The organism is Methylopila jiangsuensis (assembly GCF_027922305.1).
GTDB classification, from domain to species: domain Bacteria; phylum Pseudomonadota; class Alphaproteobacteria; order Rhizobiales; family Methylopilaceae; genus Methylopila; species Methylopila jiangsuensis.
Genome location: NZ_BSFK01000005.1, coordinates 1,066,812 through 1,122,916, shown reverse-complemented (window position 1 = coordinate 1,122,916; position 56,105 = coordinate 1,066,812). Strand labels below are relative to the sequence as shown.

The window sequence follows — 56,105 nt, the reverse complement described above, 5'->3', positions numbered from 1 at the left end:
CGCCCTCATAGATGAGGTCGACGATCAGCTTCACCTCGTGCAGGCACTCGAAATAGGCCATCTCGGGGGCGTAGCCGGCTTCCACCAGCGTCTCGAAGCCGGCGCGGATCAGCTCCACCAGGCCGCCGCACAGCACGGCCTGCTCGCCGAACAGGTCGGTCTCGCACTCTTCCTTGAAGGTGGTCTCGATGACGCCGGCGCGGCCGCCGCCGTTGGCCGAGGCGTAGGACAGGCCGATGTCATGGGCGTTGCCCGAGGCGTCCTGATAGATCGCGATCAGCGACGGCACGCCGCCGCCCTTCAGGTACTCGCCGCGCACGGTGTGGCCGGGGCCCTTCGGGGCGACCAGCAGCACGTCGAGGTCCTTGCGGGGCTCGATCAGGTTGAAGTGGACCGAGAGGCCGTGGGCGAACAGCAGCGCCGCGCCGTCCTTGAGGTTGGGCTCCAGGCTCTCCTTGTAGATGTCGGCCTGCAGCTCGTCGGGGGTGAGCATCATCACCACGTCGGCGGCCTTGGCGGCCTCGGCCGGGCTCATGACCTTGAAGCCCTCGGCCTCGGCCTTCTTGGCGGTGGCGGAGCCGGGGCGCAGGCCGATGATGATGTTCGGCACGCCCGAGTCGCGCAGGTTCAGCGCATGGGCGTGGCCCTGGCTGCCGTAGCCGATGATGGCGACCTGCTTGCCCTTGATGAGGTTCAGATCGGCGTCGCGATCGTAATAGACGCGCATTGTGAGGTCCTTCCCGAGGCCTGTCCGTTGAAGGTTCAGCCGGTCCTGGCCGGCGTTTTCGTCGCCCCGTAGAGGGCAAGGAACTGGTCGACGGCGCGGCGCGCGTCGGCGCCCGCGTCGAGGGTGAAGTCGTCGCCGAGCAGCCGGCGGATCTGGACGTCCCGCACCACGAGGCCGAAGAAGGCGCGGAAGGCGTCCTCGGCGTCGTCGAAGGCGATCAGCCCCGCGGAGCGGGCGTCCAGCAGCAGCGGCTTCAGCCGCTCGCCGATGGCGAAGCGGCCGTTGGCGAGCACCGCGCCCCCGAGCGTCCCGGCCTGGCCGATGGCGACCCGGTTCAGCGCCACCGACGTCTCCGAGGCGATCACGTTCAGCCAGTCGGCGGCGAAGCCTTCAAGGCTTTCGCGCAAGGAGCCGGCGTCGAGCCGCTGGCGGTCATAGGCGCCGGCGCGCACCCGCGACGCCTGCCAGCGCACGGTGGCGCTCAGGAGCCCGTCCCGGTCGCCGAACCATTTGTAGAGCGTCTCCTTGGAGCAGCTCGCCCGCCGCGCCACGGCGGCCATGGTCAGCGCCGCGGCGCCCCTTTCGACCAGCAGCGCGAGCACGGCGTCGAGCACGGCGCCGCGCCGCCCCGTCATCTCCTCGCCCGCGCTGTCCAGACCGATGCCGCTCACGTCCCGATGCCGTCCACGTTGCCGTACCGTACGTTACGGTTCGGTCGTATGGACGATCCCGGAGCGGCTGGCAAGGGCTGTTTTGGGGGAAGGGGAACCGCTCGGCGCGGCGTCATGCCCGCGCCTTCGCGCGGGCATCCACGACTTTGTCCTGCAAGCGCCGCGCGTGGTGAAAAGTCGTGGATGCCCGAGACGAGCTCGGGCATGACGCAGGATCTATGTCGAAACCAGCCAAGCCCTCAGGCCGTCATGCCCTCGGGGCCGCGGGCGATGGCGGCGACGCCGGTGCGCGACACCTCCACCAGCCCGAGCGGCACCATCAGCGAGGTGAACTGGTCGAGCTTGTCGGGCTTGCCGGTGAGCTCGAACACGAAGCTCTCGGTGGTGGCGTCGATCACGCGGGCGCGGAACGCCTCCGCGATGCGCAGCGCCTCGACCCGAAGCTCGCCCTTGCCGCGCACCTTCACCAGGATGAGCTCGCGCTCCAGCGCCTTGCCGGTCAGCGTGAGGTCCACCACCGAATGCACAGGCACCAGCCGGTCGAGCTGGTTCTTGATCTGCACCACCACGTCGGCCGGGCCGGTGGTGACGATGGTGATCCGCGAGAGGTGGCTCTCGTGGCTAATCTCGGAGACCGTCAGGCTGTCGATGTTGTAGCCGCGGCCGGAGAACAGGCCGATGACGCGCGCGAGCACGCCGGGTTCGTTGTCCACGAGGATCGCGAGCGTGTGGGCGGCGCGGGCCTCGTGGTGCTCGTCCATGAAATAGGCGGAGCCGGTGGGTTGGCGCATCATCTTATCCGTTGAGGCGACGTCGCCGCGGCCGTCATGCCCGGCGAAGCCGGTGTCCACGACGTGGGCGTCGAATGGCGGAGAGGGGGCGGGATGCTCGCGCGGCGCGCGGGCACGACGGTGCGGTTTGAAGCCTCGCGTTCCATGACGGTCCCGGATCGGCCGTTCCGGCCGTCCGGGAGGACCGTCATGGGGCGACGATCACACCAGCGCCTTGCCGGCGCCGGTGATGGCCTGGTTGATGCTCTCGTCCGCGTCGTCGTTGAGCAGCATCTCGTTGTGGGCGCGGCCCGAGGGGATCATCGGGAAGCAGTTCTCCATCTTGTCGACCAGGCAGTCGACCACGGCGAAGCCCGGCGCGTCGATCATCGCCTGGATGGCGGCGTCGAGGTCGGCGGGGTCCTGCACCCGGATGCCCGTGCCGCCATAGGCCTCCGCCAGCTTCACGAAGTCCGGCAGCGCCTCGGAGTAGGAGTTCGAGTAGCGCCCGCCGTGCAGCAGCTGCTGCCACTGGCGCACCATGCCCATGTACTCGTTGTTCAGGATGAACACCTTCACCGGCAGCTTGTACTGCAGGGCGGTGGACAGCTCCTGCAGCATCATCTGGATCGAGGCCTCGCCCGCGATGTCGATGACCAGCGCGTCCGGGTGCGCCTTCTGGACGCCCACCGCCGCCGGCAGGCCGTAGCCCATGGTGCCGAGGCCGCCGGAGGTCATCCAGCGGTTCGGCTCCTCGAAGTGGTAGTACTGCGCCGCCCACATCTGGTGCTGGCCCACTTCCGTGGTGATGTAGGTCTTGCGGTCCTTGGTCAGCTCGTAGAGCCGCTCGATGGCGTGCTGCGGCTTGATGATGGTCTCGGACTTGCGGTAGCCGAGGCTCTTGCGCGCGCGCCAGCCGTCGATCTCGCCCCACCAGTCGGCGAGCGCGGCCTGGTCCAGCGCCGCGCCGCTGGCGCGCCAGACCTCCAGCATGTCTTTCAGCACATGGGCCACGTCGCCGATGATCGGCACCTGGACCTTGACGTTCTTGTTGATCTGCGCCGGGTCGATGTCGATGTGGATCTTCTTCGAGTTCGGCGCGAAGGCGTCGAGGCGCCCCGTGATGCGGTCGTCGAAGCGCGCGCCGACGCACAGCATGACGTCGCAGTCATGCATGGCGTTGTTGGCCTCGTAGGTGCCGTGCATGCCGAGCATGCCGAGCCACTGGCCGCTCGAGGCCGGATAGGCGCCGAGGCCCATCAGCGTGGAGGTGACGGGCGCGTCGATCAGGTCCGCGAACTCCCGCAGCAGGCGCGAAGCCTCCGGACCGGAGTTGATGACGCCGCCGCCGGTGTAGAAGATCGGCTTCTTGGCGCCGCGCAGCAGCTCCACCGCCTGGCGGATGCGCTCGGCCTCGCCCTCGATCTTCGGCCGGTAGGTCTTGTGCGACACGTTGTGCGGGCCGACATAGCCGCCGGTCGCGAACTGCACGTCCTTCGGGATGTCGATGACCACCGGGCCGGGGCGGCCGCTGGTGGCCACGTAGAACGCCTCGTGCAGCGCCCGCGCCAGATCGTCGACGCTCTTCACCAGATAGTTGTGCTTGGTGCAGGGGCGGGTGATGCCGACCGTGTCGCACTCCTGGAACGCGTCCGAGCCGATCAGATGCGTCGGCACCTGGCCGGTGATGCAGACCAGCGGTATCGAGTCCATCAGCGCGTCGGTGAGGCCGGTGACGGCGTTGGTGGCGCCGGGGCCGGAGGTGACCAGCAGCACGCCGGGGCGGCCGGTGGAGCGGGCGTAGCCCTCCGCCGCATGGGCCGCGCCCTGCTCGTGACGGACGAGCACGTGCTCGACCTTCTCCTGCTGGAACAGCACGTCGTAGATCGGAAGCACCGCGCCGCCGGGATAGCCGAAGATGTGCTCGACGCCCTGGTCCTGCAGCGCGCGGACGACCATCTCCGCGCCGGTCATCGTCTCGGTCATGGCGGTTTCCTTCATCGCCGCGTCCGGGTCCCGACGTCCGTTTCGGACCGGCCCGGCCTTGTTGAGACCTCATCCCGCCGACCGCTCATCCGGACGCCGGGCAACAAAAAAGGGCCCGCTGGGGAGCCCTTGTGCTTAGGCGTCACCGCTGGCGCGCGGGCTTCAGACGGCCCGCGACCTCGATGACGCCAGACTTACGAGAATGAACATGCGCGACACGGGCGCTCTCCATCGCCAAAGTGGCGCGGACGCTAAGCGCGGAGAGGCGCGCTTGTCAAGCCGATCCCGTGGAAAACCGGGGAGGCGCGCGGCGTGAGACTTTCGGCGGAAGCGTCGATCCCGGGCGCCGTCATGATTGCGTCGGAGGCCGCCGGCACTATCATCGGGTGCGACAGATTGCGCCTCACACCCTGAAGGACCGCCGCCATGGCCCGTGTCGTCATCAATTCGGTCGGCTCTGCGATCGACAACCAGATCTACGCCGCGCTTCAGCCGCAGCGGCTGGAGCTGTTCTCCACCACATCCTACGAATTCCGCGCTGGCGACGGACGGCTGGTGTTCAAGGGCGACTTCAGCGTGGTGAACGGCGCCTTCGCCGGCGGCGTCGCCACGTCGATCGAGGTGCGGAACAACACGGGCGCGCTGGTCGCCACCATCGATCAGGTGTCGATCGACAGCGACGACTTCTTGGCGCTCACGAGCCATGACGAACTGAACGGCCTGCTCGGCGCGTCCACGTTTCAGGGCAGCTCCGGCGCGGATCGGGTCTATCTCAGCGGCGCCACCGGCGCCTGGAGCGTCGACGCCGGCGCTGGCGACGATCTGATCACGGGCGCGCTGGTCGGGAACAACACGCTCAACGGCGGCGACGGGAACGACCTGATCGCCGCCTTCGGCGCGGGCGCGGACACGTTCAACGGCGGCGCCGGCGACGACGTTCTGCGGGCGGGCTTCGGCGGCGACACGCTGATCGGCGGCGCGGGCGTGGACCGGATCGAGTTCGCGCCGGCCGCGGAAGGCGGTCTGGGCGGGGCGGCGGTCCGCATCCAGCTGTCCAACACCGGCGCTCAGACCCTGCGAGAGGGCGTGACGCTGACGGTCAGCGGCGTGGAGAACGTCACGGGCACGGACTTCGGCGACTGGATCGGCGGCGACGACGGCGCCAACCGCCTGCTGGGCGGCGGCGGGAACGACCGTCTGCTGGGCGGACGCGGGAACGACTACCTTGAAGGCGGCGCGGGCGCGGACACGCTCGAGGGCGGACGTGGGAACGACACCTATGTGATCGACGCCTCCGACACCGTGAAGGAGCTTGCTGGACAGGGCGTCGATACGGTTCGTCTGGAGTACAGATATTCTCCGAGTGTGGATTTTTATGAGTACAGAATTGATTCGAATATTGAAAATGTAGTGGTGAGGGCGGGAAATCCTGTTCATGTCTGGGGAAATGAAGGCGACAATGTCATCGAGGGGGGCGGAGAAGGCGATGTTCTTTATGGCATGGGTGGCAATGACACCATAAAAGTTGGCTTCGGTGACACCTCTGTTTCGGGCGGTGAAGGTTTAGATACGCTGGTTCTGTTGACCATGTCGCGCGAGTCTATGGGGAGCGTCGACTTGGGAGCTGGTTTTGCAGAGTGGCGGGATGACGGTTTTGGATATTCTTACAATATAGCTTTCGACAGCATTGAAAATGTCGTCGGCGCTGGTGGAGATGATTACATCTATGGTTCATCGGGCGCGAATGTGATCGACGGGGGGGAAGGTCGGGACCGTCTCTACGGCTACGGGGGAGATGACACGATCTTGGGTGGAGATGGGAAGGACTACCTTTACGGTGATAGCGGTGCAGATACCCTCGACGGCGGCGCCAGTAACGACTGGTTGACGGGAGGCTTGGGGGCTGATCGTCTGACCGGAGGGGCCAGCGGAGACATATTTATATTTAATTCCATTACCGATAGCCAACTGTACGGCGCGGGGCGTGATGTGATCCTCGACTTCAGTCCGAGCGGCATCGACAAGATCGATCTTCGCGGCATTGACGCTTCGACTTTGGCGACCGGCGATCAGGCGTTCACCCTGATCAAAACCGCGGCCTTCACCGCGGGCGTCGCCGGCCAGTTGCGCTATGACGTCGGCCCAAATGGCCACCTCTACCTCTACGGCGATGTGAACGGCGACCGGAGCGCGGACTTCTCGATCCTCGTCGCCAACACGGACGGGCTGATTTCGAAGGATTTTCTGCTGTGACCCACAGGGGCGGTTTCGTGCCCCCCGCCTCCGTCGCGCAGTAAGCCCTGCCTTAACCGGCGGCGCTTAAGGTCGCTCGCGCGCGCCGGTGATCGGCGCGCCGCGCGGCCGCGAGCGGCGCGCCCGGATCGCGCCGAGACCGAGCAGACCCCATGAGCTTCCACGACATCGTCCACGCCGTGCTCGAATTCATCAAGGAGCACGAGGCCTGGGCGCCGTTCATCGTGTTCGTGCTTGCGTTTCTGGAGTCGATCGTCGGGCTGTCGCTCGCCATTCCCTCCACGCCGCTGTTCGTGGGGGTGGGCGCGCTGATCGGGGCGAGCGGGCTCGCCTTCTGGCCGATCTTCGCCGGCGTGGCGCTCGGCGGATTCATCGGCGACTGGGTGTCCTACGTTCTGGGCTTCCGCCTGAAGGATCGGGTGCTCGGCTGGGAGGCGGTGAAGTCCAAGCCGCAGCTCATCCTGCGCACCCAGGGGTTCGTGCAGAAATGGGGCGCGGCCGGCGTGTTCCTCGGGCGCTTCGTCAGCCCGATCCGCTCCTTCGTGCCGTTCGTGGCGGGCATGTTCCTGATGCCGCAGCTGTGGTTCCAGCTCGCCAACGCCGCCTCCGCCATTGTCTGGGCCTATGTCCTGCTCGCGCCCGGCGCGGCGCTGATCCGCAATTATCTCGGCTGATCCATCAGCGGCCGAACCGCGATCCATCACGGAACGGAACTCGACGGCGCCGTCCGCGCGGACGTAAAACCGCGGGGCGGCGCCTGATCGCGCGTCGCGTGACGCGAGTCGGCCCCATGAACATCCTGTCGATCCAGTCCCATGTCGCCTATGGCCATGTGGGCAACGCCTCCGCGACCTTCCCGCTGCAGCGCCTCGGCCACGAGGTCTGGCCGGTGCACACGGTGCAGTTCTCCAACCACACCGGCTACGGCGCCTGGCGCGGGCCGGTGTTCTCCGCCGACATGGTGCGCGAGGTGGTGACGGGCATCGCCGAGCGCGGGGTGCTGCCCACCTGCGACGGCGTGCTGTCCGGCTACATGGGCGACGTCTCCATCGGCGAGGCGATCCTCGACGCCGCGCGTCTCGTGAAGGCGGCGAACCCGAAGGCGCTCTACTGTTGCGATCCCGTGATCGGCGACGTGGGACGGGGCGTGTTCGTGCGTCCCGGCATCCCGGAGTTCATGCGCGACCGGGCCGTGCCCGCCGCCGACGTGGTGACGCCGAACCAGTTCGAGCTGGAGCATCTCGCGGGCGTCGGGGTGGGCTCGCTCGGGGCGGCCGTCGCCGCGGCGCGGACGCTGCGGGCGCGGGGGCCGGAGACGGTGCTGGTGACGAGCCTGCAGACGCCCGAGACGCCCGACGACGCCATCGACCTGCTGGCGGTGGACGGGCAGGGCGCGTTCCGCCTCCGCACGCCGCTGCTGCCGGTCTCCGTCAACGGCGCGGGCGACGCCATCGCGGCGCTGTTCTTCGTGCATCTGCTGGAGACGGGATCGGCCGCCGAAGCGCTGTCGCGGGCGGGCTCCTCGGTCTACGGCCTGCTCAGGGCCACCGCGGAGGCCGGCTCCCGCGAGATCCTGACGGTGGCGGCGCAGGACGAGTTCGTCCGCCCGAGCCGGAGGTTCGAGGCTGAGGCGATATGAAAGCCGGTTCGGAAACGGCTGAGGCGTTCGATTCCAACGTGCGTCATGCCCGCCGCAGGCGGGCGTCCGAGACCTTCTGCTGAGCGGACGCCTGAACGTTCAAGCCGTGGATGGCCGAGGCGCGCTCGGGCATGACGGCCTGCGGAAGCCCGGAGGGCGCGCCGAGGGGCGTTCGGGCGAGCGTCGCGACCATGGCCCAGACGGCGGCGCCTGCGATCAGATCGATCACGTAATGCCCGCCGATCGGGATTGTGGACAGGATGACCACACCGTTCCAGATCGCCATGGGCCAGGCCAGAAAACGGTCGCGTCGGAATGCGTAGGCCGTCATCAGGGCGAGGCCGCAATGGATCGACGGGAACGTCACCACCCCCTGCAGCCGCGTGAAGTCGACCGTCGCCCAGGCGCCGGAGCGGTAGGCTTCGAACACCGGCAGGTGATAGAGGCCCGCTCCCGGCGGCAGCGCGCGCAGGATGTCGTCGGAAAGGGCGTAATGCGCGAAAGCGCCGACGGCGGGCGTCGCGGCGGAGATCAGCGTACAGACCGTCATCACGCCGGCGAAGCCGGCGCACAACTCCCACAGCCGCTCCTCCCGCCGGGTCACCGCGAAATAGACGATGGCGGCGAAGATCAGCGGGAAGGAGCTCAGATAGGCGGCGCCGAGACCATAGGACAGCCAGGGCCGGGCGGCGGCGGCCGCCACGAGGCGCGGCGTGTCGATCCCGAGCGCCGCGTCGGCACCGGCGAGCCATGGGTCCGCAAGCGGAGCGCCGAGGCGCGCGGCCATCAGGCTGATGACGCCCGCCATCATCGCGCTCCCCATCGCCACCGCGACGCCGCCGGTGACCGCCGCGAGCACGCGGTCGGGTCGCCGCGTGGCGTAGAGCCGGTGCAGGCCGGCGAGGCAGGCGAAGCCGGCGACCGACATGGCGAAGGTGAGCGGCGTGACCGATCCGCCGGCCGCCAGCAGGAGAACGGCCGCCATCACGGCGGAGGCGACGGTCCAGGCCCAGGCCCAGGGGTAGGCGGAGATGGCAGGTGTCATGACGCGCCTCGTGGTGTCCGCCAGTTAGGCGCGCAGGGGTTAAGGCCGGGTTGGCGATGGACCGGAACGTCGCCAGTCGACGCCTCGTAGCCCAGCTTGTTTACGATGCGGGTGTTAAGCCCCGGTCATGGCGCGCGCGCATCTGATCCCGGACACGTTCTCTGACGGCTGGCCCTTCAGCCGGTTCGCCGGGTCTGGAGGCGCCCGCGCGCGTGGTCCGGTTCTCCGGCTCGCCGCCCTGCTGCTGGCGGCGCAGGGGGCGATGCTCGCGACCCTCGCTTTCGGCAAGATCACGCTCGACCTTGAAGACGTGAAGCAGATCTACGGCCTGCTGTTCATTCTCGCCGTCCTCGCTGCAGGTCTCGGCGCTGCGGGCTTCCCCCGGCTTGCGCTTGGGCTGGCGGCGCCGGTCGCCTGCCTGCTGCTGGCGCCTCCGGTGGCGGTGTGGAGCTATCAGGCCATGGGCGCCGGGTTTCCGCTGGCGGACGATCGCCTCATCGCCATGGATGCGGCGCTGGGCTTCGACTGGCGCGGCTTCATCGCCTTCGTCGACGCCCGCCCCGCTCTCGCGGCTGCGCTTGATCTGGCCTACCGCTCGTTCACGCCGCAACTGCTGCTGCTGCCGATGATCTTCGCGCTTCGGGGGGAGACGGCGCACGCCTGCGCCATCATCGCGGCCTACGCGCTGCTGTGCTTCTCCGCCGCCGTCATCGGCGCGTTCTTCCCGGCGCTCGGCACCTATGTGGTCTATGGGGTGGCGCAAAGCGATCTCGCTTCGATCGACGCGCATTACGGCTTCTTCTTCCTGCCGGAGTTCAACGCGGTGCGCGAGCCCGGCCCGTTCCGGCTCGATTTCGACAAGGTCGCGGGCATCCTCACCTTTCCCTCGGTGCATGCCGGGGCGGCGACGCTGTGCGCCTGGGCCGTGTGGCGCAGCCCGGCGCTGCGCTGGCCGGTCCTGATCCTCAACCTGCTGATGGGGACCGCCGCCATCAGCCACGCCAACCACTATCTGGTCGATGTGGCGGCGGGCGTCGCGCTGGCCGCCGTCTGCGCCAGGCTCGCCTCCATGCTGTTTTCGGCGCCGGGGCAGGCGATCGGGACGATGGGCGCGGCCGGGCTCGTCGCTCCGACGCAAGGCGGAGACCGCGCCGGCGTTTCGGCGTAGCGGCGCAGGAGAACCACATGGTATCCCTAACACCATGTCGCGCCTTTACGTGATCCTCAACGTGTTCGCCGACCGGCCGCTCGCCGGCAATCCGCTCGCCGTGGTGCTGGACGCCCAGGGTCTCGACGCCGGAGGCATGCAGGCCATCGCGCGGGAGTTCAACCTGTCGGAGACGGTGTTCCTGCTGCCGGCCGAGGATGAGGCCCGCAAGGCTCGGCTGCGCATCTTCACGCCGGAGCGGGAGCTGCCCTTCGCGGGCCATCCGACGGTGGGGACCGCCGCGCTGCTCGGCCTGATGGACGCGGCCGCGGGCAAGGGCCGCCTGCACGCCTTCGAGCTGGAGGAGCCGGTCGGAGCGCTGCCCTGCGACGTGGAGGTGCTGGACCGGCGCCGCGCCTTCGCCTCCTTCGCGCTGGCGCGCCTGCCGCAGCCGGCGGGCGAAGCGCGCGCGCCCGAGGCGATCGCGGCGGCGCTCGGGCTCGACCCGGACGACATCGGCTTCGACGGCCATGCGCCGTCCCGGTTCGAGGCCGGCAACCCCTTCACCTTCGTGCCGCTGAAAAGCTGCGACGCGCTGGCGCGGGCGGTCCTGCGCCATGACCTCTGGGACGCAGGCTTCGGCGGGGAGGGGCGTCCGTCCGCCTATCTCTACGCCCGCGGCGAGGCCGGCTCGGGCTTCGCCTTCAGGGCGCGCATGCTGCGGCCGGGGCTGGGCGAGGACCCCGCCACCGGCTCGGCGGTCGCGGCGCTCGCCGGCGCGATCATGGCGTTCGAGCCGCCCGCGGACGGGGCGCATGCGATCCGCGTCGGCCAGGGCGACGAGATCGGCCGGCCGAGCGTGATCGAACTCGGGCTGAAGGTGCGCGGCGGGGCTCTGGCCTCCGCGACCATCGGCGGCTTCGCCGTGGTGGCCGCCGAAGGTTCGCTGTTCGTCAAATGAGCGGAGCGCGGGTCGTCGACGTGGCGGGCTTCGGAGGGCGGCTCACGGCCGGTCCGCTCGCGGTCGACGTGGCGGAAGCCGACGCCATCGCCGCCAATTTCGCGGCGGAGAAAGCGCGCAAGCCCAAGATTTTCGACGGCCGGGTGCTGCTCGCCGAACATGTGGCGGTCGAGGACGGCCGGCTCACGGCGGACTATGCGGAGACCGGCTTCTCCACCTTCCTGTGGTGGCGCGCGGAAGGGTTTCCCGAACGCGGCGTCCGCAACGTGTTCGGGGCCGCGGCGGTGGTGACGTCGGACGGCGCGGCCCTGCTCGGCCGCATGGCGCCGCACACGGCCAACGCCGGCAAGGTCTATTTCCCCGCCGGCACGCCCGACCGTGACGACCTGCGCGGCGAGGCGGTGGACATCGAGGGCTCGATCCTGCGCGAACTGCGGGAGGAGACCGGGCTGGAGCCTCCGCTGGCGACGCCGACCGAACAGCGTTTCGTGGTGTTCGCGGGGCATCTGGTCGCCTGCCTGCGCCGGTTCGACTGCGCGCTCACCGCGGCCGATCTCAAGGCTCATGTGGAGGCGACGCTTCGCGGGCAGGACGAGCCGGAGTTCGACGCCGTGGTTCTGGCGCGGCGCGCATCGGACATCACGGGCCCCACGCTGCCTTACGTGCCCGCGGCGCTGGAGCGGCTTCTCGGCTCATAGGCCTTCGCCGCCGCGGCGCTTGACGCGGGGGGCGGGAGAGCGTTTCAACCGGCGCCATGACGCTCAAGCCCGAAGCCCTGCTCGCGCCCGTACCCGCCACCGTCGCCCGCGCCCCGGACGGCTTCGACGCGCTGCTCGTCGCCGATCTCGCCCGCGCCGCCGTCTCCAAGCGGCACGATTCCGCCGGCGTCGCCTTCATCGCCCGCGACGCCCAGCGGCTCGCGGCCATGGAGCGGGCCTTCGCCTTCATGGCGCCGGACCTGGAGTTGCTGACCTTTCCCGGCTGGGACTGCCAGCCCTACGACCGGGTGTCGCCCAACGCCGCGATCGTTGCGACCCGCACCACCACGTTGGCCCGCCTCGCCCGCACCCGCGCCGGCGACCGGCCGCGGGTGGTGCTGACCACGGTCAACGCGGCGCTGCAGCGGGTGGCGACGCCGGCCGCCGTCGCGCGGCAGAGCTTCTCCGCCGCGCCGGGCAACGTGGTGGACCTGAAGAAGCTCGCGGAATGGCTGGAGGTGAACGGCTTCCTGCGCTCCTCCACCGTGCGGGACTACGGCGAATACGCCATCCGCGGCGGCATCGTGGACCTGTTTCCGGCCGGCCACGCCGAGCCGATCCGGCTCGACTTCTTCGGCGACCAGCTCGAGACCATCCGGCCGTTCGATCCGGAGACCCAGCGCTCCACCGGCCAGCTTCGGGCCATTGATCTGGTGCCCATGTCCGAGGTGCAGCTCACCTCCGACACCATCCGCCGGTTCCGCCAGTCCTACGCCGCGACCTTCGGCGCGCCGAACCGGGAGGACCAGCTCTACGCCGCCATCAGCGAAGGCCGGCGCTATCCGGGGCTGGAGCACTGGCTGCCGCTGTTCCAGGGCGACCTCGCCACCTTGTTCGATCATCTGGACGACGCCCGTTTCGTGCTCGACCCGCTGGTGGACGACGCGGCCGGCGAACGGCTCGCCCTCATCGCCGACTACCACGACGCCCGCGTCACCCAGGCGAAGCAGGACAAAAGCGGCGGCGCCTACAAGCCGCTGCCCGCGGACGCGCTCTATCTCGCGCCCGAGGAGTGGCGGGAGCGGCTGGAGCAGGCGGCGCCGATCCACCTCACGCCCTTTGCGTTGCCGCCGGGGCAGGGCGGGCGCGTGTTCGACGCCGGCGTCCGGCTCGGCCGCAGCTTCGCCGCCGAGCGGGCGCAGGAGAACGCCAATGTGTTCGAGGCGGTGGCCGACCACATCAAGGCGCTGAAGACCGACCGCAAGCGCGTGGTGGTGGCGGCCTGGAGCGAGGGCGCGCGCGACCGGCTCGGCACGGTCCTCGGCGACCACGGCCTGAAAGCCGCCAAGCCGGTGGCGAGCTGGCGCGAGGCCATGGCGCTGCCGCGCGACGTGGTGGGGCTCGGCGTGCTGGGCGTCGAGCACGGCTTCGAGACCGACGACGTGGCGGTGGTGGCGGAGCAGGACATCCTCGGCGACCGGCTGGTGCGCGCAAAGGCGCGCAAGCGGCGGCCGCAGGATTATCTGACCGAGGCCGCGGGCCTGTCGGCGGGCGATCTGGTGGTGCATGTGGACCACGGCATCGGCCGCTTCGTGGGCCTCAAGACCATCGAGGCTGCGGGCGCCCCCCACGACTGCGTGGAGCTGCATTACGCCGGCGGCGACAAGCTGTTCCTGCCGGTGGAGAACATCGAGCTTCTGACCCGCTACGGCTCGGAGGACACGGAAGCCCAGCTCGACAAGCTCGGCGGCTCCGGCTGGCAGGCGCGCAAGGCGCGCATGAAGAACCGCATCCGCGAGATGGCGGGCGAGCTGATCAAGATCGCCGCCGCGCGCCTCACCAAGGAGGCCCCGCGCGCCGTCCCGCCGGAGGGGCTCTACGACGAGTTCTGCGCCCGCTTCCCCTATGACGAGACCGAGGACCAGCAGGCGGCGATCGACGCGGTGCTGGACGATCTCGCCGCCGGCCGCCCCATGGACCGCCTCGTCTGCGGCGACGTGGGCTTCGGCAAGACCGAGGTGGCGCTGCGCGCCGCCTTCGTGGTGGCCATGTCCGGCAAGCAGGTGGCGGTGATCGTGCCGACCACGCTGCTCGCCCGCCAGCACTTCAAGACCTTCGCCGAGCGCTTCCGCGGCCTGCCGCTGAACGTGGCACAGGCCTCGCGCTTCGTGTCCCAGAAGGAGCTGAACGAGACCAAGAAGGGCCTCGCCTCCGGCGGCGTCGACATCGTGGTCGGCACCCACGCGCTGCTCGGCAAGACCGTGGGCTTCAAGGACCTGGGCCTCGTGATCGTGGACGAGGAGCAGCATTTCGGCGTCGGCCACAAGGAGAAGATGAAGCAGCTGCGCGCCGAGGTGCATGTGCTGACGCTCTCCGCGACCCCGATCCCGCGCACGCTCCAGCTCGCCCTTACCGGCGTGCGGGAGCTGTCCATGATCGCGACCCCGCCGGTGGACCGGCTCGCGGTGCGCAGCTTCGTGGCGCCGTTCGATCCGCTGATCGTGCGCGAGGCGCTGCTGCGCGAGCGCTACCGCGGCGGCCAGTCGTTCTTCGTCTGCCCGCGGATCGAGGACATGGCCGACGCCCGGCGCTTCCTGGAAAGCCAGGTTCCGGAGGTGAAGATCGTGGCCGCCCACGGCCAGATGGCGGCGGGCGATCTGGAACAGGCCATGACCGACTTCTACGAGGGCCGCTACGACGTGCTGCTCTCCACCGCGATCGTGGAGTCCGGCCTCGACATCCCGAACGCCAACACGCTGGTGGTGTACCGCGCCGACATGTTCGGCCTCGCGGCGCTCTACCAGCTGCGCGGCCGCGTCGGCCGCTCCAAGACGCGGGCCTACGCGCTGTTCACCGTGCCGGCCAACAAGGCTCCGACCGTGAACGCCGAACGGCGCCTGAAGGTGCTGCAGTCGCTGGAGGGGCTGGGAGCCGGCTTCCAGCTCGCGAGCCACGACCTCGACATCCGCGGCGCCGGCAACCTGCTCGGCGAGGAGCAGTCCGGCCACATCAAGGAGGTGGGCTACGAGCTCTACCAGCAGATGCTGGAGGACGCGGTCGAGAGCCTGAAGGAGGGCGGGGCCGAGGTGGTGGCCGACCAGTGGTCGCCGCAGATCACGCTCGGCGCGCCGGTGATGATCCCGGAGGAGTATGTGGGCGACCTGTCGCTGCGGCTGTCGCTCTACCGCCGTCTCGCCGAGGTCGACACCGACGAGGGGCTGGAGGCCTTCGGCGCCGAGCTGGTGGACCGCTTCGGCCCGGCCCCGACCGAGGTGAAGCAGCTGCTCGACATCGCGGCCATCAAGGCGCTGTGCCGCCGCGCCAATGTGGACAAGATCGACGCCGGGCCGAAGGGCGTGGTGCTGTCGTTCCGGGACAATTCCTTCGCCAATCCCGCCGGCCTCGTGGCCCACATCGCCCGCGAGGAAGGCCCGAACGCCAAGGTGCGCCCGGACATGAAGGTGGTGTTCCGGCGCGAATGGCCGACGGTGGAGAAGCGCCTCAAGGGCGCGGCGAAGCTGCTGCGCGATCTGGTGAAGATCGCCGAGGCGGGCGCGAGGAAGGCGGCGTGACGGGCCGCCTCAGAGCGGGCGGGACCGAAGCGCGAGGCCGAGCGCCACATAGGCCCAGCCGTGCGTCAGCAGGTCGAGCGCGAGGAACAGCCCGATCACCCACAGGCTGTTGACCGGCCAGCCCGTGGCGATGACGACGCCGGCGACAGCCGAGAGCGCGCCCGCGAACACGATCCAGCCCCAGCCCTCATGGGGCCGGGCGGAGAGGCCGACCCAGATGCGCAACGCGCCCGAGACGAACAGAGCGGCGGCCGCGAACAGCGTGAGCACCGCGGAGGCGAGCAGCGGGTTCGCGATCACCAGGACGCCCGAGAGCAGGTAGAGCAGCCCCGCCGCGAGCCACAGCGCGAACCGTCCCCAGCTTCGCGCCCGGAAAGCGGCCACGACGTTGAGGACGCCGCCGGCGATCATGGCCACGGCGACCACCAGCATGGAGGCGAGGGTCGCGGCCAGCAGGTTGAAGGCGGCGAGCAGGCCGCACAGGATCAGTCCGACGCCGAGCGCCACGAACCAGCCCCAGTTGGAGCGGGCCTCGGCAAGGGCGTCTCCGAGGGAGCGGGGGCCTCCCAGGTCGGAACCGGTCGTGGTCATGGGCTCTGTCTCGCGCTCTCAAGCCGTAAGGTTCGAGACGCAAGCATGTCTCCGCAGGCTGCGCTTGGCCAGCGGTTTGTCGGTCGCTTAGAAGAACTCGGTCAGGATCAGGCTCGGGCCTGAGACAGCGGGTGACGACGCTCGAACGATCAGAACCAGCGTTCCTGCACGGTGATGGTGTCGCCGGGGCGCACGGGATAGGTCAGCGGCACCTCGGCCTTGTAGACCCGGTCGCCGTGGCGGCGCGTCAGCTCCACCCGGTCCTTCTGCGCCCGGGGCGAGAAGCCGCTCGCGATCGCGACCGCGTTCTGCGCCGTCATGCCCACCACGTAAGGGTATTGCCCCGCGCTGTTGACCTCGCCCAGAATGTAGAACGGGCGGTAGCCCTCGATCTCCACCGAGACGTTGGGATCGCGCAGGAAGCCGGCCTTCAGCTTGGCCTCGAGCCCGGTGCGGACCTGATCCGGCGTCTTGTTGACGACCTCGTAGCGGCCGACCAGCGGCATGGCGATGCGGCCGTCCGGCTCGACGGTGTAGCTGTTGGACAGGTTCGGCTGGCCGAACACGCTGATGCGCAGCCGGTCGCCGGTGGCGAGCACGTAGGGTTCGTCGAAGGCGGCGGCCAGAGGCGGCGGCACCGCGCGGGGCGCGGCGCATCCGGCGAGCGCGGCGGCCAGTGCGATGGCGGTCCAGGTGAAGCGCGACATTCGAGAATCCGCAATCGTCTCGGGGTTCTCCAACGGGATAGCGCGCCATGGTTAACAGGAGGTTTTCGCGAGGGAGCGCCGATTTCCGGTCGGTTAACCCTACGGCAACCTCGCCTGTGCTGATGTCGTTGTGAAATCTGTTGCGCGCCTTGAAGTTAGGACGGGGGTCATGGCCGAACGCGGCATTCATCGCGGGACCGATCTCGCCCCGAGCGGCGAAATCGATCTGCGCGCGCTCGGCGCCGGCATCTGGCGGCGCAAGGCGTGGATCATCGGGCCGACGCTGCTGGCGGCGCTCGGGGCGATCGCCTTCGTCCAGTTCGCCGCGCCCTATTATCGCGGCACGTCGCTCGTCCTGATCGAGAACAAGGCGCCCATCAGCCCGAGCGCCGGCGCCGAGCGGGAAGGCCAGCTGCCGGACGAGCAGGCGGTGATGACCCAGGTCCAGTTCATCCAGTCGCGCGATCTGGTGCGCAAGGTGACGGACGCGCTGAAGCTCGACCAGGATCCCGAGTTCGAGGCCCGGCAGGGGCCGTCTCTCGCCGGTCGGATTCTCGGGCTGCTCGGCATGTCCCGCGCCCAGGACCAGCTCCCCATGAAGGAGCAGGTGGTCGACAAGGTGGCGAAGAACCTGCTCGTCTATCCGGTGGCGGGCTCGCGCGTGGTCGGGGTGGAGTTCTCCTCCACCGACCCCGACACCGCAGCACGGGTGGCGAACGGCTTCGTGGACGCCTTCTTCGACATCCAGCGCGAGGCCAAGCGCGACCTCAACCGGCAGGCGACGAACTACTTCTCGCAGGAAATAGAGGCCATGCGGCAGCGGGTCTCGGACGCGGAGGAGAAGGTCGAGGCGTTCCGCGCCAAGGCGGGGCTGCTGGCGGGACCGAACAACTCCACCGTGGTGGCGCAGCAGCTCGGCGAGAGCAGCACCCAGCTCATGACCGCGCGCACCCAGCAGACGGAAGCGCGCGCCAGGGCCGACGCCATGCGCGACGCGCTGCGCGCCGGGCGGCCGGCGGACGCGCTCGACATCGCCAATTCCGACGTGGTGCGCTCGCTGGTGCAGCAGCGCTCCCAGCTCGCGGCCCAGATCGCCAGCGAGGGCCGCACGCTGCTCGGCCAGCACCCGCGCATGCGGGAGCTGAGCGCGCAGCTCCAGGGCCTCGACGCCCAGGTTCGCGTCGAGGCGGAGAAGATCGCCCGCGCCTACGAGAACGAGGCCAAGACGGCCGGCGCCCGCGTGGCGGCGCTGCAGAAGAGCCTGGACGCGCAGAAGGCGACCGCCGCCAGCGCCAACGGGCAGGACGTGCAGCTTCGGGCGCTGGAGCGCGAGGCCCGCTCCCAGCGCGACCTGCTGGAGCAGATGCTGGCGCGCTACCGCGAGGCGGCGGCGCGCGACAACCCGGACGCGCTGGTCGCCGACGCCCGCATCATCTCCCGCGCGGCGGCGCCGACCGAACCCTATTTTCCGAAGAAGACGCCGACCGTCGCCATCGCCTCCATCGCCGCCTTCGTGCTGGCGCTGGTGGCCGCGGCCACGGCGGAGGTGTTCGGCGGCGGCGGGGCGCTGCGCCGTCCGGAGGAGGACGAGGAGGCCTCGCCTCCGCCCGCGATCGGCGAGACGCCGGTGTTCGGTCGTCTGAGCGGCCGTCCGTCCACGCCGGCGCTCGACGCCGCCCGCGCCGCTCCCGCGCTGCTGAAGCCGGGGATCGAGCCCTATGACGTGGCCGACTCCACGCTGGTGGCGGCGCTCGCCCGCCAGCTCGCCTCCATGCCGACCACGGAAGGCGCGCTGCGCATCCTCGCCACCGGCGCGACGCCGGGCGTTGCGGTGGGCGACGTGGTGGCCGAACTCGCGCGCATCATGTCCGACAGCGGGCGGCGCGTGGTGGCGGTGGACGCCGGCGGCGGCGCGCCGCAGCTCGACGGCGACGACCGCCGTCCCGGCCTTGCGGAACTGCTGCAGGGCTCGGCGACCTTCGCCCAGGCGATCCACCGCGACCGCGGCTCGCGCGTCCATGTGGTGCCGGAAGGGGAGACGCCGTTCGACGCGCTCGACGCGCCGTCCAGGGCCCGTCTCGGCGTGGTGCTGGACGCGCTGGCGCTCACCTATGACTTCGTGCTGCTCAGCGCGCCCGCCGCTGCGGCGGACGTGTTCGCCGAGCACTCGTCGGCCGCGATCCTGGTGTCCGACCGGGGCGCTGGCGACGTGGCGACGGTCGAGGCCCATGAGCGCCTGAAGGCGACCGGAATCGAGGACGTGGTCGTGCTGCTGATCCGCGACACCGGCGGCTCGCCGGACGGCTCCCGCCTCGCGGCCTGACCCCGCCTCTCTCCCACATAAAAAGCCGGGCGTCGCGCCCGGCTTTTTATGTGGCTGCCATGGAGCTGCCGTTCAGGCGTCCGGCTTGTCCGGCGCGGCGTCGGGCTCGGCCTCCACGTTTTTCGCGCGCAGCTTCCGGATGCGGGTGGCGAAGGCGTAGACGGCCGGGTTGGACTTGACCCAGGCCTTGGCGGCGCGCTTGGCGGCGTAGACGCCGGCGCCCGCCCGGCCGAGCGGCGACACGCCGAGGATGGTGTCGAACAGCGGATCGACGTCCGGGCAGAACAGCGCCTTGTAGGCCGCCGCGCCGACGCCGAGGTCGAACTCGCTCATGCCCCGGCCGATGGCGTCCTCCACCATGAAGGTGAGCAGCAGTTCGCCCGGGCTGTAGCGGGCGAGGTCGCAGCTGGTGATGGAGTTGAACATGCCGCACATGCGGTCGCGGTCGGCGATCACGCCGAAGGTGGCGATCGTCTGGCCGTCGAGATCGAAGCCGTAGAGGTCGATCGACGCCGGCGCGTCGCGCAGGCCCGCCGCGGTTCGGATGAAGTCCTCGACGCCGGGCTCGGCGAACACGTTGTCGATGCCCCGCGCCGCGAGGCGCTGCGCCTTCTGGGCGAAATAGGCGTCGAGCACATGGGCGCGGTCGGCCTCGGTTTCGGCGCGGTAGATGCGGACCTCGCCCCGCTCCTCGAACCGGCGCAGCTTGCGGCGCTGGGCGGAGCGCGTCTTGGCGGAGACGTAGCGCTTCAGATGGGCCTCGACCGAGGCCTCGAGCCGGCCGCTGTAGGCGAAGTCGGGCGACGGCTGATGCGGCAGGCCGGCGAGCGGGTTCGGGGCGTCGCGCCAGCGTTCCGGCTGGTTCGACAGCGCGAACAGGTCGATCCGCGCCGCCGCCGCGACCTCGCGCAGCAGGCGCGCCGCCTCCGCAGGGGTGAACGCCTCCGCTGCGTCGCGCGCGAACACCGGCAGATTGTAGTTCACATGGGTGCCGCCCAGATAGGAGGCGACGCGCAGGCCGAAGCGGCGGGAGACGCCGAGCGGCAGCAGCGCGACGGCGCGGCCGTCGGCGCGGCGGGCGATGGCGAGGGCGAGCTCCACCTTCTCCTGGCGTCCCACGTTGTCGGCCCAGGCGCGCAGGAAATCCGGCGTCTGGTAGGGCGTCGCGACGCCCCCCGACAGGAGCTCCCGCCAGGCCGCATCCGCCTCCGCGAATGAGCTGCGCAGTTCGATCCGCTCGAAGGCGCGGCTTCCCATGGACGCCTCGACGGACGCAGACGAGGACGAGATGAGGGACGCGCTCGGCATGGAAACCTCCACGATCGGCGGCGCGGCGACGGTCACCGGCTCACCCGCAGGTTCGACAGGCTTCCTCCAATGGCGGTGAAGGCCGCCTTAAGGCTCTCGCTGTCGCCAGCGTCGAAATAGAACGACGTGCTCGTCGCGCAGTTCTGAAGCAGGGATTTGGTGGAGTCGTCCGGATCGTTGAAGGCGATGGTGTAGACGATGATGTCCTTGGCCTTCATGCTAGAGCACACCGTAGACAGTTTTGTGTCGAGAACCTTGTTGGCCTCGATGATATCATCCGTGCCCAAGCGTTTGTCCGAAAGCAGGCCATATGATGTGTAGTTGTTTTTGTTGAACGTGTTCTCGCCATCTGTCATCAGGATGACGGCCTTGTTCATGTTCTTGGAGTTGTAGTCCAGCGGCAGCTTGTTGGTCAGCATGTCGCCGTCCCACAGGCCGCGCCACGACGGCGACAGCATGCGCCAGCCCCACACCGCGCCCACGTTGATGAAGGTCGAGCCGCCGGCCTTCATGGCGTCGATGCCGGTGACGATCGTGCTCTTGACGTTGGTCATGGGCGTAAGCGTGACAGGACAAAATGCGCCCGGTCCTGTCTGGCCCTGTACGGGGGCATAGTTGATGTTCAGATAGGTCGACCACCACCAAGAGACGATCCAGTTGTTGGAATTGCTGTTGGGGCTGTAGTACGATTTAAAAATGGTGTCTTTCTTGATCAGGGACGGAATGTCGTCCGTGACGTCGTAGCCGCTCGGGCGTTCTTCGACGCATCCGGTCCAGTACACCGGATAGTAGGGCCGCGTGACCGTGTTCAGATCAGTCCAGAGCGCCCGCGTCACGCCGATGTTCACGGCCTGGGAGAACGGCACCAGACCCACATAGAGGTTCTTCGCGGTCGTCTGGTCGCCGAACAGCTGATTGACCAGCAGCTTGGAGGCCTCCTTCAGCGGCCCCATGCTGTTGCTGATGTCCATGGAGCCGGTGTTGTCCAGCACCATGACCACTTCAAGTCCTTTGGACGACCGCGTCACTTCGGTCGTCGCCGTCACGTCCACCGATGTCTTGCCGAACAGTTTCATGAAGGCCGTCGGCATGGTGGCGGTCGCGGTCAGCGAGATCACCGTCTTGTCGGCGTTGGGCTTGGCGGTGACGGTGTTCACCGTGGCTCCGACGAAATTGGCCGCGAAATTGGCGTCGACGAACTTCTTGGCGTCGGCGTTGTAGTCGGTGGTGGCGAGCCGCGCGGCGACCGCGAGACCGGCGGCGTCGAGCGCGTTCACGAGGCGGGCGCGGACCATGGTGGCCCGGCCGGTGTCGATGGCGATGCCGATGCATCCCACCAACACCAGGAACATGAGGCCGATCAGAGGCGCGACCGAGCCCCGTTCGTCGCGGAGCAAACGCGGAGGAAGGTGCGAAAACAGGCGACGGTGACGCATGGTCTTCACGTGCAGGGTTTGGTGTTGAGCGCGCCGAGACGCGGACGGAACAGCCCTTTGGCGTAGACGTCCTGCGTGCCCGAAATGAAATAGGAGAAGATCGGCGTGAACTGGTAGTAGACCTCGGCCACGACGACGTTGTCCTTGGCGTCGCCGAACAGGTTCGCGCCCACGCTTGCGATGCCGCCTTCCGAGCCGATCTTGCTGGCCCATTTCGTGCCCTTGGTGCTGGCGCACTGCCACCGCACCCGCGGCGTCGTCCCGTCGAGGTAGAGCGAACTGAGGATCGTGACGCCGGTCTTGCCCGACACGTAGCCGGGGAGGTTCTGCCCGCTGATCAGGAACACCTGTTTCACGCCGTCCGCGGTCAGCGACTGGTACTGCGCAGTCACGTCGGTGACGGAGAAGGCGATCTTGCCCACCTTGTCATAGGCGTTGGCGTAGCGCGCCAGGTCCGCGCCGCCGAGCGTCAGCAGCAGCAGCATCGGCGCGCACAGGGCGAGTTCGGTGGCGGCGAGGCCGCTTTCGGAGCGGCGCAGCCGCGCGAGAAGTCGCCGGAAGGGGAGAAGCCGCCGCATCAATAGGGCTCGTTCTTGACGATGGTCTGCACGGACAGCGTTCGGATTCCCTTGGTCCCGAGCACCTCGCCCAGCAGCGGCGTATAGATGGTCCAGGGGTAGGACGCCGTGAACACGACGATCTCGCTTGAGGAGCCGGAGCCGGCCTTGCCCCGGTCCGCGTCGTAGGCGCCGTTGCCGTTCACATCGGTGAAGGGCTCGTCGGAATCGCGGACGCCGTTGTTGTTCAGATCGGTGAACGGCTCGCCGATGGCGTCGTAGCTCGGATAGGATCGGCTGGTGACGGTGATCTTGGTGGAATCGAGCAGGCCGCTCGCGGCCCTTTGCATGGCGGCCTGCACCGTGGCGGCCTGCGTCTGGCCGCTGTCCGCATAGCCGGTCTTGTTCACGCGCGCGGCCATGAAGATGGCGTCCTCCAGCTGCCGCTGGGCGGCGAGCATGACGCCGGTCTCCAATGTTCCCACAAGCATGAGCGTGAGAATGGGAGCTATGAAGCCGAATTCGATCGTCGTGGCGCCGCGCTCTTCGGCGCGGAATCGCGAAACGCAATGAAAGAACGAGAAAGTCGTCATAGGATCAGATCGACCGTTCTGCGAAGGATGGCCTTCCGACTCCTATACGAGGCAGGACTATACAACTGATGAAATCAATCTCATAAAATTCGAGCAATAAATTATTTTGGTTGTTCAGATTGTGTTTAGGTTAATTGTTGATGCACGTGCGGGGCTGCGCGTGCACGCTTCGTTCAGGGTTGCGGGATAGCCTGTTCGCGATCTGGTCGAATCGGGAGCACGGCAGGGGCGATGGCGGCGGCGCGAACGCAGGCTTTTCGCGCGGCGTTCGCCGCGCTGCGCGCCGGTGGCCTCAACCGGGGCCTGCGCGCCCGCGCGCAGGGGCTCGGCGTCATTCTCACGCTGCACCATGTGCGCCCCTGGCGTGCGCGCGATTTCGCGCCGAACCGCCTGCTGGAGATCGAGCCCGCGTTTCTGGATCAGGCGCTGGCGGGCGCCCGCAAGCTCGGCTTCGATTTCGTGTCGCTGGACGAGGCCTGGCGGCGCACCCTGACCGGCGTGTCCTACCGGCCGTTCCTGCACGTCACCTTCGACGACGGTTATCGCGACGTGCGCGACCACGCGCTGCCGATCCTGGAGCGGCACGGCGCGCCGGCGACGCTGTTCGTCGCCAGCCGTTTCGCCGAACAGGACGCCGATATCTGGTGGCTGGAGCTGGAGGAGGCCATCGCCCGCTCCCGCCGCATCTACATGGATCTCGGCCGCGGCGAGGCGGTGCTGCCGACCGCGACGGCGCGCCAGAAGCAGGCGGCCTGGAACGCGGTCTACTGGCGGCTCCGCTCCGGGTCGGAGGAGCATCTCCGCGCCGAGGTGCGGCGCCTCGGCCGCGCGGCCGGGGTCGATCCTCTGAGCTTCGCGCGCGAACTGTGCATGGACTGGAACGAGCTGAAGGAGGTGGCCCGTCACCCGCTGATCGCCATCGGCGCCCATACGGTGACCCATCCGATGCTCGCCAAGCATCCGGACGACGTGGCGCGGGCGGAGATGGCGGACAGCCGCGAGGCCATCCGCCGAAAGCTCGGGCTGGAGGCGGCGCATTTCGCCTATCCGGTGGGCGACCGCTCCGCCGCCGGCCCGCGGGATTACGCGCTCGCGGCCGAGCTGGGCTTCACCACCGCCGTGACCACGCGGCCGGGCCACATCCACCGCTCCCATGCGGCGACGCCCACCGCGCTGCCGCGGGTGTCGCTGAACGGCCATTTCCAGACCGCCGCGGCGCTGGACGCGCTGCTCGCCGGCACGCCGTTCCTGCTGATGCGGATGCTGAAGCGCGGCCGGGCCTGATATGCGCGCCGTTCAGCGCTCCAGCCGCTCCATCCAGCGGATGAGAAGGGCGGCGGGCACGGTCCAGACCAGTCCGAAAAAGCCGAAGAAGGCGAGCTGAACCCAGGCCGGCTTGTCCGCCATGGTGAGCTGGCCCACGAACATCACGATGAAGGCGTAGACGCAGACGCCCGCCACCAGCGCCGCCAGCCCGATCAGTTTCTTGACGCGAGGGGGCATGGGGCTCGGATTCCGCTCAAGGGGAGGGTGGACGATGCGCCGCCTTGTCCGCGCGACGCCCGGGACTTAAACCGCTCCAGCCTTTTGCGATCAAGCCTTGCGCCGGGAGGCGCGCGTTCCGTGTCCGATCCCGCGTCCCCCTCGGCGTCCGGCGCCGCCCCCCGCCGCCGCTTCGTCCGCGCCTGGCTGATGCTGACGCTGGCGCTCGTGGCGCTCATGGTCGTGATCGGCGGCGCCACCCGGCTCACCGGCTCCGGCCTGTCGATCACGGAGTGGAAGCCGATCACCGGCTCGATCCCGCCGCTGGGCGAGGCCGCGTGGATGAGCGAGTTCGACAAGTACCGCGCCAGCCCGCAATACAAGCTGCTGAACGAAGGCATGTCGCTCGGCGAGTTCCAGTTCATCTACTGGTGGGAGTGGGGCCACCGTCAGCTCGGCCGGCTGATCGGGCTGGTGTTTCTGGGCGGGCTGATCCTCGCCGCGGCCACCCGAAGGGTGTCGAAGCGCGAAGGGCTGGTCCTGTTCGGCATGGGGCTGCTGCTGGCCGCTCAGGGGGCGATCGGCTGGATCATGGTGGCCTCGGGCCTCGAGCCCGGCATGACGGCGGTCGCGCCGGTGAAGCTGACGCTGCATCTCGGCTTCGCGCTGATCTTCTTCAGCGCGATCGTGCTGTTCCTCGCGCATCTGAGGCAGTTCGGGCGCGATCCCGTGACGCTGCCCAAGGGCTTGCGCTTCGGCGCCTACGCGGTCACGGCGCTCTCCTTCGCCCAGATCCTGCTGGGCGGGCTGGTGGCGGGCTCGCGCGCGGGCTTCACCTTCAACACCTGGCCCCTGATGGACGGCGGCTTCGCGCCGTCGCGCGAGGCGCTGTTCGCGGTCACGCCGTGGTGGGAGAACTTCGTCGACAACGTGGCGCTGGTGCAGCTCAACCACCGCATCGGCGCCTATGCGCTGCTGGCCGCGACCGCGCTCTACGCGGTGCGGGTGGCGCGGTCGAAGCTCTGCCCCCGCGCGCGCCGCCGGGCGGTGGCGCTGCTGCATCTGATGATCGCGCAGGCGGCGCTCGGGATCGCCGCGCTGGTGCTGGTGGTGCCGCTGTGGGCGGGGCTGGCGCATCAGTTCGGCGCGGTGGTGGTGCTCGGCCTCGCGGTCGCCAACGCCGGCCTGATCGCGCAGCGGGCGAAACAGCCCGCGGCCTGACCGCCGGCCGTCTCAGGGCAGCGGGATGAACTCGGCCCGGTCGTCCGGCGGCAGGTCGAACAGGCCTTCGCCCCAGACGCCGCGCCGCCAGTCCTCCTTGGCGGCCCGGATTTTCTCCCGGCTCGACGACACGAAGTTCCACCACACGTAGCGCGGCCCGCTCAGCGTCGCGCCGCCGAGCGCCATAAGCCGCGCGCCCTGTTCGCCGGCGGCGACCGTGATGCGGTCGCCGGGGCGGAACACCATCATCCGCCCGGCGTCGAACATCTGGCCGGCGATCGTGACCGAGCCCTCCACCACATAGAGCCCCCGGTCCTCGTGGTCGTCCGGCAGCGGAAGGCGCGCGCCGGGCGCGAGCGTCACGTCGGCGTAGAAGGTGTCGGAGAACACGCTGGCGGGCGCCGTCTCGCCATAGGCGCGGCCGAGGATGAGGCGCAGCGCCACGCCGCCGTCCTCGAACTCCGGCAGCGTCTCCCTGGCGTGGTGCTCGAAGCTCGGCGCGGCGTCCTCCTGATCCTCCGGCAGGGCGACCCAGGTCTGGATGCCGTAGAGCGCATGGGGGCGCCTGCGGGTCTCCTCGCTGGTGCGCTCCGAATGGGTGACGCCCCGGCCCGCCACCATCCAGTTCACGGCGCCGGGCAGGATGGTCTGGTTCGAGCCAAGACTGTCCCGGTGCTGGAACTCGCCGCGGTAGAGATACGTCACGGTGGCGAGGCCGATATGGGGGTGCGGACGCACGTCCACGCCCTTGCCGGTGATGAACTCCGCCGGCCCCGCCTGATCGAAGAAGATGAACGGCCCCACCATCTGCCGCTTGGGGGCCGGCAGCGCCCGCCGCACCTCGAAGCCGCCGAGGTCGTGGGCGCGGGGAATGATCAGGGTCTCGATCTGGTCGAGATGGGCGGCGTCCGGGCAACCCGGCTCAAGAGAAGGATTCCAGCTCATGACGCGCTCCTCATGTTGGTCAGGAGCTTAGATCGTGTCCGATGCTGGGCCAACCGCCCGGAAGGCGGGCCTGGGCGGGCCTCGCGTTCCGGGCGTGACGGTCGTCCGCGTCAGGCGGCCTCGGCCGCGCTCGCGCCGTCGATCGCGTCTGCGCGGCGTTCCAGCCGGGCGCGGATCGCTGCGGGGAGCTGGCGGGCGGCCTTTACCCGCGGCCGGTCCATCTCCTCGATGGCGTAGGCCTCGACGTCGTAGAGGGCGGCGTATTCCGCATGATTGTCGAAGCGGCGGCGGGTGACGTTGTCCACGAAGGTCTCGGCCGGAGCGCCGGCGGCGAGGATCGCCTCGTGGTTCTCGGTCTCGATGTGGAAATAGGTCGCCTGCTCGGGCAGGTCCGCGTAAGGGACGCGGGTGATGGAGCGGTCGTTCACCAGCGCGCCGGCCTGGACGACGAGATCGTCGATCAGCATGCCGTGGTCTGAGGTGACGACAAGGTCGGCGTGCGGAACGTTCTCATCCAGCGCGCCGGCGCGGATGCGGACCGGGCGGAAGCCGAACTCGGGCGTGAAGACGCGATGCACGGTCTGGCGGCCGACCCACTTTACAGGCACGGCGCGGCCGTCCGCGGTGAGGATCAGATCGCCGATGGCGAGCGTCTCTACGGCGCGCTCGCCATGCGGGGTGGCGATGGGCGCGCCCGCCGCGAAGCAGGTGGCGAAGTCCGCAGCGTTGATGTCAGCCGGGTCGATGGTCTGGGGCCAGCCGGGGCCGCCATCGGCGCCGGGGTCCGAGGGGCCCGCGAGAGCGATCTGGCTGGGGTCGTTCGGGTTGCTCACGACCACATAGACGTGGTCGCCGATCGTCGTGACGCCTTCAAACAGACCGGCGGAGCCGGAGGAGAAATCGAGGTTCTCCCCGACCGAGAACACGGTGTCCGAGCCATCGTTGTCCGTCAGGAAATCATTCTGGCTAGCCGACATACTGTAAGTGTAGGCGCCATTATCAAGGCTGTATAATCCGGCAAAACTGTAATTGAATGTCGCCACCGATCGTCTTCCTGCGCAAGAGTCCAAAACATCTGAATGCGTCACGACGTGACGCAAGGTCTTTCCCAGTCGTGAAGCGCGGGGCGCTCACCTGCCGCCGAAGCAGGATCGCCCTTGACCGCGCCACATGTCCGTTGGTGGATAGAGCCTCGTTATGGCGGCGGCGAAGCCCGCCGACCACGAACCGGTTCAATCGCCCGTCCAACCTTTCCCAAGCGTCGCACGCCGTACGGATAACGCTTCGTGCGGAAGCTCCGCGGCAAGACGAACCATCCAAAGCTTCGGTTTTTTCCACACTTTCGAGGTCATGAAACTGTGACAATTTCGACGCCGATGCGCCACAATGCGGCCTGCGTCGACGCTGTCCAGCGGACGTGAAGCGGGCCTCGGCCGGCGGCATGCGAAGGCGGCGCGCCGTCGGGCGAACGGCCAGCCCTGTGGCGCCGGCGTGGCGCGGAGAACGATGCGGGCAGGGCGCGGCGACCCCTATCGCAGACGGTTCGGGCCACGCCCCGAGACCCGACGCCATCGCACAAGACCGGGAGCGAACGTGACGTTGAACCGTGACGGCGGAGCCGAACTGTCGCTGCGCCGGGCCTGGGATGCGGATCCGGGCGGCCGCGCGGTGGGGCGGCCGCTGGCGAAGCTGCTCGCCGACAGCGGTCGCATCGAAGAGGCGGAGGCGGTTCTGCGGCAGGTTATGGCGCGGGAGCCCAATGGCGACATGGCGCGACGTCTCGGCGAGCTTCGGCTGAAGCGGGGCGACGCCGCCGAGGCGGAGACGCTGCTGCGGCAGGCGTGGGACGAGGCGCCGGGCGGCAGGGCGGCGGGCCGGCCGCTGGCGAAGCTGCTGGCGGACAGCGGCCGGGTCGAGGAGGCGGTGCTGGCGCTGCGTCAGGTGATGGCGCGGGAGCCTCACGGCGACGTGGCGCGACGCCTTGGCGAACTCAGGCTGACGCAAGGGGACGAGGCGGAGGCCGAAGCGCTGTTCCGGCGGGCGTGGGACGCCGACCATGGCGGGCGCGCCGCCGGCCGTTCGCTCGCCCGGCTGCTGGCGGCGCACGGCCGCGCGCGCGAGGCGGCCGAGGTGATGCGTCATGTGGTGGAGCGATCGCCCTCGGTTCAGGACCTGATTACCCTCGCCGACCTTCTCCTGCGGAGCGCGGAAATGCGCGAGGCCGAAGGCGCGCTGCGCCGGGCGCTGGCGCTGGAGCCGGCCCATCGGGGCGTGATCGCGCGCCTTGCGCGTCTGCTGCAGGATTCGGGGCGCACGGAGGAGGCCATCGCGCTCCATCGGGAGGCGCTGTCGGACGCCGCTTCGGATCCGATGCTGCTCCGGGATCTGGCCCATTGCGTCATGCGCGCCGGCCGGGTCCAGGACGCCGGCGAACTGTTCCTGCGCGCCGCCGAAACCGTGGCGACCTCGCCCAGATGCTGGCTCGATCTGGCGCGGCACGCCTCGCGCCACGAGTCCATGCGTGCGGCCATCGCCCATCTGCGACGCGGGCGGATGTGTTGCGAGCCGAACGCCGATCTGGAAAGGGCGTTCGCGGAGCTTCTGATCGGCTTCGGACTGACGCGGGAGGCGGCGGGGGTTCTGGCCGAGGCCCGCGCTCGGTTCGGGGACGACGCGAAGCTGATGCGCTTTTCGGCGCTTCAGGACGGGCTCCGCGGCGCGTCCGGCGGCGCCTTCGAGGCCCTCGAACGGCTTGCGCGCGATCATCCCACGCTGAAGCGGGAGTGTGACGTCCTGCAGGCGGGACGGCTGCGTCAGCGGTGGCGGCTCGACGAGGCCCGGCGGCTTCTGGCCTGTCTCGATCGCCCGACGCAGGGCGAACTCAACGCCATGGCGCAGCTCGACATCATGATGGCGAACGTCGCGGACGCCAGGGCGTCGCTGCGGCGCGCGGCGGCTTTGCGGCCGCGCGGTGTCAAACGAAACGTCTCCTCGGGGCTGATGGGAGCCATCGTCAACGATCTCGCGGCGGATCGGGAGGCGGTGGCGGCCATCAAGGGCGCGCAGGAATCCGGCCGATGGAGCGATTTCAGCGACGCGATCCGCGCCTTCGGTCATCACACCGGCGTCGCCATGGCGGCCATGATCCACCTGCGCCAGAACGGCCGACTGGACATGTCGGCGGCGCGCGATGCGGACTGGCGCATTCCCAAGCGCATCCACCAGTACTGGGACGAGGACGTCGTTCCGGAGGACGTGCGCGATCTGATGGACAGCTGGATCGCCGAGAATCCCACGTTCGATCACGTCCGCCATTCTCGCCAGTCCGCCCGGCTTTATCTTTCCGAGCGGACCGACGAGAACACGCAGCGCGCGTTCCGTCTGGCGCTGTCGGCCGCCGGCCGGGCGGACATCCTGCGGCTCGCGGTGCTGTACGAGGAGGGCGGCGTCTACGCCGACGCCGACGACCGCTGCGTGGCGCCGCTGGACCCGTTCCTGCGCGGGCGCGAGTTCGTCGCCCGGCAGGAAAAGCTCGGCTCCATCGGGAACAACATCCTGGCGGTCCGGCCGCGGCATCCGTTGATCGGCGCCGCGCTGAACGAGGCCGTCCGCTCCGTCCTGCGGGGCGATCGCGACACCATCTGGCTGGCGACCGGACCGGGCCTGATGACGCGCATGGTGGCGACGCATCTGGCCGGGGACCCGAAGCGGCTCGAGCGTCTGGGGCGGGACATGGCGATCGCCGATCTGCACGAAACGCTGCGGTTCTGCGTGTCTGGATGCCGCGCGTCCTACAAGCACACGAAGAGCAACTGGCACCGGACGGACTTCGATGGCGCGGCGGAGACCGCCGCATCGCGGCCGCGCGGCGGCGTGAGCCCTCCGAACTGGCCGTTTTCGCTCGTCATGAGAGCGGCTGAGCCGACGGCGTGAGCGACGCCCCGCCCCCGGTTCGCGCCGGATCGGCGACGGGCCCGGAGCGCGGGCCTCGCCCACTCCGCGCGGCGGGAGCCTGGCGGCTGGGGGTCAGCCTGGCGCCCGCCTTCCGCGCCCCACGAGCAGGGCGAGCGCGGCCGGCGCGCCGATGAGGGCGGCGATCAGGCCGGCGGGCAGGGGCCAGGGATAGGCGGCGTTGCGGCCGATCCAGTCCGCGCCCACAAGCAGGGCGGCGCCGATCACGGCGGAGGCGAGGGCGCCCGCCGCGCCCGCCCCGAAGCCTGCGAGGCGGGCCATGCGGGGGCCGATCAGCCCGATGAAGCTCAAGGGGCCGACGATCATGGTGGAGACGCCGGCCGCGAGCGCCGCCAGCGCGAGGAGCCGCGCGCGGGCGCGGCCCGGCGTCTGGCCGAGCGCGGCGGCGGCGACGTCGCCGAGCGCCAGCAGCGCGAGATCGCGCCGCGCCAGCGCGCAGAGCAGCAGCGTCGCCGCCGCGGCGCAGAACGCGATCCGCGCGCTCGCGCCGGTGACGAGGAAGGTGGAGCCTGACATCCAGTTCAGGAGCGCGATCGCCCGCGGGCCGGCGAGCGTCAGCAGCAGGGTCGCAAGGCCCGCCAGCAGCGCGCCGAGCGCGGCGCCAGCCAGCAGCACGCGGTCCGGCGCCGCGGTCCCGCCGCGGGTGACGAGCGCCAGAAGCCCGAGCGCTCCGGCGGCGCCGAGCGCGGCTGCGATCGGCGGCGCAAGTCCGCCCGCCGCCGGAGCCGCGACGGCGAGCGCCACGAGGCCGACGCCGGCGCCCTGCGCGACGCCGAGCAGTTCGGGGCTCGCCATAGGATTGCGGAACAGCGTCTGGAGCACGTAGCCCGACAGGGCGGCCAGCGCGCCGGCGGCGGCCGCCCCCAGCACGCGCGGCCATCGCAGTTCGGACGCGAGCCCGGCGCCGGGCTGAAGCCACTCCCAGCCGGTCTCGGACCGGCCGAACTGCAAGGCCGCCAGCATCAGCAGCGCCAGAACCGGCAGGGCGGGAACGAGCCAGAACGGGGAGCGCCGGGCCGTGGCGGCGTCCTGCCCGCCCGGCGCCCCGCGCGAGGTCTGGAGCCGGCGCATCAACCAGAGCAGCAGCGGCGCGCCGGCGAGCGTCGTCATGGCGCCGGTGGGAAGGAAGCCCAGGCCCGGCGTCGCCTGCAGGAGCTGGTCGGTGGAGAACAGCAGGACGGCGCCCACGATCGCGCTCAGGACGAGCCGCCCCGCGAAGCGCCGCGCGCCGGCGAAGCGCGCGATGTGAGGCGCCGCGAGCCCGACGAAGCCGATGACGCCGACCGAGGCGGTGACGCTCGCCGCGAGCGCCGCGGCCAGCGCGAAGGCGATGATGCGGACGGTCGCCACGCGCGCTCCTGCGCTGCGGGCGCTGTCGTCGGGAAGGTCCAGCAGGCCGAGCGGCCGCGCCAGCAGGGCGGCGGCGAGCGCGCCCAGCGCGAGGCGGGGGACGAGCCCGGCCGCCACGCTCCAGCCGGTCTGGTCCAGCGCGCCCGCCTGCCACAGCAGCAGATCGGTCAGATAATCCCGGTGCAGGATCACCAGCAGCGCGGTCAGGCTGGCGCAGAACAGGCCGAAGATCAGGCCGCCCAGCGTCACGGCCACGGGCGCCGAGCGCGCGCGCGCGGCGACGAGCAGCGCGACCCCGACCGCGAGCGCCGCGCCCACGAGCGCCGGGACGTCGGCGCCGAACATCAGGAGCCCCGGCGCGTAGAGCGTCGCGAACACGATCCCGAGCTGGGCGCCGGCGCTGACGCCGAGCACGGACGGCTCCGCCAGCGGATTGCGCAGCGCCTGCTGGCAGAGCGCGCCGCCAAGCCCAAGCGCCGCGCCCGCCATCAGCGCCACGGCGGCGCGGGGGGCGAGCGACAGCGCGAACACCGCCTGCCGCACGTCGTCCGCGGCGGGGCCGGCCAGCGCGGTCAGCCACAGGGAGGCCGGGAGCGTGGCGGAGGCGCGCGTAAAGAGCGCCGCCACGCCCACGACGGCGAACAGCGCCAGAAGCAGCGCCGGCGCCCAGCGGATCGAGGCCCTAGCCACGGGCCGCCTCCACCGCGGTCGCGGCCTGCTCCGCGAAGGCGAGCAGCGAGGCGAGGCCGCCGTGGGGGTAGAAGCGACCGAGCGCCGCGACGCGCCGCTTCCGCACGGACGGGAGCAGCCGCCACAGCGCGTTGCCCGTGGTCGCGCGGGCGAACGAGCCGCTGGTGGTGGCGAGGTCGATGGCGAGCACCACCGCGTCGGGTTCGCCCGCCAGCGCGTCGAGGCCGACGACGGCGGAGCCGGAGGGCGAGAACGGGCCCCGCCACGCGTTGGGCAGGCCAAGGCGCTCGAGAGCGCCGCCCACGAGGCCGGAGCCGCCATAGAGCGTCGCGTTGCGCCCGGTCTGCGCCAGCAGGGCCACATAGACCGGCGGCGCGCCCGCGGCCTGCGCCCGCGCGCGCAAGGCTTCGATGCGGCGCTCCGCCTCGGCGAGCGCGGCCTGGGCGACGCTCTCCCGGTTCAGGCGGCGGCCGAGATCGCTCAACTGGCCGGCCGCGAAGCTCCACCCGGATGCGTCCCGTGGATAGGCCGGGATCGGCAGCACCGGCGCCACGCGCTCGAAGGTGGCGCGGTCGAGCGCGGACCAGGAATCCATCAGGATCAGGTCCGGCTTCAGCGCGATCAGCCGGTCGAGGCTCGGCTCCCAGAACGGCCCGAGGTCGGCCGAAGCCGGGGGAAGCGGCGGCGCGGCCATCCGCATCCGGTAATAGCCCGCATCGGCGACGCCGACCGGCGTCAGTCCGAGCGCGAGCGTGTGCTCCGCGCCGAGCCAGGCGAGGGCCGCCACGCGCGGATCGCCCGCGCGCGCAGGCGATCCGGCCAGAGCCGCGCCGCCGATCAGCGCCAGCGTGGCGCGGCGTGTCAGCGCCTCAGAAATCGAGGCGCACCCGGCCGATCACCGTGCGGCGCTGGCCCTGGTAGCAGGAGGTCTCGCCCTCGCAGGTGGTGAAGTACTTCTTGTCGAACAGGTTCACCGCGTTGAGCGCGAAGGTGGCGTTGCGCCACTTGTAGCTCAGCCCGGCGTCGAACACCGTCCAGCTGTCGACCTTCACCGTGTTCGCGGCGTCGCCATAGGTCTTGCCGAGGAAGCGGGCGCCGCCGCCGAGGCTCACGCCCTGCAGCGCGCCGTCCTGGAACGTGTAGTTCAGCCAGCCCGAGGCGGTGTGCGCCGGCACGAGCATGGGGCGCTTACCGGGAAAGTTGCCCTTCTTCACCTCCACGTCGGAGTAGGCGTAGGAGCCGACGAAGTCGAGCCCCTGCGTCAGGCTGACCTTCGCCTCGAGCTCGACGCCGCGGGAGTTGGTCTTGCCGATCGCCTCGGCGCCGTTCGTGGTGTAGACGGTGGCGTTCGACTTGGTCAGGTCAAAGACCGCTGCGGTGAACAGCGCGTTCCAGCCTGCGGGTTCGAATTTGACGCCCGCCTCATACTGTTCGCTCGCCGACGGCTTCATCGGCTGGTTGTTCCTGTCGAGACCGAGCGTCGGCACGAACGCCTGCGAGAACGACACGTAAGGCGCGAGCCCGAAGGGGGTGACGTAGGTCAGGCCGACGCGGCCTGAGAACTTGCCGTCCTTGCGGTCGTAATCCTTGCCCAGCATCCGGTCCTGCGTGTCGACGTCGATGTGGTCGTAGCGGCCGCCGAGGGTGAGGATCCAGTTGTCCCACTTCATCTGGTCCTGCGCGTAGACGCCGACCTGCTTCAGCTTCTGCCGATAGTTCTGGAAGGGGAGTCCGACCGTCCACGGGTCCGGCATGTCAACGCCATAAACCGGGTTGGCGGGGTTGAGGAAGGTCGAGCCCCACGCGGTCTGCCAGCCCCGGACGTCGGCGTTGACGTAGTTGTTGTCGACGCCGAACAGCGCGGTGTGGCTGACCGGCCCGGTCGCGAGCTTGGCCTCGACCTGCGTGTCCGAGGCGAAGGCGTCCATGTCTTCGTCGAAGCTGCGGTTGCGCCGCGCGATGACGCCGAAGGCCGAGGCCCAGTAGCCCTGCGTCACGTCGAGACTGGTCTCGGTGTGGCCGAAGCGGGCGTTCTGCCGCACGGTCCAGACGTCGTTGAAGGCGTGCTCGAACTCGTAGCCGATCTGCTGCTGGTCCTGCTTGAAGCCGTCGAAGCTCGGGTCGCCGACCGTCAGCCAGCGCGAGCCGGGCGCTCGGGAATAGAGCGCGCTGCCGCCGGAGCGGTCGCGCAGCACCTCGCCATAGACGGTGAGCTTGGTCTGGTCGTTCGGCTTCCAGGTGAAGGACGGCGCGAGATAGAGCCGGTCGTCCTTGCGCTCGTCGCCGGTGGGGTAGTCGAACTGGGTGTTGGACTTCCGCGCCACGCCGATGACGCGGTAGAGCAGCTTGCCGTCCGCGTCGACCGGGCCGCCGATGTCGAACGCGCCCTGGAAGCGCTCGTAGGATCCGACCTGACCCTCGATCTGGTAATGGGCGTCTTCGGTCGGACGCTTGCTCACCTTGTTGATCAGGCCGCCGGCGTCGCTCTGGCCGTACAGCGCCGAGGACGGGCCGCGCAGCACCTCGACGCGCTCCAGCGCGTAAGGCTCGGTGCGGAAGAAGCTGTAGCTCAGGGACGACTGCCGCAGCCCGTCGCGGAAGTCGCTGGACGACTGGGCGTTGAAGCCGCGCATGTAGACCCAGTCATAGCCCTTCGGGTCCGGCCCGTAGGTCTCGACCACCACGCCCGGCACGTAGCGCAGCACTTCGGTGACGCTGGTCGCCGCCTGCCGCTCCATCTGGGCGCGGCCGACCACGGAGATCGACTGCGGCGCTTCGAGGATCGGCGTGTCGGTCTTGGTGGCGCTCGCCGTGCGCTTGGCGACGATCCCGTTCACCGGGCCGCGGGCGTTCTCGCCGCGGCCTTCGACGTCGATCGGGTCGAGGGCGGTCGCCGCGCCGCCGTCCTCGACCTGCGAGGTCCGGTCGAGCCGGACCAGCGTGACCGCCTTGGGGTCGATCCGGCGCAGGTCGACGCCCGCGCCCTCGACGATCCGGCTCAGGGCCTCGCCGGGCGTCATGACGCCCGCGACCGGCTTCGAGACCGCGCCCCGGGGCAGGTCTGCGGGGTAGCCGATCTGCCAGCCGGTTTCGCGCACGAAGGCGTCGAGCGCGGACTGGAGCGGCTGGGCGGGAATGAAGAAGGAGATCGACCGTTCTTCCGAGGCCGCAGGTTTCACGCCCGCCGTCTGGCCAAGGGCCGTGGTGCTCAGCAGCGAAAGCGCGAGCCCGCCCACGACGCCGCGCGTCCGCGCGTGGTTTTTCCGTTCCGTCCGCATCGTCTTCCCCGATCGCGAAGGGCCCCGGCGCGACGGCGCGATCAGCCCTTCCATGCGACTGAGACGAACGGACAGGCGCCGTCTCACAAAAAATTTTCGCCCTCAGCGGAGCAGCGCGAAGCCGCCCGGCAAGTCCGTGAGGGTCGCGCCGGCGGCGGCGGCGAGCGAGCGGAGCGCCACCTCCGGCTGGTCCAGGCGGTAGTCGCCGCTGACGCGGGTCCGCGCCAGTTCCTCGCCGAGGAGCACGATGCGGCCGGAGCGGTAAGCGCGCAGCCGGTCGACGACCTGGCCGAGCGGCCGGTCGCGGAACCGCAGCCAGCCGTTCATCCACGCCGTCGCGCGGGCGACGTCCGCGGTCTCCGGCGCGGAGACGGCGTCGCGCGTCACCTCGACGCTCTGACCGGGTTCGAGCGCCTGCCGGTCCAAAGGCGCGGCGAGGCGGTCGACCAGCACCTTGCCCCGCGCGAGCGTGACGTGGTCGGCGCCGTCCTCGCGCCGCACCTCGAACGCCGTGCCGGCCACCTCCACCCGGCCGAACGAGGCTTCGACCCGGAACGGGCGCGCGGCGTCGGGACGCACGTCGAAGAAGGCCGCGCCTTCCAGAAGGCGCACCTCGCGCCGGCCGTCGGCGAAATTCAGCGCCACGGCGGAGACGGCGTCGAGCGTCATCGCCGAGCCGTCCGGCAGCGTCACGTGGCGGCGCTCGCCCGTTCCCGAGATGTGGTCGGCGTCCAGCCGGATGCGGATGTCGGGCAGGCGCAGCGCGCCGACGGCGGCGACCGCCGCGAAAGAGGCGGCGGCAGCCACCACGAGGCGGCGGCTGACGCCGCGTCGGAGGGGAAGCGGAACCGGCCCTTCGAGCCGCCGCGCCGCGCCGTGAAGCTCCGGCGAGCCCCAGAGCGTCGCCACCGTCTCGAAGGCGGCGGCATGCGACGGATCGGCCGCGCACCACGCGTTGAAGGCCCGCACGACTTCGGGGTCGTCGCCTTCGGCCTGCAGCCGCAGGAGCCAGTCGAGCGCCTCGGCGCCCGGGTCGGGCGGGGGATGTTCGCCGCCCATGATCTGTCGAACCACTGTCGCCGTCCGCTGTCGTGCCGGGCTTATAGTCCAGACGATGCGTGATGCGGAACGTCACAATCGTCGGGCGTGGGACCCTAGCGGCGCTCGAGCCGCTGGACGGCTTCTACGCAGGCGCCCATGGCGAGCTTCATGTCGTTGTAGACCGTGTTTGGCGAGATCCCCAGGGCCTCGGCGATGCGCGGATAGGACCAGCCCTCGACGCGGCTCAGCGCGAAGACGCGGCGCGCCCGCGCCGGCAGCCGGCCGAGAGCCCGCTCCAGCGCCTCAAGCTTCTCGCGGTCCATCAGCGCCTGCTCCGCCGAAGGCGCGAGCGACGGGACCCGATCGGCTTCGGCCTCGTCCAGCGCCGTCTCCACGGTGCGGCGGGCGGTCTGCCGGCGCACATGGTCCAGCGCCAGATTGCGCGCGGTCTGGAACAGGAAGGCCTGGATGTGATCGACGGGGTTTTCGCGAATCGCCCGTGCGACGCGCAGATAGCTTTCCTGCGCGATGTCCTCAGCCGTCTGCGCGTCGCGCACGACGCGGAACACGGTCCCGATCAGCAAGGCCTTGCGGCTGAGATAGATCGCGTTAAGGGAGGTCGTCGACATTCGGCACCGCGGCTTGCGCTTCCGCGACGCGCCGTTCGAGATCGTTTCTGGGCCAGCGGAAGCGCGCACTCTGATCAAAGGCGGAAAATATAGCAAGATCAGTATTTTAGAACTGCTTTAAGGTGTTAGCGCCGGCGCGGGCGGCTTCGATCTCGCCGCAGCCGTGAGGGCGACCCGCCGGCTTGGACGGCGTCTTTTTCCGAACGGGGGACACGGCGAAAGCGATCGCCGCATGTGCGGCCCCAGACCGCTTTGGCCCGACCTTCGGGATCCAATCAAATAGCTGACGCATTTGGCTGATTCGATCTGGCGTTGACGTCTGGGGATGGAAGGCGTCATGCGCGATCTGTTCTGGTCGTCGGACGAGGCCTGGTCGCGGCTCGAGCCGCACCTTCCGAAGAACCAGCCGGGCAAGCCCCGGGTCGATGATCGCAGGGCGACTTCCGGCATCCTCCCCAGCCTGAAGACCGGAGGCCGCTGGCGGGATGCGCCGCGCCTACCTAATCGCGCGCGCCGAACCGCTCCACCGCGAGCTTGGCCACGATGGTGAGCAGCGCGATGCCCACCAGCACGGTGGCGGCGGCGAAGGCGCCGGCGGCGTTGTAGTCCTGATAGAGCAGCTCGATCTGCAGCGGCAGGGTGTTGGTGACGCCGCGGATCGAGCCCGAGACCACGGACACCGCGCCGAACTCGCCCATGACGCGGGCGTTGGTGAGCGCGACCCCGTAGAGCAGCGCCCAGCGGATGTTGGGCAGCGTGACGCTGAACAGCGTGCGCCAGCCGGAGGCGCCCAGCGACAGCGCCGCCTCCTCCTCCGACGAGCCTTGCGCCTGCATCAGCGGCAGCACCTCGCGGGCGACGAAGGGGGCGGTCACGAACAGGCTCGCCAGCACGATCGCCGGATAGGCGAACATGATCTTGACGCCCCAGGCCTCAAGCAGCGGGCCGAACCAGCCCTGCGCGCCGTAGACGAACAGATAGGCGACGCCCGCCACGATCGGCGAGATCGAGAACGGCAGCTCCACCAGCGCGGTGAGCAGGCCCTTGCCCCGGAACTCGAATTTGGCGATCGCCCAGGCGGCGGCGACGCCGAAGGCGGTGTTGATGGGCACCGCGACGAGGGCGGTGGCGACGGTGAGCCAGATGGCGTGCCGGGTGTCCGGGGTCGCGAGGTTGGACAGATACGTCCCGAAGCCCAGCTTCAGCGCTTCGGAGAACACCACCGCCAGAGGTCCGACGATGATGATCCCCGCGATGGCGGCGACGATCAGGATCAGCGGGATGCGGAACAGGGCGGCGTCGCCCACGCCCCGGCGGCGGCGCGCGGCGCTCACCGTCCGGCCCTCTGGTGGCGCAGGCTCCAGAGCTGGATGGCGTTGGTCACCAGCAGCATGAGGAAGGCGGCGGCCAGCATCACCGTCGCGATGGCGGCGGCGGCCTGGTAGTCGTACTCCTCCAGCCGGATGAAGGTGAGCAGCGCCGCGATCTCGGTGCGGAACGGCTGGTTGCCGGCGATGAAGATCACCGCGCCGAACTCGCCCAGCGAGCGGGCGAAGGCGAGGCTGCAGCCGGCGAGGAACGCCGGGAACAGGGCCGGGAACACCACGCTGACGAAGATGCGCCAGTGCCCGGCGCCCAGCGTCTCCGCCGCCTCCTCCACCTCCGTCGACAGGTCCTCCAGCACCGGCTGCACCGAGCGGGTGACGAAGGGGATGGAGGTGAAGGACATCGCCGCCATGATGCCGAGCGGCGTGTAGGCCACCGTGATCCCGAGCGGGTCCAGCAGGGCGCCGTACCAGCCGTTCCTGGCGAACAGGGCGGTCAGCGCCACGCCCGCCACCGCCGTCGGCAGCGCGAAGGGCACGTCCACCAGCGCGTCCAGCAGGCGCTTGCCCGGAAACTCGTAGCGCGCCAGCACCCAGGCCAGCGCGAGGCCGTAGACCGCGTTGAACACGGTGGCGCCGGCGGCGCACAGCACGGTGATCCGGAACGCGGCGAGCGCGCGCTCGGACGTCACCACCGCCACGAAGCGCGCGAATCCCAGCCCCGAGGCCTGCCACAGCAGGGCCGCGAGCGGCAGCAGCACGATGACGCCGAGATAGAGCAGCGTGCAGGCGAGCGCGAGCCGGAAGCCGGGAAGGACGGAGTGGGGCATGCGGGCTCGGACGGCGGGATCGGAGAAACGCGTCGTCCCGGACAGCCCTGCGGCCGACCGGGACGACGAAGACGGACGCGCCTTATAGACGCAAACGGCGCCGGCCCGCGACCCTTCAGGCCGCCTCCGGCGCCGGCCGGCGTCAGCGCGCCACGAACAGCGTGTCGAGCTTCCCGCCGGAGGCGAAGTGGACCTCCTGCGCCTTCTTCCAGCCGCCGAACACGTCCTCCACCTTCAGAAGCTCCACCGCCGGAAACTGGGCCTTGGTCGCCTCCAGCACCTTCGGGTCGCGCGGGCGGTTGTTGTGGGCGGCGATGATCTCCTGCGCCTTGGGGCTGTAGAGCCACTCCAGATAGCCCTTGGCCAGCGCCTCGCTGCCGCGCTTGGCCGCCACCTTGTCGACCACCGCCACGGGGAAGTCCGCGAGCAGGCTCACCTTCGGCGTCACGGTGTCCACCTTGTCCGTCCCGTATTCCTTCTTCACGGCGGCGGTCTCGGCCTCGAACGTCACCAGCACGTCGCCGATGCCGCGCTCCACGAAGGTGGTGGTGGCGCCGCGGCCGCCGGTGTCGAACACGGGCACGTTGGACAGCAGCTTCTTCACGAAGGCGTCGGCCTTGGCCTCGTCGCCGTCATAGGTCTTCAGCGCGAAGGCGTAGGCCGCGAGATAGGTGTAGCGGGCGTTGCCGGAGGTCTTCGGATTCGGGAACACCACCTTCACGTCGTCGCGGACGAGGTCGTCCCAGTTCTTGACGTTCTTCGGGTTGCCGGCGCGCACCACGAAGGACGGCAGCGAGTAATAGGGCGAGGCGTCGTTCGGGAACCTGGACTTCCAGTCGGCCGCCACGAAGCCCTTGTCCGCCAGGAACTGAACGTCCAGCTCCTGGTTGAAGGTCACGGTGTCGGCGTCGAGGCCCTCGACGATGGAGCGGGCCTGCTTGGAGGTGCCGGCGTGGCTCTGGTTGACGGTGACGTCCTTGCCGGTCTTCGCCTTCCACTCCGCGACGAACGCCTTGTTCAGGTCCACATAGAGCTCGCGGCCGATGTCGTAGGTGGCGTTGAGGATCGTGTCCGGCTCCGCGGCGGAGGCGGGCAGGGCGGCGGCGGACAGGGCGAGGCCGAGAGCGAGCGCGGCGCGGCGGGTGAAGGCGGCCATGGGAGGCTCCAGTGCGGCGCGCGTGCGCCAAAGGGGGATGAGGTCGAAGACGGCCCGTGCGAGCCGCTCTCATGACGCCTTTCCTAGCAATCACCACTACGTCTGTCGAATATAAATATTTATACGCAGGTAATTTGTTGATTTGTGGGGCGGGAAGGGTTTGACCCTCCATCGGATGGAGGGATTAGACAGGGCGCATGACAGCGCGCGCCTACACCATCGGACAGGTTTCCCGGCTGAGCGGCGTGCCCGTGCGGCGGCTGCGGTTTTACGCCGACAAAGGCCTGCTGCCGCGGATCGACCGCACGGACGCCGGCTATCGCCTGTTCGACGAGGAGGATCTCGTCCGGGTCGGGCTGATCGTCGCCCTTCGTGACGCCGGTCTCGGGCTCGAGGCGATCCGCGAAGTGCTGGGCCGCCGCCGATCCATCCGGGACGTGCTGTCTCTGCGGCTCGCGGAGATCGAGACGCAGATCGCGTCCCAGAGCCGCGTCGCGTCGGCGATCCGCACGGCGTTGCGCTCGTCCGAGCCCACATCCGACGACCTGAGGAGAATCTGGACCATGACGAACCTGTCGAACGCCGAACGCGTGGAGGCCATCCGGTCCTTTCTGGACGAAGTGGCGGACGGCGCCGACGTCGATCCTTCCTGGAAGGGTTGGATGCTGCGGATGAGCGCGCCAAACCTTCCGGAGGATCCGTCTCCTGATCAACTCGACGCCTGGATCGAACTCTCCGCGCTGCTCAAGACTCCGGATTTCAAGGATCGGATGCGACGCAACGCGCAAGACAGCGTGATCGGACTCGACGTCGAGCTGTTCCAGCAGGTGCAGGCGTCCATCCTGCCGAAGGCGAAATCCGCGATCGAAAGCGGCCTGGAGCCGGGCTCCCCGGAAGGCCGAGCGGTCGCCAAGGAGTATCTGGAGGGGTGGGCGCGGGCCACGCGGCGCGAGCCGACGCCCGAGACGATGGCGCAACTGCGGCGCAAGCTCATCGACCACAAGCCGGCGATGTATCGTTACTGGTCGCTGGTCGCCACGCTGAACGGCCTCCCCGGCCGGTCCACGCCCACGCCCGAGTGGCTCTGGATCGACCGGGCCGCCGCAATGGTCCTCGCCGAAGCCTGACGGCCGGCGCCTGGCGCGGTCGCGCCCACGTCAAACGCCCGGCCGGCCGCTGCCGCCGTCCGGGCGCCAATCGGCAGTTGACCTCCGCAAATCAGACACCCTATGGTTGCGCGCTAATTAAAGTGCAACTCAGGGCGCTTGCGGGGGCGACGTGTCGACGAGGGGATTAAGCCGCCGGGCCGCGCTCGGCGGGGCGCTCTGCGCGTGCGTGGCGTGGCGTGCGGCGGCGCTCGATGGGCCGGAACGTGCGGCCCAGACCATCCTGGACTGGCGCGAGACCGCCGCGCTCGAACATCAGGATCGCATGCGCCGGCTGCGCCGCCTCGCCTGGGGGCGGCTGGGGATCGCGCCCGAGATCACGGAGGACTGGGCGCGGAAGGCGGACCTTCCCCGCGCCATCGGCGTGGATCTGCCTGTGGCCCGGGTCGTGTTCTCGGACGCGGTGTTCTTCGAGTCGGATTCCGCCGAGCTGACCGTGACGGGGCAGGCGGTGGTCGCCGCCGTGGCTGAAACGCTCCGGCGAGAGGCCTCCGACACCGCGGTGTTCGTGGCGGGCCACACCGATTCCCGCGCCAGCGACGAATACAACTATGACTTGTCCATGCGCCGCGCGCGCAGCGCGGCCGGCGCCCTGTTCGAGGCGGGCGTGCGGCAGGCCCAGATCTGGAGCGTGGGCTTCGGCGAGGCGTTGCCGCTGTTCCCGAACGACAGCGACGAGGGCAGGGCGGCGAACCGGCGCGTGGAGTTCGTGTTCGCCCGCAAGCCGGAGGCCGGGGGCGTCTGGCTGGCGAAGCAGCCGGCGCGGCTGTGCCGGAACGGCGGGTGCCCGCAGGCGATCGTGAAGCTCGGCGCGACGCCGGCGGAGCCCGTGACGCGTGAAAGCCTTCGCCGCGCCAGGGTCGAGCAGCGCGAACGGATGGAGCAGGCCCGGCTTGATCCCCAGTCGATCCGTCATGTTCTGCCCAGGGCGGACACGACCGTCGCGCCACTGGAAAGCGCGCAGGAGCGGGCGGTCTCGGCAAAAGGCGATCGCGCCGCGGCGCCTGCGGGGGCGCCCAGAACGGTCGCCGTGATCCGCCGCGAAGACCCGATCATCGTCAATCTGACCCAGCAGCGCGTCTATGTCGGGAGGCCGAAGCGTTGACCCTGTCCAGTTATCTCGCGCTCGATCTGAGCGCCGATGGCCCGGCCGCCGGAGATCTCATCGCGGGAGTGGAGCGGGAGCGCGGGCGCAGCACGGTGGCGCTGTCGCGGCCGGGCGGCGCCACAGCCGAGTCTCCGGGCCTGTTCACCCCGGAGATGATGCGCTGGTATCAGGCCCATGTGGCGCCGGTCCGGCAGGGCGCGCTCGCCGAGGCGCGGGGCGGCTTCGAGGCCGACCGGCTGCCGTCCGGGCAACCGGGCTTCCTGCGCGAGGCGGAGCTCGACCGCGTCGACCAGAGCCTGCACGAGAACCTCAAGAGCGAGCGCGAAGCGTTCTACACCGCCAGCGTCGGCGAACTGAACGCGGAGATCGCGCGGCTCGGGGCCGACTACGGCCACAAGAGCGCGGAGCATGGCCGCGACGCCCATGAACTGAAGCCGGTCCGCTACGTCGCCGTCCTCGTGATCCTTGGCCTGATCGAAGGGCTGGTGAACTGGGATTCGTTCCTCAAGATCGACTGGTTCACGCCGGCCTACGCCCTGGCGGCGTTTCTCGCCGTCGCGATCGGGTTCGCCTGCTCCAGCCACTATGTCGGCCTGGTCCTGAAGCAATGGAGCGAAACCTTCAGCGGCGCGGCCCCGCGCCACGTCAAGCGCGAGGCGCTGACCCGGCTCGGCTTCGGCGTGCTGCTGTTCAGTCTGGGAATGGCGCTGGTCTACTACAGCCGCAATTATCTCATCCAGATCGCCGTCGAACGCGCCGAGGCGCTGGGACAGCCGGTCGGGTTCGGGCTGTATCTCGGCCTGTTCGGCGCCTTCGCCGCAAACCTGCTGTTCTACGGCGTCGGCGTGGCGTGGTCCTACTCCAGCCACGACGCCGTTCCCGACTTCGCCGAGGAGCGGCGCCGGCTCGACACGCTCAAACGCAGGCGGCTCAGGCTCTATGGCAAGCAGCTCGAGCCGCGGCAGCGCCAGCACCTGCTCGCCGCCCGCAAGGACTCCGAGCAGGTGGAGCGGCGCGACGCGGAGCAGAGGCTGAAGCTCCGGAATTACGGCGCGCATCGCGACCGGTTCGAGCAGCTGCAGACGGCCGACGCCCGTGCGCTCGCGCTGCTGGAGGGCTATCGCTCCCGCCTGATCGACGCCGGCCGCGGCGCCGGCCTCAACGTCACCTTCGCTTACGACGATCCGTCGCGTCCCGAGGCCTCCACCCATGTGGATCTGACGCCGGACGCCTACGCGCTCAGCCCGTTGAGGCTCGCTTACCGATGAAGACCCTCTCCGTCCTGTTCGCCGCTGCGGCCGCCGCCGCCGCGCCGATGATCCCGGCCGCGGCCGCCTCCGTCTACGAGGTGCGGCGGCAGGAGGAGACCTGCCCGCAGGACGGCGCCGCGCGGGCGCTGCGCCAGACCGTGGTCATCATCGACGAGGCCGCGGTGCAGGCCGATCCCAAGGCCAACCAGCGCTGGGTGCGCGCGGTGGTCGAGGCGGCGGACGCGGGCGAGGCGAGCCGGGGCACGCTCGGGCCGCGGGAGCGGTTCGCCATCTTCGTGGCCCGCCGGGACGGATCGGAGCTGGTCCCCCTGTTCGCGGGCTGCTCGCCCAACATCCCCGACGCCGAGTTCAAGGCGGAGCAGGCGGCGGACACCTCGTGGCGGACCTTCGTGGGCACGGACGCGGCGAGCCGTCGCAAGTCGGCGCGCACCGCCTTCTCCGACGGCGTCGCCGCGTCGCTTGCGCAAATCCACAAACAGGCGGCCGAAATCGCGGCGTCGCCGGCGCCTCCGGGCGCGCTCCTGTCGGCGCTGCGCAACGTGGGCGCGCTGGCGCGGTCGGGAGAGGGCGCGCCGCGCTACGTGATCGTCTCGCCGTTCCAGATCGGCGCGAAGCCTGAGGGCGGCGCCATTCCCGCCGCCCGGGCGAAAGGATTCGCCCTCGCGCGCGCCTCCGGCGTCGATTTCGGACGCGCCGAGGTCTACCTCGTCGGCGCGCATCTTCCGGCGGGCGCGGCGCAGGAGTTCGTGCGCGCCTTCCTGCTGGGCGCCAAGGCGGCGCTCGCGGGCGTCCGGTCCGACGGCCTGCCGCCGCTCAGCGACGAGCCTGCGAGCCTCCGGGTGTTCCAGGGCTTCATCGATTATGTGGGCGACCGCCGCCCCATGCAGGCGCGCATCGCCGCCAGCTCCAAGGGCGATCTGGTCAACAGCTGGGTCGAAATCGCCGGCGTCGAGGCTGTGGCGACCCCTCTCGCCGGCAAGCTGCTGTGCCGCAAGCCCGACCAGTGCGAGCTGAAGGGCGACGGCCGCTTCGCCATGGCCTGGTCCGACGATCCGCAGAAAGCGCCGGACGATCGGGGCGAACTGCCGTTCGGCGGCGCGCGCAACGTCGCCCTCGTCATCTCGGGCGACACCGCCAAGGGCAGCGTCTCCGACCCGATCGTGGTGTTCCAGGGCGAGGAGCGGGACGGCCGGCGCCCGGAGCTCAAGGACCTGACGTTCGAAATCAGCCGGGTCGACGGTTCGCCGTTCTGACCGGCGGCGCAGACGCGCAAGACGGGGGATTGGACATGGTGATCGGGATGAGGCGGCCCGCAGGGCGGCTGGCGGCGGTGGCCTGCGCGGCGGCGCTGGTCGCGGGGTGCCAGACCACAGGCGGGAGCGGCGCCGGGGGAGGTTCGACGCTCGACGGCGCCATCGGCCGCTGCGTGGCGGCGGTGGTGGGCGGCGCCATCGTGGGCGGGCTGATCGGCGCCGCGGCCGGCGGCGGCAACCGGGTCGGCTACGGCGTCGCGGGCGGCGCCGCGGTCGGCGGGCTCGCCTGCGCGGTGTTGACCGCGCTCGACAACCAGGACAAGGCGGCCATCCGTCAGGCCCAGATCGAGGCGGCGTCCACCAACGAGCCCCGAACCCTGTCCTACGCCGGCGCGGATGGCCGGCCCCGGGCGATCATGGTCCGGCCGTCCGGCGCCGAGACCGTCGTGCAGAATCGCGTGTGCCGGCCCACCGACGGCGTGGCGGCGGTGGGCGGCGTCGGCGAAACGCAGATACCCGCCCAGTTGGTCTGCCGCACGCCCGAAGGCGACTGGCTGCCGGCCTGACCTCCCTCATGCCCCGTCGCCGTTGCGGGGCGGGGGCGGAACGTGCGAAGCCTCGGCCCGCCGGCGACCGGACCCGCCGGCGGGCCGAGGCGCGTCATGGCGGTTGAGATCAAGATCTGCGGACTGTCGACCGAGGCGACGCTCGACGCCGCGCTTGACGCTGGCGCGGATCATGTGGGCTTCGTCGCGTTCTCCAGGAGCCCGCGCCATGTGACGGTGGAGCGGGCGGCGGCGCTCGCGGCCCGCGCGCGGGGGCGGGCCGGCGTGGTGCTGCTCACGGTGGACATGGACGACGCGGAGCTTGACGCGCTGACGGCGGCGGTGAAGCCGGACACGCTGCAGCTTCACGGCCGCGAGACGCCGGAGCGGGCGGCGGAGCTGAAGCGCCGCCACGGCCTCGCCGTCTGGAAGGCGGTTCCGGTGTCCGACGCGGAGGATCTCGACGCTGTCGGGCTCTATGAGGGCGTCGTGGACCGGGTGCTGTTCGACGCTCGGCCGCCCAGGGGCGCGGCGCTGCCCGGCGGCAACGGCGTCGCCTTCGACTGGCGCCTGCTGGATCGGCTTGACCCCAAGCTCCGCTTCGTGCTTTCCGGGGGTCTCGCGCCGGAGAACGTGGCCGAGGCGCTGTCCGTGGTTCACGCTCCCGCGGTCGATGTGTCCTCGGGCGTCGAAAGCGCTCCGGGCGTCAAGGATCCGGAGCGCATCCGCGCCTTCGTCGCCGCCGTCCGCGGCGCCTGACGTCTCCGCCGCGCAACAGGGGTTTCGCAACCGTGACCGATCAGCCGAAGCCGAACTCCTTCCGCACGGGTCCCGACGAACGCGGCCGGTTCGGCCTCTATGGCGGCCGCTTCGTCGCCGAGACGCTGATGCCGCTGATCCTCGATCTGGAGCGGGAATACGAGGCGGCGCGCAACGACCCCGCCTTCCACGCCGAGATGGCCGCCTACCGCGCCACCTACATCGGCCGGCCGAGCCCGCTCTACTTCGCCGAGCGGCTGACGGAGACGCTGGGCGGCGCCAAGATCTATCTCAAGCGCGAGGAGCTGAACCACACCGGCTCCCACAAGGTGAACAACGTCCTCGGCCAGATCCTGCTCGCCCGCCGCATGGGCAAGAAGCGCGTGATCGCCGAGACCGGCGCCGGCCAGCACGGGGTCGCCACCGCCACGCTCTGCGCCCGCTTCGGGCTGGACTGCGTGGTGTTCATGGGCGCCGTGGACGTGGCGCGGCAGGCGCCGAACGTGTTCCGCATGAAGATGCTGGGCGCCACCGTGGTGCCGGTGCAGTCCGGCGCGAAGACGCTCAAGGACGCCATGAACGAGGCGCTGCGCGACTGGGTGACCAACGTGGCGGACACGTTCTACTGCATCGGCACGGTGGCGGGGCCGCACCCCTATCCGGGCATGGTGCGCGACTTCCAGTCCGTGATCGGCGACGAGACCCGCGCCCAGATGCTGGAGGCGGAGGGCCGCCTGCCGGACAGTCTCTACGCCTGCGTCGGCGGCGGCTCCAACGCCATGGGCCTGTTCCATCCCTTCCTCGACGATCCGTCCGTGGAGATCTTCGGCGTGGAGGCGGCCGGCCACGGCCTCGACAAGCTCAACGCCGCCTCGATCGCGGGCGGGCGCCCCGGCGTGCTGCACGGCAACCGCACCTACCTGCTCATGGACAAGGACGGCCAGATCGAGGAGGGCCACTCCATCTCCGCCGGCCTCGACTATCCCGGCATCGGGCCGGAGCACTCCTGGCTGAACGACATCGGCCGCGTGACCTATCTCTCCGCCACCGACGACGAGGCGGTGGCGGCGTTTCAGACGCTGTCGAAGCTTGAGGGCATCATCCCGGCGCTCGAAAGCGCCCATGCGCTCGCCAAGGTGATCGAGCGCGCGCCCGCGCTGCCCAAGGACCACCTGATGGTGCTGAACCTGTCCGGCCGCGGCGACAAGGACGTGCCGCAGATGGCCGAGCTTCTGGGGACCAGCCTTTGATCTCCGCGTCGCTCCCCCTCACCCGGCCCTGCGGGCCGACCTCTCCCCGCCGGGGAGAGGTGAAGGCCCGCGCGCCGTTCGCCGCCGTCTCCCACCTCTCCCCGGCGGGGAGAGGTCGCCGCGAAGCGGCGGGTGAGGGGGCTTTCGGCCAAGGATTTGCGGCATCATGAGCACTCGCATCGACGCCCGTTTCGCCGCGACCGCTTCGGAAGGACGCGCGGCGCTCGTGACCTTCGTCATGGCCGGCGATCCCGACCACGCGACGGCGCTGAAGATTCTGCAGGCGCTGCCGGGGGCTGGGGCCGACGTGATCGAGCTCGGCATGCCCTTCACCGATCCCATGGCGGACGGCCCGGCGATCCAGGCCGCGGGCCTGCGCGCGCTGAAGGGCGGCGAGACGCTGACCAGCACGCTCGACCTCGTGCGCGCCTTCCGCGCCGGCGACGACGCCACGCCGCTGATCCTGATGGGCTACTACAACCCGATCTACGTCTATGGCGTGGAGCGCTTCCTCGCGGACGCCAAGGCCGCGGGCGTGGACGGCATGATCGTGGTGGACCTTCCGCCCGAGGAGGACGAGGAGCTGTGTCTGCCGGCGCTCTCCGCCGGTCTCGCCTTCGTGCGGCTCGCCACGCCGACGACCGACGACGTGCGGCTTCCCGCCGTGCTGCGCAACACCTCCGGTTTCGTCTATTACGTATCGATCGCGGGCGTCACCGGATCCGCGACGCCGGACTTCGACGTGGTGGCCGGGGCGGTCAAGCGCATCAAGCGCCACACGCCGCTGCCGGTGGCGGTGGGCTTCGGCGTGAAGACGGCCCAGCATGCGGCGGCGATCGCCAGGAGCGCGGACGCCGTCGTGGTGGGCTCCGCGCTGGTGGATGCGGTGCGCGGCAGTCTCGACGCCGACGGCCGGGCCACGGAAAAGACGGTTTCGGCCGTCACCGACCTTGTGTCGGCGCTCGCCGCCGGCGTGCGTTCGGCCCGGGTCGCGGCCTGAACTGAGAACGGGAGGCGCAAGGCCCCATGAACTGGCTCGTCAACGTCGTTCGTCCCAAGATCAACAGCCTCTGGACGCGCCGCGACACCACGCCTGAAAATCTCTGGATCAAGTGTCCGGAGACCGGGCAGCTCGTGTTCCACAAGGACGTGGAGGCCAACGGCTGGGTCATTCCGGGCTCGGGCTATCATCTGCGCATGGGCTCGGCCCAGCGCCTCGCCGCCACGCTGGACGAGGGCTTCGAGCTGATCGCCCTGCCGGAGGTCGCCGCCGACCCGCTCAAGTTCCGCGACGAGAAGCGCTACGCCGACCGTCTGCGCGACGCCCGCGCCAAGACCGGCATGAACGACGCGGTCAAGGTCGCCGTCGGCGCGATCGAGGGTTCGCCCGCAACCGTGGTGGTGCAGGACTTCGAGTTCATGGGCGGCTCGCTCGGCATGGCGGCGGGCGAGGCCATCGTGCGCGGCTTCGAGACCGCGGTGGAGCGCAAGACCCCGCTGGTGCTGTTCGCGGCCTCGGGCGGCGCGCGCATGCAGGAGGGCATCCTGTCGCTGATGCAGATGCCCCGCACCACGGTGGCGATCCAGATGCTGCGCGAGGCGCGGCTGCCCTACATCGTGGTGCTGACCAACCCGACCACCGGCGGCGTCACCGCCTCCTACGCCATGCTGGGCGACGTCCAGATCGCCGAGCCGGGCGCTCTGATCGGCTTCGCCGGCCCGCGGGTGATCGAGCAGACCATCCGCGAGAAGCTGCCGGACGGCTTCCAGCGCTCGGAATACCTCAAGGACCACGGCATGGTGGACATGGTGGTCCACCGTAAGGACATGCGGGCGACGCTCGCCCGGCTGTCCCGCCTGCTCGCCGGCGGCGGCAAGATCGACGCCGCCCGGGCCGAGGCGCCGTCCGGCGGCGAGCCGGCGCCCGCGGTGGCGCAGGCGTGAGCGCGCAGCTCCAGCGGGACGAGCCCGAATTGAACGCCAGCGACGCCTTCCTGGAGCGCTTCGTCGCGCTCCACCCGAAAGAGATCGACCTGTCGCTCGGCCGCGTCGAGGCGCTTCTGGCGAAGCTCGGCCATCCGGAGCGCGCCCTGCCGCCGACGATCCAGATCGCCGGCACCAACGGCAAGGGCTCCACCACCGCCTTCCTGCGCGCCATGCTGGAGGCGGCGGGCAAGCGCGTGCATGTCTACACCTCGCCCCATCTGGTTCGGTTCCATGAGCGCATCCGCCTCGGCGCGGACGGCGGCGGCGTCTTCGTGGACGAGGACCGGCTGGTGGAGACCTTCCGGGAGGTGGAGGCCGCCAACGCCGGCGAGCCGATCACCCTGTTCGAGATCACCACCGCCGCCGCGCTGCTGCTGTTCGCCCGCACGCCGGCGGACGTGCTGCTGCTGGAGGTCGGCCTCGGCGGCCGCTACGACGCCACCAACGTCACGCCCAGCGCCGTGGCGAGCGTCATCACGCCGGTGAGCCTCGACCACCAGAAGTTCCTCGGCGAGAACCTGACCGCCATCGCTTACGAGAAGGCCGGCATCCTGCGCAGCCTGACGCCGGGCGTCATCGCCCGCCAGGACGGAGAGGCTCTGGCTTCGATCGAGCGCGAGGCCGCCCGCGTCGGCGCGCCGCTCGCGATCGGCGGCCAGGACTGGCAGGCGCGGGAGGAGCGCGGCCGGCTGGTGTTCGAGGACGGCGACGGTCTGCTCGACCTGCCGCTGCCCCGGCTTGTCGGCCGCCACCAGATCGACAACGCCGGCGCGGCCATCGCCGCCCTGCGCGCGGTCCCGGCGCTCGGCGTGGACGCCGCCGCCATCGAGAAGGGGCTCGGCTCCGTCAACTGGCCCGGCCGCATGCAGCGCCTCGCCCATGGCCGGCTGGCGGCCATGCTGCCGGAAGGCTCCGAACTCTGGGTCGACGGCGGCCACAACCCGGACGGGGGCCGGGCGGTGGCGGCCACGCTCGCCGAGCTGGACGAACGGTCGCCGAAGCCCATCGTCATGGTGGTCGGCATGCTGAACACCAAGGATTCCGACGGCTTCCTCGAGGCCTTCGCGGGGCTCGCGGGCCGTGTCTACGGCGTGCCGATCGCCTCGTCGGCCGCGGCGCGCACCCCGCAGGAGGTGGCGGAGGCCTCGGAGCGGGCGGGGCTCGCCACGGAAGTCTGCGCCTCGATCGAGGAGGCGCTGGCCAAGGCCGCCCGCGCGAGCGGCCCGGTCGCGCCCCGCGTGCTGATCACCGGCTCGCTCTACCTCGCCGGCGAAGCGCTCGCCGCAAACGGCACCCCGCCGCACTGAGCGGGCGTGACGGTCAGGACGGCGTCCGGCGCGGGGCCCAGATGGGCGGGCGTTTCTCCATGAAGGCGCGCACGCCCTCGGCGTGATCGGGCGTCGCGGCCGCTTCGGTCTGCACCGCCCGCTCCACGGCGAGCTGGGCTTCGAAGTCGTTTTCGGCCGAGCGGGCGAAGGCCTGCTTGGTGAGGCGCAGCGCCTCCGCGGGCAGGGCGGCGAGCCGCCCGGCGATCGCGAGCGCCTCGTCCAGCAGGCGTTCGTCGTCCACTGCCTTCCAGATCAGGCCCCAGCTTTCCGCCTGTTCGGCGGAGACCGGCTCGCCCAGCAGGCAGAGGGCGCGGGCGCGGGCCTCGCCCACGAGGCGCGGCAGGGTCCATGTGCCGCCCACGTCCGGCGCGAGACCGATGCGGGCGAAAGCCTCCACGAACTGGGCCGAGCGGGCCGCGACCACGATGTCGGCCAGCAGCGCGAAGTTGGCGCCGGCGCCGGCGGCGACGCCGTTCACCGCCGCCACGATCGGCAGCGGCGATGCCCGCATCCGTCGCGCCACCGGCTCGTAACAGGTCTCGAGAATATGGCCGACCGCGCGCTCCTCCGGCGGAAGCCTGGCGATCTGGCCGATGTCCTGCCCCGAGCAGAAGCCGCGGCCTGCCCCGGTGATCACCACCGCCCGCACCTCGGGTGCGCGCTCCGCCTCTTCGAGCGCTTCGCGGAGGGCGCGCAGCAGGTCGGGCGTGAAGGCGTTGATGCGGTCGGGGCGGTTCAGCGTCAGCAGCGCGGCGGCGCCGCGGCGCTCAACCAGAAGAATGGGGTCGCTCATGGGGCCTCCCGCGTGGTCCGGGTTGACGGCAGGGCGGCGGCCCGCGCGCTCACGGACGCCGTGTCAAGGACAGCAGCGCGCCGAGCGCCGCCGCGACCCAGCCCAAGATCAGCAGCGAGCCGCCCGCGGGCGCCATCATCGGGATCGGACTGACGCCGAAACCGGCTCGGGCGACGATCGCGCCGCTGAACAGCGCGACGCCGAGCGCGATCAGGACGCCTGGCGCCAGCAGGCGCCAGCCGGCGCGGAACGCGTGCGCTCCGGCCGCAAGGCCAGGCAGAGCGGCGGCGTGGATGAGCAGGAACGTGCCCGCGGTCGCAAGCGCAGGGTCCGGAATGCTGTGCGCAGCCACGGCGCCGACGGCGGTTCCGGTCGCGCCGAACAGGCCGGCGATCGCGACCAGCAGGAGGGCGGAACGGGAGGGCGATTCGGTCGACATGGCGACATCATCCCCGCCGCCGCGCCGAGCGCAATCGCCTTCGGCGCGGCGGCGGCTGATGATCGGCGGACCAGTGTTCCGGCGGCCTGGGACTCGGGCGTCAGCGCGGAGGAACGGCGTCCGCCCGCTCGTGCTCCGCGATCCGGCGCAGCCAGTCCAGCGGCAGGCGCGCGCCTTCGGTGGAGACCACGTCGATGTCCGCCGCGCCCGCCCGGGTCCGGCGGTCCACCAGCGCGAGCGCGTCCGTCGCCGTGGCGGCGAAGGCGATGGAGGCTTTCTCGTCCAGCACGCATACGACGTTGTAGGGCATGGCGTCCTCCTTGGGGTTGACGGCGATGCTGCGCCGGCGCCGGGGCGCGCGCCATGTCGTGCGACATAGCGGACGCGGAATTCGGCCCGTTGGCCGGATTTTTTTCCGGCGGTTAAGCTGCCGACCGAATCACGCTGGAGACTGCGGAAGGACGACGCCATGAGCTTCACGCCCGACAGTCCCGCGGTGGACGAGGTGCGCCCCGCGGCCAATCACGACGGGCGCGGCGACGCCGAGATCGAGATTCTGCTGCTGCACTACACGGGCATGGCGTCCACCGCCGAGGCCTGCGCGCGGCTGTGCGAGGCCGACAGCGGGGTGTCCTGCCATTACGTCGTGCTTGAGGATGGCCGCATCCTGCAGCTCGTGGCCGAAGCGCGCCGCGCGTGGCACGCCGGCGTCTCCTCCTGGGAGGGCGAGACCAATGTCAACGCGCGCTCCATCGGGATCGAAATCGCCAATCCCGGCCATCCGCACGGCTACCCGGATTTCCCCGAAGCCCAGATGAACGCTGTGGTCGCGCTCGCCCGCGACATTTGCGCACGGAACCAGATCCGGGCCGAGCGCGTTCTAGCTCATTCGGACGTCGCGCCGGCGCGCAAGATCGACCCCGGCGAGAAGTTTTCCTGGGCTCGGCTCGCTTCCGAAGGGGTCGGTCATTTCGTGGCGCCGACGCCGATCGGGGACGACGCCGGTCTCCGGGAAGGCGACGAGGGCGACCCGGTCGAACAGCTCCAGACCCTGCTCAGTCTCTACGGCTACGGCGTCGAGATCGACGGCCGGTTCAGCGCCGCCACGGCGGCGGTGGTGCGCGCGTTCCAGCGCCACTTCCGTCCCGCTCGCGTGGATGGCGTGGCCGACTTTTCCACAGCCCGCACCCTGCGCGATCTGCTGGCCGCGCTGCCTGATCGCTGAGCAGGCCTACGAATGCGGCCGTCACGCGACAGTCACATTGCGACCTGATTCCGGTCGATCTGAGGTCATGTTCCGCAGGCTCTGGTCCCCGCCATGCGCAATGCACAGGGGAGTGAGTTTATGCGTAGAACGACGGTCGTCGTCGCAGTCCTGGCGGCGGCAATCGCCTCGGCCAACGCCGCGCCGAACAACGAACGACTTCTTCGGGGAACATCGGGTTCAACGAAGTCTGAAGCGAAGGTCTCCAGAACTGTTAATGCTTCGGTAACGTCCGCGAGCGGCGCGGCGTTCACCGCCCATCGCTCCGCCGCCGCCGCCTCCGCACCCTCGGCCGCCAAGGCGCCCGAGGCTGGAAAGCGCAAGGTCGCCAGAACCAAGCGCGAAGCGTCCCGCCGGGCTGTCCGGCAGGCGAGGGCGCATCAGCCGCGCAAGGTCCGCGCCGCGCGCAAGGCGCCGGCCGTCGCGGCCGAACCGGTGGCGCTGCGCCGCGAAGTCGACCTGCCGAGCCCGTCGACGGTCGCGTCCGCACCGACCGGCTCCATCCCGGCGCTGGTGACGCAGATGGCCCGCGAGGCCGGCGTCAGCCCCGCGCTCGCCCATGCGGTGGTCAAGGTGGAGTCCCGCTACCAGCCCAGGGCCACCGGCCCCGGCGGCTACATCGGGCTGATGCAGCTCAGCTACCGCACGGCGCGGGGCATGGGCTTCCGCGGCAGCCGGCAGGCGCTCTACGAGCCCCGCACCAACCTGCGCTACGGCATGAAGTATCTGGCCGGCGCGGTGGCGAAGTCCGGCGGAAGCACCTGCGGGGCCGTCTCCAAGTACCAGGGGGGCCATGGCGTGCGCGGCGTGACCAAGGCCGGGGCCGTCTACTGCTCGAAGGTGAAGCGGTTCATGGCCGCGGGCATCCCCGCGGGCGGGCGTTCGGCGAAGGCCGAGGCTCCGAAGTCCGCGACGTCCAAGTCCGCGATGTCCAAGTCCGCCGCGTCCAAGTCCGCCGCGCCGCAGGTGACGGCGGACGCCGGCGCGGCCGTGCAGCCGACTCCCTGATCCCGACGGCGCGCGCCCGCCAGTCCCGGCTTAGGCCGGGGCGGGAGGGCGCGCCATCGGCGAGCGATCCGCCCGATCCGGCGCCGCCACGCCGCACCCTTGAGATTTTCGCAGGAATCTCATCGGGGTGTGGCGTGGCGGCGCTTGACCAGCGTTCGGCGGCTCTCCACAAGTGCGCGGCCAGTCGGCCGGACGGCCGCTGCGGCGAGTGATCGCCGGAGAGGAAAGTCCGGGCTCCATGGAGATACGGCGCCGGATAACGTCCGGCGGGGGCGACCCCAGGGAAAGTGCCACAGAGAGCAGACCGCCCGCGGCTCGTCCGCGGGTAAGGGTGAAAGGGTGCGGTAAGAGCGCACCGCGCGACCGGTAACGGAAGCGGCATGGCAAACCCCGCCAGGAGCAAAACCGAATAGGGGCGACGGGCGTCTCCGCTCCGCGGGGGCGCGGGCCTGTCTCCAGGTCGTCGCCCGGGTTGGTTGCTTGAGGCGTCCAGCAATGGCCGCCCTAGAGGAATGGCCGTCACGCGCGGAGAAGGGGCGACCCGGCTCCGCGCCATACAGAACCCGGCTTACAGGCCGGCTGGCGCACTGCCCGCGGGGAGCCTCGTCTCCGCGGTTTCGAAGGACGAGCGCGGACGTGAAAGTTATCGTTACCGGCGTCGCCGGCTTCATTGGCTTTCATGTGGCGCAGGCGCTGGCCGCCGGCGGCCACGACGTGGTCGGCGTCGACAATCTCGTTCCCTATTACCCGCTCGTGCTGAAGCGGGCCCGCCTCGCGGCGCTGCCCAAGGCGATCCGCTTCGTCGAGGCGGACGTGGCCGACGCCGCCCGGTTCTCGGGCCTCGTGCGCGAGGTGAAGCCGCAGGCGATGGTGCATCTCGCCGCCCAGGCCGGCGTGCGCTATTCGATCGACAACCCCTTCGCCTACATCCATTCCAACGACCTTGGCCATGTGTCCGTGCTGGAGGCGCTGCGCCGGGACGCGCCGGAGGCCCATCTGGTCTACGCCTCGTCGTCGTCGGTGTACGGCGAC

At 70.4% G+C, this 56,105-nt stretch carries 49 protein-coding genes, 1 other RNA gene and 1 pseudogene (2 of these 51 cut by a window edge); 26 read left to right on the top strand and 25 right to left on the bottom strand.

Annotated elements, in window-relative coordinates; all coding sequences use genetic code 11:
* From ilvC to PKE85_RS06765, 4 genes are all read right to left on the bottom strand, one after another.
* Nucleotides 1–727, bottom strand: partial view of a ketol-acid reductoisomerase gene (gene ilvC / locus PKE85_RS06780; RefSeq protein ID WP_271204013.1) — the 5' portion only. Its footprint begins 293 nt before the window's first position; 727 of the gene's 1,020 nt are visible here — the first part of the coding sequence; it begins with the start codon at nucleotides 725–727; its stop codon lies beyond the left edge, outside the window.
* 35 nt (nucleotides 728–762) lie between these two features.
* The gene (locus tag PKE85_RS06775; protein WP_271204088.1) at nucleotides 763–1,362 is read right to left on the bottom strand and encodes a TetR/AcrR family transcriptional regulator; all 600 of its coding nucleotides are present in this window, start codon (nucleotides 1,360–1,362) and stop codon (nucleotides 763–765) included.
* 275 nt (nucleotides 1,363–1,637) lie between these two features.
* Entirely contained in the window at nucleotides 1,638–2,189 is a 552-nt protein-coding gene (ilvN, locus tag PKE85_RS06770) for an acetolactate synthase small subunit (RefSeq protein WP_271204012.1), read from the bottom strand.
* Between the two features lie 201 nt (nucleotides 2,190–2,390).
* Complete coding sequence (locus tag PKE85_RS06765) at nucleotides 2,391–4,154, bottom strand: acetolactate synthase 3 large subunit (RefSeq protein ID WP_271204011.1); 1,764 nt, start codon at nucleotides 4,152–4,154, stop codon at nucleotides 2,391–2,393.
* A 426-nt stretch (nucleotides 4,155–4,580) separates the two neighbouring features.
* Between PKE85_RS06765 and PKE85_RS06760 the strand changes: the two genes are divergently transcribed.
* The 3 genes from PKE85_RS06760 (at nucleotide 4,581) to pdxY (ending at nucleotide 8,046) form a co-directional block, all read left to right on the top strand.
* Nucleotides 4,581–6,407 (top strand): calcium-binding protein, encoded by a 1,827-nt coding sequence (locus tag PKE85_RS06760; RefSeq protein WP_271204010.1) that lies wholly within the window; start codon nucleotides 4,581–4,583, stop codon nucleotides 6,405–6,407.
* A gap of 152 nt (nucleotides 6,408–6,559) precedes the next feature.
* Complete coding sequence (locus tag PKE85_RS06755) at nucleotides 6,560–7,081, top strand: DedA family protein (RefSeq protein WP_271204009.1); 522 nt, start codon at nucleotides 6,560–6,562, stop codon at nucleotides 7,079–7,081.
* Between the two features lie 116 nt (nucleotides 7,082–7,197).
* Nucleotides 7,198–8,046 carry a pyridoxal kinase PdxY gene (gene pdxY, locus PKE85_RS06750; RefSeq protein WP_271204008.1) on the top strand — a complete coding sequence of 283 codons (849 nt, stop codon included), beginning with the start codon at nucleotides 7,198–7,200 and terminating at the stop codon, nucleotides 8,044–8,046.
* Nucleotides 8,047–8,089: 43 nt separating this feature from the next.
* Here the strand turns inward: pdxY and PKE85_RS06745 are convergent, their stop codons facing one another.
* Nucleotides 8,090–9,091, bottom strand: a complete 1,002-nt coding sequence (locus tag PKE85_RS06745; protein ID WP_271204007.1) for a phosphatase PAP2 family protein — start codon at nucleotides 9,089–9,091, stop codon at nucleotides 8,090–8,092.
* 127 nt (nucleotides 9,092–9,218) lie between these two features.
* Between PKE85_RS06745 and PKE85_RS06740 the strand changes: the two genes are divergently transcribed.
* The 4 genes from PKE85_RS06740 to mfd are packed head-to-tail and all read left to right on the top strand — an operon-like array spanning nucleotide 9,219 to nucleotide 15,469.
* Entirely contained in the window at nucleotides 9,219–10,259 is a 1,041-nt protein-coding gene (locus tag PKE85_RS06740) for a phosphatase PAP2 family protein (protein WP_271204006.1), read from the top strand.
* 34 nt (nucleotides 10,260–10,293) lie between these two features.
* The gene (locus PKE85_RS06735) at nucleotides 10,294–11,199 is read left to right on the top strand and encodes a PhzF family phenazine biosynthesis protein (protein ID WP_271204005.1); all 906 of its coding nucleotides are present in this window, start codon (nucleotides 10,294–10,296) and stop codon (nucleotides 11,197–11,199) included.
* On the top strand, nucleotides 11,196–11,897 hold the full coding sequence (locus tag PKE85_RS06730; RefSeq protein WP_271204004.1) for an NUDIX hydrolase: 702 nt from the start codon (nucleotides 11,196–11,198) through the stop codon (nucleotides 11,895–11,897). Before PKE85_RS06735 ends, PKE85_RS06730 begins: the two co-directional genes overlap by 4 nt.
* 56 nt (nucleotides 11,898–11,953) lie before the next feature.
* Nucleotides 11,954–15,469 (top strand): transcription-repair coupling factor, encoded by a 3,516-nt coding sequence (gene mfd / locus PKE85_RS06725; RefSeq protein ID WP_271204003.1) that lies wholly within the window; start codon nucleotides 11,954–11,956, stop codon nucleotides 15,467–15,469.
* Nucleotides 15,470–15,478: 9 nt separating this feature from the next.
* Here the strand turns inward: mfd and PKE85_RS06720 are convergent, their stop codons facing one another.
* Together PKE85_RS06720 and PKE85_RS06715 are read right to left on the bottom strand one after the other, a co-directional pair.
* On the bottom strand, nucleotides 15,479–16,060 hold the full coding sequence (locus tag PKE85_RS06720) for an HdeD family acid-resistance protein (RefSeq protein ID WP_271204002.1): 582 nt from the start codon (nucleotides 16,058–16,060) through the stop codon (nucleotides 15,479–15,481).
* A 149-nt stretch (nucleotides 16,061–16,209) separates the two neighbouring features.
* Complete coding sequence (locus PKE85_RS06715; RefSeq protein WP_271204001.1) at nucleotides 16,210–16,767, bottom strand: polysaccharide biosynthesis/export family protein; 558 nt, start codon at nucleotides 16,765–16,767, stop codon at nucleotides 16,210–16,212.
* Between the two features lie 169 nt (nucleotides 16,768–16,936).
* On the opposite strand from PKE85_RS06715, the gene PKE85_RS06710 reads away from it, so the two are divergent.
* Nucleotides 16,937–19,090 carry a GumC family protein gene (locus tag PKE85_RS06710; protein ID WP_271204000.1) on the top strand — a complete coding sequence of 718 codons (2,154 nt, stop codon included), beginning with the start codon at nucleotides 16,937–16,939 and terminating at the stop codon, nucleotides 19,088–19,090.
* A gap of 72 nt (nucleotides 19,091–19,162) precedes the next feature.
* On the opposite strand, the gene PKE85_RS06705 is transcribed toward PKE85_RS06710, so the two are convergent.
* The 4 genes from PKE85_RS06705 to PKE85_RS06690 are packed head-to-tail and all read right to left on the bottom strand — an operon-like array spanning nucleotide 19,163 to nucleotide 22,984.
* On the bottom strand, nucleotides 19,163–20,398 hold the full coding sequence (locus PKE85_RS06705; RefSeq protein ID WP_271203999.1) for a GNAT family N-acetyltransferase: 1,236 nt from the start codon (nucleotides 20,396–20,398) through the stop codon (nucleotides 19,163–19,165).
* A 32-nt stretch (nucleotides 20,399–20,430) separates the two neighbouring features.
* Nucleotides 20,431–21,834: a TadE/TadG family type IV pilus assembly protein gene (locus tag PKE85_RS06700; protein WP_271203998.1), complete on the bottom strand. Its 1,404-nt coding sequence runs from the start codon at nucleotides 21,832–21,834 to the stop codon at nucleotides 20,431–20,433.
* A gap of 5 nt (nucleotides 21,835–21,839) precedes the next feature.
* A complete protein-coding gene (locus PKE85_RS06695) occupies nucleotides 21,840–22,412 on the bottom strand; it encodes a TadE/TadG family type IV pilus assembly protein (protein ID WP_271203997.1) in 573 nt (190 codons plus the stop codon).
* A complete protein-coding gene (locus PKE85_RS06690) occupies nucleotides 22,412–22,984 on the bottom strand; it encodes a TadE/TadG family type IV pilus assembly protein (RefSeq protein WP_271203996.1) in 573 nt (190 codons plus the stop codon). Before PKE85_RS06690 ends, PKE85_RS06695 begins: the two co-directional genes overlap by 1 nt.
* 231 nt (nucleotides 22,985–23,215) lie before the next feature.
* Here PKE85_RS06690 and PKE85_RS06685 point away from each other — a divergent pair, with 231 nt between their 5' ends.
* Nucleotides 23,216–24,268 carry a polysaccharide deacetylase family protein gene (locus PKE85_RS06685; protein WP_271203995.1) on the top strand — a complete coding sequence of 351 codons (1,053 nt, stop codon included), beginning with the start codon at nucleotides 23,216–23,218 and terminating at the stop codon, nucleotides 24,266–24,268.
* A gap of 12 nt (nucleotides 24,269–24,280) precedes the next feature.
* Here the strand turns inward: PKE85_RS06685 and PKE85_RS06680 are convergent, their stop codons facing one another.
* Nucleotides 24,281–24,487 carry a DUF2842 domain-containing protein gene (locus tag PKE85_RS06680; protein ID WP_271203994.1) on the bottom strand — a complete coding sequence of 69 codons (207 nt, stop codon included), beginning with the start codon at nucleotides 24,485–24,487 and terminating at the stop codon, nucleotides 24,281–24,283.
* A gap of 189 nt (nucleotides 24,488–24,676) precedes the next feature.
* On the opposite strand from PKE85_RS06680, the gene PKE85_RS06675 reads away from it, so the two are divergent.
* Nucleotides 24,677–25,687, top strand: coding sequence for a COX15/CtaA family protein (locus tag PKE85_RS06675; RefSeq protein WP_428981328.1), 1,011 nt, complete (start codon nucleotides 24,677–24,679; stop codon nucleotides 25,685–25,687).
* 12 nt (nucleotides 25,688–25,699) lie between these two features.
* Here the strand turns inward: PKE85_RS06675 and PKE85_RS06670 are convergent, their stop codons facing one another.
* Entirely contained in the window at nucleotides 25,700–26,632 is a 933-nt protein-coding gene (locus PKE85_RS06670) for a pirin family protein (RefSeq protein WP_271203992.1), read from the bottom strand.
* A gap of 110 nt (nucleotides 26,633–26,742) precedes the next feature.
* Entirely contained in the window at nucleotides 26,743–27,609 is an 867-nt protein-coding gene (locus PKE85_RS06665; protein WP_271203991.1) for a Hint domain-containing protein, read from the bottom strand.
* Between the two features lie 616 nt (nucleotides 27,610–28,225).
* On the opposite strand from PKE85_RS06665, the gene PKE85_RS06660 reads away from it, so the two are divergent.
* Complete coding sequence (locus tag PKE85_RS06660; RefSeq protein ID WP_271203990.1) at nucleotides 28,226–30,565, top strand: tetratricopeptide repeat protein; 2,340 nt, start codon at nucleotides 28,226–28,228, stop codon at nucleotides 30,563–30,565.
* Nucleotides 30,566–30,658: 93 nt separating this feature from the next.
* Here the strand turns inward: PKE85_RS06660 and fhuB are convergent, their stop codons facing one another.
* The 5 genes from fhuB to PKE85_RS06635 form a co-directional block, all read right to left on the bottom strand.
* On the bottom strand, nucleotides 30,659–32,644 hold the full coding sequence (gene fhuB / locus PKE85_RS06655; RefSeq protein WP_271203989.1) for a Fe(3+)-hydroxamate ABC transporter permease FhuB: 1,986 nt from the start codon (nucleotides 32,642–32,644) through the stop codon (nucleotides 30,659–30,661).
* Complete coding sequence (locus tag PKE85_RS06650) at nucleotides 32,637–33,431, bottom strand: ABC transporter substrate-binding protein (protein ID WP_271203988.1); 795 nt, start codon at nucleotides 33,429–33,431, stop codon at nucleotides 32,637–32,639. Before PKE85_RS06650 ends, fhuB begins: the two co-directional genes overlap by 8 nt.
* Nucleotides 33,432–33,513: 82 nt before the next feature.
* Entirely contained in the window at nucleotides 33,514–35,880 is a 2,367-nt protein-coding gene (locus tag PKE85_RS06645) for a TonB-dependent siderophore receptor (RefSeq protein ID WP_271203987.1), read from the bottom strand.
* Between the two features lie 144 nt (nucleotides 35,881–36,024).
* On the bottom strand, nucleotides 36,025–36,996 hold the full coding sequence (locus tag PKE85_RS06640) for a FecR family protein (RefSeq protein WP_271203986.1): 972 nt from the start codon (nucleotides 36,994–36,996) through the stop codon (nucleotides 36,025–36,027).
* Between the two features lie 80 nt (nucleotides 36,997–37,076).
* Nucleotides 37,077–37,592, bottom strand: a complete 516-nt coding sequence (locus PKE85_RS06635; RefSeq protein ID WP_271203985.1) for an RNA polymerase sigma factor — start codon at nucleotides 37,590–37,592, stop codon at nucleotides 37,077–37,079.
* 337 nt (nucleotides 37,593–37,929) lie between these two features.
* On the opposite strand from PKE85_RS06635, the pseudogene PKE85_RS06630 reads away from it, so the two are divergent.
* A pseudogene (locus PKE85_RS06630) lies at nucleotides 37,930–38,136 on the top strand (transposase); the annotation flags it as partial.
* Here the strand turns inward: PKE85_RS06630 and cysW are convergent.
* From cysW to cysP, 3 genes are all read right to left on the bottom strand, one after another.
* Nucleotides 38,093–38,926, bottom strand: coding sequence for a sulfate ABC transporter permease subunit CysW (gene cysW / locus PKE85_RS06625; RefSeq protein ID WP_428981320.1), 834 nt, complete (start codon nucleotides 38,924–38,926; stop codon nucleotides 38,093–38,095). The pseudogene PKE85_RS06630 and the gene cysW overlap by 44 nt on opposite strands.
* Entirely contained in the window at nucleotides 38,923–39,747 is an 825-nt protein-coding gene (gene cysT / locus PKE85_RS06620) for a sulfate ABC transporter permease subunit CysT (RefSeq protein WP_271203984.1), read from the bottom strand. The genes cysW and cysT overlap by 4 nt, the downstream gene beginning before the upstream one ends.
* Before the next feature lie 142 nt (nucleotides 39,748–39,889).
* Entirely contained in the window at nucleotides 39,890–40,903 is a 1,014-nt protein-coding gene (gene cysP, locus PKE85_RS06615; protein ID WP_271203983.1) for a thiosulfate ABC transporter substrate-binding protein CysP, read from the bottom strand.
* A 197-nt stretch (nucleotides 40,904–41,100) separates the two neighbouring features.
* Between cysP and PKE85_RS06610 the strand changes: the two genes are divergently transcribed.
* From PKE85_RS06610 to PKE85_RS06565, 10 genes are all read left to right on the top strand, one after another.
* Nucleotides 41,101–42,030, top strand: a complete 930-nt coding sequence (locus PKE85_RS06610; RefSeq protein WP_271203982.1) for a helix-turn-helix domain-containing protein — start codon at nucleotides 41,101–41,103, stop codon at nucleotides 42,028–42,030.
* 208 nt (nucleotides 42,031–42,238) lie between these two features.
* The gene (locus PKE85_RS06605) at nucleotides 42,239–43,174 is read left to right on the top strand and encodes an OmpA family protein (protein ID WP_271203981.1); all 936 of its coding nucleotides are present in this window, start codon (nucleotides 42,239–42,241) and stop codon (nucleotides 43,172–43,174) included.
* Nucleotides 43,171–44,445 (top strand): hypothetical protein, encoded by a 1,275-nt coding sequence (locus tag PKE85_RS06600; protein ID WP_271203980.1) that lies wholly within the window; start codon nucleotides 43,171–43,173, stop codon nucleotides 44,443–44,445. Before PKE85_RS06605 ends, PKE85_RS06600 begins: the two co-directional genes overlap by 4 nt.
* Nucleotides 44,442–45,701: a hypothetical protein gene (locus PKE85_RS06595; RefSeq protein ID WP_271203979.1), complete on the top strand. Its 1,260-nt coding sequence runs from the start codon at nucleotides 44,442–44,444 to the stop codon at nucleotides 45,699–45,701. Before PKE85_RS06600 ends, PKE85_RS06595 begins: the two co-directional genes overlap by 4 nt.
* A gap of 47 nt (nucleotides 45,702–45,748) precedes the next feature.
* Complete coding sequence (locus tag PKE85_RS06590; protein WP_271203978.1) at nucleotides 45,749–46,267, top strand: hypothetical protein; 519 nt, start codon at nucleotides 45,749–45,751, stop codon at nucleotides 46,265–46,267.
* Nucleotides 46,268–46,363: 96 nt separating this feature from the next.
* Complete coding sequence (locus PKE85_RS06585; RefSeq protein ID WP_271203977.1) at nucleotides 46,364–47,005, top strand: phosphoribosylanthranilate isomerase; 642 nt, start codon at nucleotides 46,364–46,366, stop codon at nucleotides 47,003–47,005.
* Between the two features lie 32 nt (nucleotides 47,006–47,037).
* The gene (gene trpB / locus PKE85_RS06580) at nucleotides 47,038–48,255 is read left to right on the top strand and encodes a tryptophan synthase subunit beta (protein WP_271203976.1); all 1,218 of its coding nucleotides are present in this window, start codon (nucleotides 47,038–47,040) and stop codon (nucleotides 48,253–48,255) included.
* 166 nt (nucleotides 48,256–48,421) lie between these two features.
* Nucleotides 48,422–49,255 (top strand): tryptophan synthase subunit alpha, encoded by an 834-nt coding sequence (gene trpA, locus PKE85_RS06575; protein ID WP_271203975.1) that lies wholly within the window; start codon nucleotides 48,422–48,424, stop codon nucleotides 49,253–49,255.
* Nucleotides 49,256–49,281: 26 nt separating this feature from the next.
* Entirely contained in the window at nucleotides 49,282–50,199 is a 918-nt protein-coding gene (gene accD / locus PKE85_RS06570) for an acetyl-CoA carboxylase, carboxyltransferase subunit beta (RefSeq protein WP_271203974.1), read from the top strand.
* Nucleotides 50,200–50,228: 29 nt separating this feature from the next.
* Nucleotides 50,229–51,548: a bifunctional folylpolyglutamate synthase/dihydrofolate synthase gene (locus PKE85_RS06565; RefSeq protein WP_271204086.1), complete on the top strand. Its 1,320-nt coding sequence runs from the start codon at nucleotides 50,229–50,231 to the stop codon at nucleotides 51,546–51,548.
* A 13-nt stretch (nucleotides 51,549–51,561) separates the two neighbouring features.
* Here PKE85_RS06565 and PKE85_RS06560 read toward each other — a convergent pair whose 3' ends face one another.
* From PKE85_RS06560 to PKE85_RS06550, 3 genes are all read right to left on the bottom strand, one after another.
* Nucleotides 51,562–52,362 carry an enoyl-CoA hydratase-related protein gene (locus PKE85_RS06560; RefSeq protein WP_271203973.1) on the bottom strand — a complete coding sequence of 267 codons (801 nt, stop codon included), beginning with the start codon at nucleotides 52,360–52,362 and terminating at the stop codon, nucleotides 51,562–51,564.
* A gap of 49 nt (nucleotides 52,363–52,411) precedes the next feature.
* Nucleotides 52,412–52,801, bottom strand: a complete 390-nt coding sequence (locus PKE85_RS06555; protein WP_271203972.1) for a DUF423 domain-containing protein — start codon at nucleotides 52,799–52,801, stop codon at nucleotides 52,412–52,414.
* Between the two features lie 100 nt (nucleotides 52,802–52,901).
* On the bottom strand, nucleotides 52,902–53,111 hold the full coding sequence (locus PKE85_RS06550) for a hypothetical protein (RefSeq protein WP_271203971.1): 210 nt from the start codon (nucleotides 53,109–53,111) through the stop codon (nucleotides 52,902–52,904).
* 159 nt (nucleotides 53,112–53,270) lie between these two features.
* On the opposite strand from PKE85_RS06550, the gene PKE85_RS06545 reads away from it, so the two are divergent.
* From PKE85_RS06545 to PKE85_RS06530, 4 genes are all read left to right on the top strand, one after another.
* Nucleotides 53,271–54,026 (top strand): peptidoglycan recognition protein family protein, encoded by a 756-nt coding sequence (locus PKE85_RS06545; protein WP_271203970.1) that lies wholly within the window; start codon nucleotides 53,271–53,273, stop codon nucleotides 54,024–54,026.
* A 120-nt stretch (nucleotides 54,027–54,146) separates the two neighbouring features.
* Nucleotides 54,147–55,073, top strand: coding sequence for a lytic transglycosylase domain-containing protein (locus tag PKE85_RS06540; protein WP_271203969.1), 927 nt, complete (start codon nucleotides 54,147–54,149; stop codon nucleotides 55,071–55,073).
* 180 nt (nucleotides 55,074–55,253) lie between these two features.
* Nucleotides 55,254–55,660: RNase P RNA component class A (gene rnpB / locus PKE85_RS06535), an RNA gene on the top strand.
* A 49-nt stretch (nucleotides 55,661–55,709) separates the two neighbouring features.
* Nucleotides 55,710–56,105: the start of an NAD-dependent epimerase/dehydratase family protein gene (locus PKE85_RS06530; RefSeq protein ID WP_271203968.1), read on the top strand. The gene runs 603 nt beyond the window's last position; only the first 396 of its 999 coding nucleotides appear in the window; it begins with the start codon at nucleotides 55,710–55,712; the stop codon falls past the right edge of the window.

Bases quoted from the DNA above. Each gene is read 5' to 3' on its own strand.
- PKE85_RS06775 (WP_271204088.1), bottom strand. From the start codon at position 1,362: ATGACGGGGCGGCGCGGCGCCGTGCTCGACGCCGTGCTCGCGCTGCTG.
- ilvN (WP_271204012.1), bottom strand. From the start codon at position 2,189: ATGCGCCAACCCACCGGCTCCGCCTATTTCATGGACGAGCACCACGAG.
- PKE85_RS06765 (WP_271204011.1), bottom strand. From the start codon at position 4,154: ATGACCGAGACGATGACCGGCGCGGAGATGGTCGTCCGCGCGCTGCAG.
- PKE85_RS06760 (WP_271204010.1), top strand. From the start codon at position 4,581: ATGGCCCGTGTCGTCATCAATTCGGTCGGCTCTGCGATCGACAACCAG.
- PKE85_RS06755 (WP_271204009.1), top strand. From the start codon at position 6,560: ATGAGCTTCCACGACATCGTCCACGCCGTGCTCGAATTCATCAAGGAG.
- pdxY (WP_271204008.1), top strand. From the start codon at position 7,198: ATGAACATCCTGTCGATCCAGTCCCATGTCGCCTATGGCCATGTGGGC.
- PKE85_RS06745 (WP_271204007.1), bottom strand. From the start codon at position 9,091: ATGACACCTGCCATCTCCGCCTACCCCTGGGCCTGGGCCTGGACCGTC.
- PKE85_RS06740 (WP_271204006.1), top strand. From the start codon at position 9,219: ATGGCGCGCGCGCATCTGATCCCGGACACGTTCTCTGACGGCTGGCCC.
- PKE85_RS06735 (WP_271204005.1), top strand. From the start codon at position 10,294: ATGTCGCGCCTTTACGTGATCCTCAACGTGTTCGCCGACCGGCCGCTC.
- PKE85_RS06730 (WP_271204004.1), top strand. From the start codon at position 11,196: ATGAGCGGAGCGCGGGTCGTCGACGTGGCGGGCTTCGGAGGGCGGCTC.
- mfd (WP_271204003.1), top strand. From the start codon at position 11,954: ATGACGCTCAAGCCCGAAGCCCTGCTCGCGCCCGTACCCGCCACCGTC.
- PKE85_RS06720 (WP_271204002.1), bottom strand. From the start codon at position 16,060: ATGACCACGACCGGTTCCGACCTGGGAGGCCCCCGCTCCCTCGGAGAC.
- PKE85_RS06715 (WP_271204001.1), bottom strand. From the start codon at position 16,767: ATGTCGCGCTTCACCTGGACCGCCATCGCACTGGCCGCCGCGCTCGCC.
- PKE85_RS06710 (WP_271204000.1), top strand. From the start codon at position 16,937: ATGGCCGAACGCGGCATTCATCGCGGGACCGATCTCGCCCCGAGCGGC.
- PKE85_RS06705 (WP_271203999.1), bottom strand. From the start codon at position 20,398: ATGCCGAGCGCGTCCCTCATCTCGTCCTCGTCTGCGTCCGTCGAGGCG.
- PKE85_RS06700 (WP_271203998.1), bottom strand. From the start codon at position 21,834: ATGCGTCACCGTCGCCTGTTTTCGCACCTTCCTCCGCGTTTGCTCCGC.
- PKE85_RS06695 (WP_271203997.1), bottom strand. From the start codon at position 22,412: ATGCGGCGGCTTCTCCCCTTCCGGCGACTTCTCGCGCGGCTGCGCCGC.
- PKE85_RS06690 (WP_271203996.1), bottom strand. From the start codon at position 22,984: ATGACGACTTTCTCGTTCTTTCATTGCGTTTCGCGATTCCGCGCCGAA.
- PKE85_RS06685 (WP_271203995.1), top strand. From the start codon at position 23,216: ATGGCGGCGGCGCGAACGCAGGCTTTTCGCGCGGCGTTCGCCGCGCTG.
- PKE85_RS06680 (WP_271203994.1), bottom strand. From the start codon at position 24,487: ATGCCCCCTCGCGTCAAGAAACTGATCGGGCTGGCGGCGCTGGTGGCG.
- PKE85_RS06675 (WP_428981328.1), top strand. From the start codon at position 24,677: ATGCTGACGCTGGCGCTCGTGGCGCTCATGGTCGTGATCGGCGGCGCC.
- PKE85_RS06670 (WP_271203992.1), bottom strand. From the start codon at position 26,632: ATGAGCTGGAATCCTTCTCTTGAGCCGGGTTGCCCGGACGCCGCCCAT.
- PKE85_RS06665 (WP_271203991.1), bottom strand. From the start codon at position 27,609: ATGTCGGCTAGCCAGAATGATTTCCTGACGGACAACGATGGCTCGGAC.
- PKE85_RS06635 (WP_271203985.1), bottom strand. From the start codon at position 37,592: ATGTCGACGACCTCCCTTAACGCGATCTATCTCAGCCGCAAGGCCTTG.
- cysT (WP_271203984.1), bottom strand. From the start codon at position 39,747: ATGCCCCACTCCGTCCTTCCCGGCTTCCGGCTCGCGCTCGCCTGCACG.
- cysP (WP_271203983.1), bottom strand. From the start codon at position 40,903: ATGGCCGCCTTCACCCGCCGCGCCGCGCTCGCTCTCGGCCTCGCCCTG.
- PKE85_RS06610 (WP_271203982.1), top strand. From the start codon at position 41,101: ATGACAGCGCGCGCCTACACCATCGGACAGGTTTCCCGGCTGAGCGGC.
- PKE85_RS06595 (WP_271203979.1), top strand. From the start codon at position 44,442: ATGAAGACCCTCTCCGTCCTGTTCGCCGCTGCGGCCGCCGCCGCCGCG.
- PKE85_RS06590 (WP_271203978.1), top strand. From the start codon at position 45,749: ATGAGGCGGCCCGCAGGGCGGCTGGCGGCGGTGGCCTGCGCGGCGGCG.
- PKE85_RS06585 (WP_271203977.1), top strand. From the start codon at position 46,364: ATGGCGGTTGAGATCAAGATCTGCGGACTGTCGACCGAGGCGACGCTC.
- trpA (WP_271203975.1), top strand. From the start codon at position 48,422: ATGAGCACTCGCATCGACGCCCGTTTCGCCGCGACCGCTTCGGAAGGA.
- accD (WP_271203974.1), top strand. From the start codon at position 49,282: ATGAACTGGCTCGTCAACGTCGTTCGTCCCAAGATCAACAGCCTCTGG.
- PKE85_RS06560 (WP_271203973.1), bottom strand. From the start codon at position 52,362: ATGAGCGACCCCATTCTTCTGGTTGAGCGCCGCGGCGCCGCCGCGCTG.
- PKE85_RS06555 (WP_271203972.1), bottom strand. From the start codon at position 52,801: ATGTCGACCGAATCGCCCTCCCGTTCCGCCCTCCTGCTGGTCGCGATC.
- PKE85_RS06550 (WP_271203971.1), bottom strand. From the start codon at position 53,111: ATGCCCTACAACGTCGTATGCGTGCTGGACGAGAAAGCCTCCATCGCC.
- PKE85_RS06545 (WP_271203970.1), top strand. From the start codon at position 53,271: ATGAGCTTCACGCCCGACAGTCCCGCGGTGGACGAGGTGCGCCCCGCG.
- PKE85_RS06540 (WP_271203969.1), top strand. From the start codon at position 54,147: ATGCGTAGAACGACGGTCGTCGTCGCAGTCCTGGCGGCGGCAATCGCC.